The sequence below is a fragment of the Cellulosimicrobium sp. NPDC055967 genome (assembly GCF_042269845.1).
GTDB lineage: Bacteria > Actinomycetota > Actinomycetes > Actinomycetales > Cellulomonadaceae > Cellulosimicrobium.
The window spans coordinates 142,640-199,933 of the sequence record NZ_JBHJYJ010000001.1; the positions used below are offsets into that span (position 1 = coordinate 142,640).

Annotated in this window: 46 protein-coding genes and 1 pseudogene (2 of these 47 only partly in view); 12 read left to right on the top strand and 35 right to left on the bottom strand. The window is 74.9% G+C overall.

The features are described from left to right. The 6 genes and pseudogenes from ACFC2L_RS00675 to ACFC2L_RS00700 all read right to left on the bottom strand — a co-directional run. Positions 1–793: the 5' portion of a geranylgeranyl reductase family protein gene (locus tag ACFC2L_RS00675; RefSeq protein WP_375822322.1), read on the bottom strand. Its footprint begins 542 nt before the window's first position; the window shows 793 of its 1,335 coding nt (coding positions 1–793); it begins with the start codon at positions 791–793; its stop codon lies beyond the left edge, outside the window. A 277-nt stretch (positions 794–1,070) separates the two neighbouring features. Beyond that, entirely contained in the window at positions 1,071–1,796 is a 726-nt protein-coding gene (locus ACFC2L_RS00680; RefSeq protein WP_375822323.1) for a hypothetical protein, read from the bottom strand. Beyond that, positions 1,793–2,380, bottom strand: a complete 588-nt coding sequence (locus tag ACFC2L_RS00685; RefSeq protein WP_375822324.1) for a signal peptidase I — start codon at positions 2,378–2,380, stop codon at positions 1,793–1,795. The genes ACFC2L_RS00680 and ACFC2L_RS00685 overlap by 4 nt, the downstream gene beginning before the upstream one ends. Then, the gene (locus tag ACFC2L_RS00690) at positions 2,373–2,849 is read right to left on the bottom strand and encodes a hypothetical protein (protein WP_375822325.1); all 477 of its coding nucleotides are present in this window, start codon (positions 2,847–2,849) and stop codon (positions 2,373–2,375) included. The genes ACFC2L_RS00685 and ACFC2L_RS00690 overlap by 8 nt, the downstream gene beginning before the upstream one ends. A gap of 379 nt (positions 2,850–3,228) precedes the next feature. After that, positions 3,229–3,666, bottom strand: a pseudogene (locus ACFC2L_RS00695) (alternate-type signal peptide domain-containing protein); the annotation flags it as partial. 251 nt (positions 3,667–3,917) lie between these two features. Beyond that, a complete protein-coding gene (locus ACFC2L_RS00700) occupies positions 3,918–4,613 on the bottom strand; it encodes a demethylmenaquinone methyltransferase (RefSeq protein ID WP_375822744.1) in 696 nt (231 codons plus the stop codon). A gap of 67 nt (positions 4,614–4,680) precedes the next feature. Here ACFC2L_RS00700 and ACFC2L_RS00705 point away from each other — a divergent pair, with 67 nt between their 5' ends. Further along, positions 4,681–6,069, top strand: coding sequence for an isochorismate synthase MenF (locus tag ACFC2L_RS00705; RefSeq protein ID WP_375822326.1), 1,389 nt, complete (start codon positions 4,681–4,683; stop codon positions 6,067–6,069). 135 nt (positions 6,070–6,204) lie between these two features. Further along, positions 6,205–6,741 carry a GNAT family N-acetyltransferase gene (locus tag ACFC2L_RS00710; RefSeq protein ID WP_375822327.1) on the top strand — a complete coding sequence of 179 codons (537 nt, stop codon included), beginning with the start codon at positions 6,205–6,207 and terminating at the stop codon, positions 6,739–6,741. A 212-nt stretch (positions 6,742–6,953) separates the two neighbouring features. On the opposite strand, the gene ACFC2L_RS00715 is transcribed toward ACFC2L_RS00710, so the two are convergent. The 7 genes from ACFC2L_RS00715 to ACFC2L_RS00745 form a co-directional block, all read right to left on the bottom strand. Continuing rightward, entirely contained in the window at positions 6,954–8,690 is a 1,737-nt protein-coding gene (locus ACFC2L_RS00715; RefSeq protein ID WP_375822328.1) for a S1C family serine protease, read from the bottom strand. 83 nt (positions 8,691–8,773) lie between these two features. Further along, on the bottom strand, positions 8,774–10,660 hold the full coding sequence (gene menD / locus ACFC2L_RS00720) for a 2-succinyl-5-enolpyruvyl-6-hydroxy-3-cyclohexene-1-carboxylic-acid synthase (RefSeq protein WP_375822329.1): 1,887 nt from the start codon (positions 10,658–10,660) through the stop codon (positions 8,774–8,776). Between the two features lie 5 nt (positions 10,661–10,665). Beyond that, positions 10,666–11,670, bottom strand: coding sequence for an o-succinylbenzoate synthase (locus tag ACFC2L_RS00725; RefSeq protein ID WP_375822330.1), 1,005 nt, complete (start codon positions 11,668–11,670; stop codon positions 10,666–10,668). Between the two features lie 56 nt (positions 11,671–11,726). After that, positions 11,727–12,443, bottom strand: a complete 717-nt coding sequence (locus tag ACFC2L_RS00730) for a DUF1345 domain-containing protein (RefSeq protein WP_375822331.1) — start codon at positions 12,441–12,443, stop codon at positions 11,727–11,729. A 59-nt stretch (positions 12,444–12,502) separates the two neighbouring features. Continuing rightward, a complete protein-coding gene (locus ACFC2L_RS00735; RefSeq protein WP_375822332.1) occupies positions 12,503–13,108 on the bottom strand; it encodes a TetR/AcrR family transcriptional regulator in 606 nt (201 codons plus the stop codon). Positions 13,109–13,113: 5 nt separating this feature from the next. Then, a complete protein-coding gene (locus tag ACFC2L_RS00740) occupies positions 13,114–13,437 on the bottom strand; it encodes a DMT family transporter (RefSeq protein WP_375822333.1) in 324 nt (107 codons plus the stop codon). Between the two features lie 62 nt (positions 13,438–13,499). Then, positions 13,500–14,990 carry a PLP-dependent aminotransferase family protein gene (locus ACFC2L_RS00745; protein ID WP_375822334.1) on the bottom strand — a complete coding sequence of 497 codons (1,491 nt, stop codon included), beginning with the start codon at positions 14,988–14,990 and terminating at the stop codon, positions 13,500–13,502. 67 nt (positions 14,991–15,057) lie between these two features. Here ACFC2L_RS00745 and ACFC2L_RS00750 point away from each other — a divergent pair, with 67 nt between their 5' ends. Together ACFC2L_RS00750 and ACFC2L_RS00755 are read left to right on the top strand one after the other, a co-directional pair. Then, positions 15,058–16,071, top strand: a complete 1,014-nt coding sequence (locus tag ACFC2L_RS00750; RefSeq protein WP_375822335.1) for an EamA family transporter — start codon at positions 15,058–15,060, stop codon at positions 16,069–16,071. A 5-nt stretch (positions 16,072–16,076) separates the two neighbouring features. Next, complete coding sequence (locus ACFC2L_RS00755; RefSeq protein ID WP_375822336.1) at positions 16,077–17,096, top strand: 1,4-dihydroxy-2-naphthoyl-CoA synthase; 1,020 nt, start codon at positions 16,077–16,079, stop codon at positions 17,094–17,096. Positions 17,097–17,104: 8 nt separating this feature from the next. Here the strand turns inward: ACFC2L_RS00755 and ACFC2L_RS00760 are convergent, their stop codons facing one another. Both ACFC2L_RS00760 and ACFC2L_RS00765 read right to left on the bottom strand, forming a co-directional pair. Next, positions 17,105–17,359, bottom strand: coding sequence for a hypothetical protein (locus ACFC2L_RS00760; protein ID WP_375822337.1), 255 nt, complete (start codon positions 17,357–17,359; stop codon positions 17,105–17,107). 138 nt (positions 17,360–17,497) lie between these two features. Continuing rightward, the gene (locus tag ACFC2L_RS00765) at positions 17,498–18,574 is read right to left on the bottom strand and encodes a DUF3048 domain-containing protein (RefSeq protein WP_375822338.1); all 1,077 of its coding nucleotides are present in this window, start codon (positions 18,572–18,574) and stop codon (positions 17,498–17,500) included. Positions 18,575–18,672: 98 nt separating this feature from the next. Between ACFC2L_RS00765 and ACFC2L_RS00770 the strand changes: the two genes are divergently transcribed. Together ACFC2L_RS00770 and ACFC2L_RS00775 are read left to right on the top strand one after the other, a co-directional pair. After that, a complete protein-coding gene (locus ACFC2L_RS00770) occupies positions 18,673–19,935 on the top strand; it encodes an AMP-binding protein (RefSeq protein ID WP_375822339.1) in 1,263 nt (420 codons plus the stop codon). 53 nt (positions 19,936–19,988) lie between these two features. After that, entirely contained in the window at positions 19,989–20,858 is an 870-nt protein-coding gene (locus ACFC2L_RS00775) for a 1,4-dihydroxy-2-naphthoate polyprenyltransferase (protein ID WP_375822340.1), read from the top strand. Positions 20,859–20,885: 27 nt separating this feature from the next. On the opposite strand, the gene ACFC2L_RS00780 is transcribed toward ACFC2L_RS00775, so the two are convergent. After that, the gene (locus ACFC2L_RS00780; RefSeq protein ID WP_375822341.1) at positions 20,886–21,224 is read right to left on the bottom strand and encodes a DUF4229 domain-containing protein; all 339 of its coding nucleotides are present in this window, start codon (positions 21,222–21,224) and stop codon (positions 20,886–20,888) included. 31 nt (positions 21,225–21,255) lie between these two features. Between ACFC2L_RS00780 and ACFC2L_RS00785 the strand changes: the two genes are divergently transcribed. Next, positions 21,256–21,726 carry a PLD nuclease N-terminal domain-containing protein gene (locus ACFC2L_RS00785; protein WP_375822342.1) on the top strand — a complete coding sequence of 157 codons (471 nt, stop codon included), beginning with the start codon at positions 21,256–21,258 and terminating at the stop codon, positions 21,724–21,726. 31 nt (positions 21,727–21,757) lie between these two features. On the opposite strand, the gene ccsB is transcribed toward ACFC2L_RS00785, so the two are convergent. The 6 genes from ccsB to ACFC2L_RS00815 all read right to left on the bottom strand — a co-directional run bounded on the left by ccsB (position 21,758) and on the right by ACFC2L_RS00815 (position 27,606). Next, positions 21,758–22,810 (bottom strand): c-type cytochrome biogenesis protein CcsB, encoded by a 1,053-nt coding sequence (ccsB, locus tag ACFC2L_RS00790; protein WP_375822343.1) that lies wholly within the window; start codon positions 22,808–22,810, stop codon positions 21,758–21,760. 3 nt (positions 22,811–22,813) lie between these two features. Further along, positions 22,814–24,706 carry a cytochrome c biogenesis protein ResB gene (locus ACFC2L_RS00795; RefSeq protein WP_375822344.1) on the bottom strand — a complete coding sequence of 631 codons (1,893 nt, stop codon included), beginning with the start codon at positions 24,704–24,706 and terminating at the stop codon, positions 22,814–22,816. A 1-nt stretch (position 24,707) separates the two neighbouring features. Next, entirely contained in the window at positions 24,708–25,463 is a 756-nt protein-coding gene (locus tag ACFC2L_RS00800) for a cytochrome c biogenesis CcdA family protein (protein WP_375822746.1), read from the bottom strand. Between the two features lie 110 nt (positions 25,464–25,573). After that, complete coding sequence (locus ACFC2L_RS00805) at positions 25,574–26,206, bottom strand: TlpA family protein disulfide reductase (RefSeq protein WP_375822345.1); 633 nt, start codon at positions 26,204–26,206, stop codon at positions 25,574–25,576. Positions 26,207–26,333: 127 nt separating this feature from the next. Further along, the gene (locus ACFC2L_RS00810; protein ID WP_253055050.1) at positions 26,334–27,005 is read right to left on the bottom strand and encodes a histidine phosphatase family protein; all 672 of its coding nucleotides are present in this window, start codon (positions 27,003–27,005) and stop codon (positions 26,334–26,336) included. A 70-nt stretch (positions 27,006–27,075) separates the two neighbouring features. Then, positions 27,076–27,606, bottom strand: coding sequence for a MarR family winged helix-turn-helix transcriptional regulator (locus ACFC2L_RS00815; protein ID WP_375822346.1), 531 nt, complete (start codon positions 27,604–27,606; stop codon positions 27,076–27,078). Between the two features lie 172 nt (positions 27,607–27,778). Between ACFC2L_RS00815 and ACFC2L_RS00820 the strand changes: the two genes are divergently transcribed. Continuing rightward, positions 27,779–28,330 (top strand): YceI family protein, encoded by a 552-nt coding sequence (locus ACFC2L_RS00820; protein ID WP_253055048.1) that lies wholly within the window; start codon positions 27,779–27,781, stop codon positions 28,328–28,330. 124 nt (positions 28,331–28,454) lie between these two features. Here ACFC2L_RS00820 and ACFC2L_RS00825 read toward each other — a convergent pair whose 3' ends face one another. Next, entirely contained in the window at positions 28,455–29,129 is a 675-nt protein-coding gene (locus tag ACFC2L_RS00825) for a redox-sensing transcriptional repressor Rex (RefSeq protein WP_253055047.1), read from the bottom strand. A gap of 58 nt (positions 29,130–29,187) precedes the next feature. Beyond that, complete coding sequence (locus tag ACFC2L_RS00830; RefSeq protein WP_375822347.1) at positions 29,188–29,481, bottom strand: glutaredoxin family protein; 294 nt, start codon at positions 29,479–29,481, stop codon at positions 29,188–29,190. Positions 29,482–29,541: 60 nt separating this feature from the next. Here ACFC2L_RS00830 and ACFC2L_RS00835 point away from each other — a divergent pair, with 60 nt between their 5' ends. Further along, positions 29,542–30,423 carry an HAD family hydrolase gene (locus ACFC2L_RS00835; RefSeq protein ID WP_375822348.1) on the top strand — a complete coding sequence of 294 codons (882 nt, stop codon included), beginning with the start codon at positions 29,542–29,544 and terminating at the stop codon, positions 30,421–30,423. A gap of 202 nt (positions 30,424–30,625) precedes the next feature. Here ACFC2L_RS00835 and ACFC2L_RS00840 read toward each other — a convergent pair whose 3' ends face one another. Further along, complete coding sequence (locus ACFC2L_RS00840; RefSeq protein ID WP_003792170.1) at positions 30,626–30,724, bottom strand: 30S ribosomal protein bS22; 99 nt, start codon at positions 30,722–30,724, stop codon at positions 30,626–30,628. 223 nt (positions 30,725–30,947) lie between these two features. Next, positions 30,948–32,189: an acetoin utilization protein AcuC gene (locus tag ACFC2L_RS00845; protein ID WP_375822349.1), complete on the bottom strand. Its 1,242-nt coding sequence runs from the start codon at positions 32,187–32,189 to the stop codon at positions 30,948–30,950. Positions 32,190–32,355: 166 nt separating this feature from the next. On the opposite strand from ACFC2L_RS00845, the gene ACFC2L_RS00850 reads away from it, so the two are divergent. Together ACFC2L_RS00850 and ACFC2L_RS00855 are read left to right on the top strand one after the other, a co-directional pair. After that, positions 32,356–33,732, top strand: coding sequence for a TrkH family potassium uptake protein (locus ACFC2L_RS00850; RefSeq protein ID WP_375822350.1), 1,377 nt, complete (start codon positions 32,356–32,358; stop codon positions 33,730–33,732). Between the two features lie 166 nt (positions 33,733–33,898). Continuing rightward, positions 33,899–34,603, top strand: coding sequence for a TrkA family potassium uptake protein (locus ACFC2L_RS00855; RefSeq protein ID WP_087472801.1), 705 nt, complete (start codon positions 33,899–33,901; stop codon positions 34,601–34,603). Between the two features lie 58 nt (positions 34,604–34,661). On the opposite strand, the gene ACFC2L_RS00860 is transcribed toward ACFC2L_RS00855, so the two are convergent. Further along, the gene (locus ACFC2L_RS00860) at positions 34,662–35,237 is read right to left on the bottom strand and encodes an ArsR/SmtB family transcription factor (protein ID WP_375822351.1); all 576 of its coding nucleotides are present in this window, start codon (positions 35,235–35,237) and stop codon (positions 34,662–34,664) included. 77 nt (positions 35,238–35,314) lie between these two features. Between ACFC2L_RS00860 and ACFC2L_RS00865 the strand changes: the two genes are divergently transcribed. Continuing rightward, positions 35,315–36,628, top strand: a complete 1,314-nt coding sequence (locus tag ACFC2L_RS00865) for an MFS transporter (RefSeq protein WP_375822352.1) — start codon at positions 35,315–35,317, stop codon at positions 36,626–36,628. A gap of 12 nt (positions 36,629–36,640) precedes the next feature. On the opposite strand, the gene ACFC2L_RS00870 is transcribed toward ACFC2L_RS00865, so the two are convergent. The 8 genes from ACFC2L_RS00870 to ACFC2L_RS00905 all read right to left on the bottom strand — a co-directional run. Next, positions 36,641–37,276: a hypothetical protein gene (locus ACFC2L_RS00870; protein ID WP_375822353.1), complete on the bottom strand. Its 636-nt coding sequence runs from the start codon at positions 37,274–37,276 to the stop codon at positions 36,641–36,643. A gap of 359 nt (positions 37,277–37,635) precedes the next feature. Next, entirely contained in the window at positions 37,636–39,654 is a 2,019-nt protein-coding gene (locus tag ACFC2L_RS00875; protein ID WP_375822354.1) for an Ig-like domain-containing protein, read from the bottom strand. Continuing rightward, entirely contained in the window at positions 39,651–41,900 is a 2,250-nt protein-coding gene (locus tag ACFC2L_RS00880) for a glycoside hydrolase family 127 protein (RefSeq protein ID WP_375822355.1), read from the bottom strand. The genes ACFC2L_RS00875 and ACFC2L_RS00880 overlap by 4 nt, the downstream gene beginning before the upstream one ends. Positions 41,901–42,112: 212 nt before the next feature. After that, positions 42,113–44,689 (bottom strand): immunoglobulin-like domain-containing protein, encoded by a 2,577-nt coding sequence (locus tag ACFC2L_RS00885; RefSeq protein ID WP_375822356.1) that lies wholly within the window; start codon positions 44,687–44,689, stop codon positions 42,113–42,115. Between the two features lie 113 nt (positions 44,690–44,802). Further along, positions 44,803–49,740: a family 43 glycosylhydrolase gene (locus tag ACFC2L_RS00890; RefSeq protein ID WP_375822357.1), complete on the bottom strand. Its 4,938-nt coding sequence runs from the start codon at positions 49,738–49,740 to the stop codon at positions 44,803–44,805. A 358-nt stretch (positions 49,741–50,098) separates the two neighbouring features. Further along, entirely contained in the window at positions 50,099–52,516 is a 2,418-nt protein-coding gene (locus ACFC2L_RS00895) for a family 43 glycosylhydrolase (RefSeq protein ID WP_375822358.1), read from the bottom strand. A 153-nt stretch (positions 52,517–52,669) separates the two neighbouring features. Next, a complete protein-coding gene (locus ACFC2L_RS00900) occupies positions 52,670–55,564 on the bottom strand; it encodes a family 43 glycosylhydrolase (protein WP_375822359.1) in 2,895 nt (964 codons plus the stop codon). Positions 55,565–55,733: 169 nt separating this feature from the next. Continuing rightward, a protein-coding gene (locus tag ACFC2L_RS00905) for a beta-L-arabinofuranosidase domain-containing protein (RefSeq protein ID WP_375822360.1) crosses the window boundary here: on the bottom strand, positions 55,734–57,294 show its final stretch. The gene runs 2,630 nt beyond the window's last position; the window shows 1,561 of its 4,191 coding nt (coding positions 2,631–4,191); the start codon falls outside the window, past its right edge — the gene reads right to left on this strand; its stop codon occupies positions 55,734–55,736.

Below are 57,294 nucleotides of genomic sequence, written 5' to 3' on the forward strand. Positions count from 1 at the left end.
GCGCCGGGGTCGAGCTCACCGAGCCGAGCCCGACGTTCGCGGTCCCGTCGCCGAGCGAGAAGATCCAGCCGTACCCCGGCAGCAGGTTCGACTCGCGGGGCTTGCCGTCCCACAGCTCGAGGTGGGACTCCATCCACGGGTCGTCGTGGCGCGGGGTGCGGAAGTACGTGCGGACGGCGACGCCGATCGGGCGGTCCTCGCGCCGCGCGAGGCCGAGCGCGAGCGCGAAGCGCGACGAGACGCCGTCGGCCGCGACGACGACGGGCGCGCGGTAGGTGACCTCGTCGCCCGCACGCCGACCCTTGTCGTCCACCGGCCGAGCGGTGACGCCGACGACGCGTCCGGTGCGCTCGTCGAGCACGGGGCCCGTGACCGCGGTGCGCTCGAGGAGCTTGGCCCCCGTGCGCTGGGCGTGCTCGGCGAGCGTGCGGTCGAACGAGTGGCGGGCGCGGGCCATGCCGTAGCTCGGGTACGACGCGAGGTCGGGCCACGCGAGCTCCCACGAGCGGCCGCTCGCGACGACGCGCAGGCCCTGGTTCCGGATCCAGCCGTCCTCGGCGCGCGTCGGGACGCCCATGCGCACGAGCTCGGCGACCGCGCGCGGCGTCAGGCCGTCGCCGCAGATCTTGTCGCGCGGGAACGACGACTTCTCGAGCAGGAGGACGCTGAGGCCGGCGGCGGCGCAGTAGTGGGCCGCCGCGGAGCCCGCCGGACCCGCGCCCACGACGATGACGTCGGCGTCGTCGAGCCTCGCGCCCACCGTGCTCACCTCACCGTCCGGTCGTCGGGACATCTCCTGGTGGTCCACCGTGACCCGGGTCGGGACACGGCGCACCCACGGTCCTTGTGAAGTCGGTCACAATGGACATCGTCACTCTAGTCACTCCCGACGCGGGATGTGTAGCAAGGTGACCCTTCCCTGGGAGATCTTGTGACGAAGGTCCTCGCGCGCGGCGACTCCCGGCCCTGTGGATCGGGACCGGCGGGCAAGGGGGCCGGCGCGGCGATGGCCTAGCCTCCCCGCGCCGCCCCCGGTCGCGCGGCGAGCCTCCGCCGCGCGTCGCCGCAGGTCAGCGGCCGCCGGACGACGCTGCGTGCCCTCGTCCCAGGCGGGCGAGCGCCAGGCCGGCGCCGACCGCGAGCGCCGCCGCGGTCGCGAGCCACCACGTGTCGGCCCCGGTGCGCGCCAGGGCGGGGCCGGTCGACGGCGGCTCCCCCGGGGCCGGCGCCGGGCCGGTCCCCGGGACGCCCACGAGGTGCACCGCCTCCAGCACCCCGGCGACCGACCGGCGCGTGGACGACGGCGCGTCCGCCGACATCGCGCCGCTCACCTCCACCCGGCCCACCTCCCCGGGGTCGAGCACGGGCCCCTCCCACGTCGCGGCGCCCGGCGCCACGCCGTCCAGCCGGACGTCGAGCCACGCGCCGAGCCCGGTCCGCGCGACGGCCGGGTCGACGTCGGCGGCGAGGTCCACGAGGACGCGCGCCGCCGTCGGGCCGTCGTTGCGGACCCACAGGTCGCGCGCGACGGTCGCCCCCGGCACGACGAGCGCGTCCGGGCCGAACAGGGACGCCGGGAGGCCCGTCGCCCACGTCGCGCCGTCGGCGCTCAGCCGGAGCGCGTCCTCCTCCCCCGGCGCGGCGCCGGCGCCGGCGCCGGACGAGGCCCCCAACGAGGTCCCCGCTGCGGTGCTCGCCGTCGTCCCCACCGCCGCCTGGCCCGGCCCGGCGAGCACGGCCGCGAGCAGCACGCCGGCGAGCGCGCGGAGCGACCCTCGGGCCGGGCCCCGGCTCACGGGACCACCGCCGGGGTCCTGCGGCGCCGCGAACCTTCGCGCAGTCCCGCCGCGACCTGCCAGGCGCCCCACCCGAGGAGCCCGGCGGCGGCCACGACGGCGACGGTGCGGCGCGTGTCGCCCGACACCGCGGAGCTCACCCACCCGAGCAGCGGGACCGCGTAGACGACGGACCCGCGGAGCTGCACGGGCCGGACGGGCTCCGGGTCGGGCGCGGCGTTCGCGTCGCCCTGCGTCGTGAGGACCCGCGCGTCGTCGGGCCCCACCCCGACGGCGACGACCCGGTGGGTGACGACCTCCGGCCGGCCCGACGCGAGCTGGTACGTCACGACGTCGCCCGGGGCGACGCGCGCGACGTCGACCGGCCGCACGACGACCATCGTCCCGGGCGCGTACGTCGGCCGCATCGACCCGGTGAGCACCGTGTACGGCGTCGCCCCCAGCACGAGCGGCACGACGACCCCCACGAGCGCGAGAGCGACGGCGCACCCGAGCGCGAGCACGCCGAGCGCCCGGGCGAGCGGCCCGTGCCGCCGCGTCGTGCCGCGCTCGCGGTGCCGCCCGCCGCGGGGCCGCTCAGCCACAGGAGACTCCCGAGAGCCCGGTGCCCGCGAGGAGCGCGCCGCGGACCGGGACCGCGTTGCCCGGGACGGAGACCCATCCCGACGCGTGCACGGACTGGACGCTGACCTGCAGGATCGTGCCGCCCAGCAGCAGGTCGAGGATCGACTGCCGGAGCCCGCCGAGCAGCGACTCGGTGATGACGAGCTGCGTCGCCGTGGTCTCGGTGGTCGTCGACTGCCCGCCTCCCGCGATCGTCACGCGGTAGCGGGCCGGGGCGGGCGTCGGGGCGGTCCACCGCACGGTCGCGCTCCGCGCGAGGTTGGTGCCCGTCGTCGTGCACGTCGTCCCGGTCGGGGCGGGGATCGTCGCCGCCGACGCCGTCGTCCAGAGCGACCCGCTCGCCGTCCACCACGCGACGGCCGGGCCGCCGACGAGCGCGAGCGCCACGGCCAGCGCGGCGACCACCCGGAGCCGGGCGCCGCGCGTCACGACGGCCTGCTCTCGAGCGTGACCGTCACCGCGACCTGGGCGCTCAGGCCCTGCCAGTCGCTCGGGCTCCCCGCGGGCAACGTGTAGCGGACGCACACCTGCGTCGTCGCGCCCCGCGCGTACGTCTGCGGGCTGAGCGTCCCGGCGGGCAGGGCCGTCCCCGTGCACGCCCGACCGCACGTCCGCGCCGCTGACCGGCTGCGAGGCCGACCACGTCGCCCACGCCGCGGCCGCCGAGAGCGGGAGCGCGGCGAGCGCGAGCACGACGGCGCCCCGCGCGACGGCACGGCCGCGAGGGACGCGGCCCGCCCCCTGGTCCGGGGTCGGACCGTGCGGCCGTGCGCGGCGGCGGGAGCGGTCGACGCCCACCGTGGGCCTCTCAGAGGTGCTGCTCGAGCGTGAACGTCAGGCTCGACAGGTTCACGACCGAGCTCGTCGCGACCTGGTCCGGCGTGGTCTCGTCGAACGTCAGCGTGACGTCGGCGTCGACCGCCGGGTAGGCCGCGGTCGACGGCGCGACCTCGAACGTCCCGTCGCCGTTGTCCGTCGCCCACGACGGCGGGCCGTCGAGCACGAACGCCACGTCGAGCGCGTCGAGGAGCGCCTGGTCGCCCGTGAGCGTGTCCGTGCCCGCGACGGCGAGCGTCGACTGCAGCGAGTCGCCGGTCGCGGTCACGGTGACCGGCTGGCTGAACGCCAGCACGTCGCCCGGGACGATGCGGACGGCCGTGACGTCCGCGACCGCGGTCCCGTTGAGCGTCCAGGCGGCCGTCCCCAGGGCGAGGTCCAGATCACCGGAGCTGATGTCCCCCGCCTCGGCGACGGCCTGCGAGTCGGACTACAGCGCGTAGGTCCCGGCCCCTCCGAGGAGGAGCAGCGCCCCCGCCCCGATCGCCAGCGCACCCTTGGTCAGGCGTTCCATGTCGTGCCCCCTACGTACCGCGCGCGGGCCCCCGTTGGCCGCGCTCGTCCCTCGACGATAGGTCGGACGACGCGGACCGGCTCGCCCGGGCGCCGTGCGGTACGGGTGAAGTCGCCGCCGGCCGGGGCCCGGGCCGGGCGGTGGGGTCAGGCGGGGCGCGTGCCCCGGTGGAGCGCGACGATCCCGCCGGAGAGGTTGCGGTAGGCCACCTTCTCCCAGCCCGCGCGGAGCAGGAGCCGGCCGAGCCCGACCTGGTCGGGCCAGGCCGCGATGGACTCCGCGAGGTACTCGTACGAGCCGCCCTCGCGCGTCACCGCGGCGGCGATGCGCGGCAGGGCCTGCACGAGGTACTCCTGGTAGACGACCCGGAACGGCGCCCACGTCGGGGTCGAGAACTCGCAGATCACGACGCGCCCGCCCGGCCGCACGACGCGCAGCATCTCGCGCAGCGCCCCGTCGGTGTCGACGACGTTGCGCAGGCCGAACGAGATCGTCACGGCGTCGAACGTCCCGTCCGCGAACGGCAGGCGCGTCGCGTCGCCGGCGACGAACGGGAGGTCGGGCCGGCGCTCCTTGCCGACCTGGAGCATGCCGAACGAGAAGTCGCAGGGCACGACGCGCACCCCGTCGTCGGCGAACGGCTCGGACGACGTCCCGGTCCCGGCCGCGAGGTCGAGGACCTTCTCCCCCGGCAGCGCGCCGACCGCGCGCACCGTCGCCCGGCGCCAGGCACGGTCCTGGCCGAACGACATGATGTCGTTCGTGAGGTCGTAGCGCGAGGCGATCCCGTCGAACATCGACGCGACCTCGGAGGGCTTCTTGTCCAGGTTGGCGCGGGGCATGCCGCCCATGCTTCCACGTCCTCGCACCGCAGGGCGCACCCGCGCGCGCGGCTTACGCTGGGAGGCGATGACTGCAGAACCGTCGGCCACGGCCGCACAGCCCCGACCCCGGCCGAGCATCGTCGTGCGGACCACCCGGGTCCCCGACCTGCCCGGCGGCCTGGGCGCCCTCGTCGACCTCCTGCCCGACGCGCGGCCCCTCGCCTGGGTGCGCCGTGGCGACGGGATCGTGGGCTGGGGCGAGGCGCTGCGGCTCGAGACGTGGGGCCCGGGCCGGTTCGCCGACGCCGAGGCCGCGTGGCACGAGACGCTCGCGCGCGCCGTCGTGCGCGACGAGGTGGGGCTGCCCGGGACGGGTCCGGTCGCGTTCGGCTCGTTCGCGTTCGACGACTCCGCCCCCGGCGACGACGCCCACGACCCGGTCCGCGCGGGCGGCGTGCTCGTCGTGCCGCGCGTCGTCGTCGGCCGACGCGACGGCCAGGCGTGGCTCACGACCGTCGACACCGCCGGCTCCCTGTCGTCCTCCCCGACGGACGCGCTGCGCCGCACGCCGCGCACCCCCGTCACGGCGCCCGGCGAGGTCGCGTGGCACGACGGCGCGCTGCGGGCCGACGACTGGGCCGCCGTCGTGGCGGAGGGCGTCGAGCGCATCCGCTCCGGCGCGCTCGAGAAGGTCGTGCTGGCGCGGGACGTCGTCGCGCACACGGCCGAGCCCGTCGACCCGCGCTGGCTGCTCGCGCGCCTGGCGACGGCGTACGAGGCGTGCTGGACGTTCTCCGTCGACGGCCTCGTGGGCGCGACGCCCGAGCTCCTGGTCCGCAGCGAGAAGGGTCTCGTCACGTCGCGCGTGCTCGCGGGGACGATCCGCCGCGGCGGGCTGTCCGACGACGAGGCGCTCCTGCGGGCGGCCCAGCTCGCCCGGTCGTCGAAGGACCTCGAGGAGCACGAGTACGCCGTGCGGTCGGTCGCGCAGGCCCTCGCCCCGTTCTGCTCGTCGATGAACGTCCCCGACGCGCCGTTCGTGCTGCACCTGCCGAACGTCATGCACCTCGCGTCGGACGTGACCGCGGTCCTCGCGCGCGGCGCGGTCGCGCCGACGACGCCGGGCGGCACCCCGACCCGCACCGCGGCGGGGCCCACGAGCCTCGCGCTCGCCGCGGCCCTGCACCCGTCGGCGGCCGTGTGCGGCACGCCGACGAGCGTCGCGCGCGACGTGATCCGCGAGATCGAGGGCATGGACCGCGGCCGGTACGCCGGGCCCGTCGGGTGGCTCGGCGCGGACGGCGACGGCGAGTGGGGCATCGCGCTGCGCTCGGCCGAGCTCTCGGCGACGGACCCCCGGTCGGTGCGGCTGTTCGCGGGCTGCGGGATCGTCGCCGCCTCCGACCCGGCGGCCGAGGTCGCCGAGTCCGAGGCGAAGCTCGAGCCGATGCGCTACGCGCTCGGCGGAGCCTGAGGACCGCGACGCGCCGTCCGCCTCGTCCGGGCGGTCACGCCTGCGTGCCTGCGTGCGGAACGTCACCCCCGTCGACTTTCGACCGCCACCCGGACGACCGGGCCGGGCGCCCGCGGCGCTGCTAGGTTTCGGGAGGTGTCCGACTCCTCCCAGTTTTCCCGTCCTCGCTCCGCCTCCCCGTCCGGCGTGCTGGTCCGCCGGGCCGTCGTCGCCGACCGCGACGCGGTGTGGCCGCTCGTCCTGGAGCTGCCTCGCCACGACCCCGAGCGGGAGGCGTTCGAGCGGTCCTTCGGCCCCCTGCTCGCCGCGCTCGACACGTACTTCGCGGTCGCGGAGCTGCCCGACCACGGCGTCGTGGGGTACCTGCTCGCGAACCGGCACCTGACCTTCGCGTCCAGCGGCGTCGTCTGCCGGGTCGAGGAGGTCGCGGTCCTCGGGCCGCACCGCCGCCAGGGCATCGGGCGCCACCTGCTCGAGAGCGCCGAGGAGTGGGCCGCCGAGGTCGGGGCGCGCCGCGTCGGGCTCGCGACCGGTCTCTCCAAGGAGTTCTACGTCTCCGGCGGCTACGCCGAGACGGCCGGCTTCTTCACCAAGCGCGTGGAGGCACCGGCCGCGCCGGCCGCGGCCGGCGGCGACGCTCCGTGGGCTCCGAGCCCCGCCGCCGCCGACTGAGCGGGGCCGCACCGACGACGAGCGGCCGGCACGGGATCCGTGCCGGCCGCTCGGTGCGTGCCCGGACCGCGGGGGGACGTCCGTGGCCCGGGCACCCGCCCGCCGCGTTCAGGGGTCGCGGCGGGACGTGGCGCGGGGTGCGGGTCGCGCGTGCCGGCACGACGACCCGCCCCCGCAGATCGTGGGCGCCCCTCGCGGGGCGCCCGCCAGGGTCAGCCCTGGCCGCCGAAGAACCAGTCGAACGGGTTCGGCACGTTGCCCGGGTCGGTCGGGTCGGTCTGCTGGCCCTGGTCGCCGCCCTGCTCGCCCTGGCCGGGGAGCTGCCCCTGACCGCCCTGGCTGCCGTCCTGGCCCGGGAGCTGGCCCTGGCCGGTGGTCTCGTCGTCCGCGGGGCGCGTGGCGAGCGTGACGTCGAGCTCGAGCGTCTTGCCGTCGCGCACCACGGTCAGCGTGGACTTCGCGCCCGCGGCGCGCTCGCGCACGAAGGCGGTGAGCGACTCGGCGCCGCCGACGGCGTGGCCGTCGATCGCGACGATCACGTCGCCGGACCGGATGCCGGCGTCGGCCGCGGGCGACCCGTCGGTGACCTCCTGGACCTCGGCACCGCGACGCGTGACGCCGTCCGCGGTCGCGGTGGCGTCCGCGAGCGTCACGCCGAGGAACGCGTGCTCGGCGGTGCCGTTCGCGATGAGCTGCTCGCTGATCGACTTCGCGAGGTTCACGGGGATGGCGAACCCGAGGCCGATCGAGCCGGACTGGGTGCCGCCTCCCGACAGCGTCGCGATCGACGACGTGATGCCGATGACGCGACCCTGCGCGTCGAACAGCGGGCCGCCGGAGTTGCCGGGGTTGATCGCGGCGTCGATCTGGATGGCGTTCGTCACGACGGACGTCCCGCCGTCCTCGCCCGACGCGGAGACCGGGCGGTCCACGGCCGACACGATGCCGGTCGTCGCGGTGTTCGCGAGGCCGAGCGGGTTGCCGACCGCGAGGACCGACTCGCCGACGCTCACGTCGTCGGAGTCGCCGAGCGTCGCGGGCTGCAGGTCGTCGGGCGCGTCGACGAGCTGCACGACGGCGAGGTCCGTCGCCGGGTCGAGCCCGACGATCTTCGCCTCGAAGAGGCGGCCGTCGCTGAGCGTCACCTGGACGGTGTCGTTCTCCGCGCCGGACACGACGTGGTTGTTCGTGAGCACGTGGCCCTTGTCGTCGATGATGACGCCCGACCCCTCGGCGCCACCCTGCTGGGTCTGCACCTGGATCGCGACGACCGACGGTGAGACGGCCTTCGTCACGGACTCCCAGTTCGGGTTCTGCGAGGACGAGTCGGAGACGGGCGCGGCCGTGTTCTCCTGGTGCTGGCCGACGTCGGCGAGCGACGCCGAGTCCTGGTCGGTGCCGAACGCGCCGGTGAGGCCGGCGGTGCCGACGCTCGCGAGGACCGCGGCCGCGGCGGCCGCGCTCACGACCGGCACCCACGTGCGGCGACGCCGCGGGGCGCCGTCCGCGCCCTGCGCCACCGGGACCGGCGGTGCGGGCGGCGGGCCGTAGGCGCCCGACGGCGCGTGCGGACCGGCGGGGGCGCCCTGGGCGGGGCGCGCGTACGGGTCGTGCATCGGCGTCGCGGCCGCGTGCCCCGACGGCGCGGGCCGGGGCGGCGCGACGTGCTGCACGTGCTGCGGCGCGGCGAGCGGCTGCGTCGGGTGCGTCGTGGGGTACGCGGGCGCCAGCTCGCCGGCGGCGGCCGGGGCGGGGTCCGCGGCCGGGAGGGGCTGCGTCGCGGCGGCCGGGGCCGGCGGCTGCGCGGGCGTCTCGACGGCGACCGTCGCGGCGCGCTCCGCGGCGGCGGGCGTCGTCGCACCGGGCGTCGTGGGCGCCGGCGCCGCGGCGGCCGGTGCGTCGGTGGTCGGCGTGGTGGGGGTGGGCTCGGTGCCCGGGGTGTGGGTCATGGTGGGCCTCCTCGTTTCTGCCCACCACTTCACACCCGCGCGCTTGAACGACGCTTGAACGAGCCTGGGAGTTTGCTGCGAGTTCAGGCGAGCGCCGCGCGCACCGCCTCGTGGACGCTCCCGGCGAGGCGCTGCCCCGCCTCGCGCCGGTCCGCGCGGGGTACGCGCACCTCGAGGACCTGGACGCCGTGGCTCGGCGCGGCCAGCGCGTGCCGCAGCGACGGGACGTCCTGCACGAGCTGGTGGTCCACGCCGTAGCCCGCGCAGAGCTGGGCCAGGTTGGCCCCGTGCGGGGTCGCGAAGACGCGCTCGAACGTGCGGCCCGCCGCCTCCGACGTCTCCCCCAGCGCGCCCGGCTCGAGCCCGGCGAAGATCGAGCCGCCGTCGTCGTTCACCACGACGAGCTGCAGGTCGACGTGCGGCTCGTGCGGACCGCGCAGCAGGCCGCCGGCGTCGTGGAGGAACGTGAGGTCGCCGAGCAGCGCGCGCGTGCGCCGGTGCGGGCGGGCCGTGGCGACCGCCGCGCCGAGCGCGGTGGACACGGTGCCGTCGATCCCGGCGAGGCCGCGGTTCGCCAGGACGCGCGGCGCGTCGGCGTCGAGGCCGAGCACGAGGGCCAGGTCGCGCACGGGGTTGGACGACCCGACGACGAGCAGGTCGTCCGGACCGCACGCGCCCACCACGGCGCGCGCCACGCTCGGGCCGTCGGCCCGCGAGCCGTCGCTCGCGGCGGCGACCACCGCGCCCGCGGCGGCGGAGGCCGCGCGCCAGCGGGAGAGCCACCCGGAACCGGCCGAGGGGTCGCTCGTCGCGGCCGCGCGGTCGTCGGGGCGCGGGTCGAGCCAGGCCGCGGGGACGGCCGGCAGCACGGTCGAGGCGTTGCGCGCGGCGTCGGGCCACGGGCCGGCGCCGGGCGCGACGACGCTCACCGTGACGTCCCACCGCCCGAGCAGGCGCTGCACGGGACGCGAGAGCGTCGGCCGGCCGAGCACGACGACGTGCTCGACGTCGGCCACCAGCGCGTCGACGCCGAGCACGAGAGCGTGCGCGACGACGTGGTTCGGGCCTCCGGCCGCCCCCGACGAGGGTTCGGCGAGCAGCGGCCAGCCGTGCGCCTCGGCGAGGTCGCGGGCGGCCCGACCCGCGCCGTCGCCGGCCACGACCACGGTGCGCGCGCCGGGCGCGGGCACGGAGGCCTCGACGACGGTGCGGCCGGGGAGCACCGCGGCGGGCGCGACCGCGCCCAGGGGGTCGGCGCCGGGCAGCGCGAGCGCGCCGGCGCCCGGCCCGACGCCCGGTCCGGCGACGGCTCCGACGACGGGGACGACGACCGGGACGAGCGGCTCGCGGTACGCGAGGTCGAGGTGCACGGGTCCGGGGTGCCCCCGCCGGGTGCCGGTGGCCTCCCCGAGCGCGCGCGTCACGACGGCGAGGAGGTCGCGCACCTCCCCGGGGCGGCCGTCGGGCGCCGGGACGTCCGCGGCGAACCGCACGGCCGGGCCGAAGATCCCGGCCTGGTGCGTCGTCTGGTTCGCGCCCGTGCCGCGCAGCTCGTGGGGGCGGTCCGCGGTGAGGAGCACGAGCGGGACGCCCGTGTGGTGCGCCTCGAGCACCGCGGGGTGCAGGTTCGCGACGGCCGTCCCCGACGTCGTGACGACGGCGACCGGGCGGGGCAGCTCGACGCCGCCGCGCACGAGCGGCCCGGCGCCGCGCGACAGGCCGAGCGCGAGGAAGCCGGCCGCGCGCTCGTCGACGCGCACGTGCAGCGTGAGCAGGCCCGCGTCGGAGGCGGCCGCGAGCGCGTACGCGAGCGGGGCGCTGCGGGAGCCCGGCGCGAGGACGACGTCCGCGACGCCCTCGTGCAGCAGCCGGTGGACGAGCGCGAACGCGCTGCGGACCGCGGGCGGCTGCTCGTCGAGGCCGTGCAGGAGCGGGTCGACGGGCGTCGCGTCGTCGTCGAGCGGGTGCACCGGGTTCACCGTGCACCGCCCGCGGTCGCGAGCCGGGCGGCGACCCGGTCGAGGCGTTCGCGCCAGCGCCGCTCGGTGTCCGGGTCGGGCGCGGTCGCCGCGAGCGCCGCCTGGGCGGGGACCGGGCGGGTCACGGGCAGGGCGCCGTCGACGGGGACGAGCGGGTGGTCGACGACGTCGGCCGCGAAGAGGTTCACGGTCGCGAGCCCGCACGCGTACGGGAGCTCCGGGAGCGCGGCGGCGAGCGCGACGCCCGCGGCGATGCCCACGGACGACTCGAGCGCGGACGACACGACGACGGGGAGCCCGACCTGCTCGGCGAGCTCGAGGCACGCGCGCACGCCGCCGAGGGGCTGGACCTTGAGGACGACGACGTCCGCGGCGTCGGCCCGCACCACGGCGAGCGGGTCCTCGGCGCGGCGGACCGACTCGTCCGCGGCCACGGGCACGGCCGTGTCGCCCGGCTGCCCGCGCCGGACGGCCGCCAGCCCCGCGACGTCCGCGCACGGCTGCTCGACGTACTCGAGCCCGCCCGCGGCGCGGTCGAGGAGCGGCAGGCGCCGCAGGGCCTCGTCGGCGTCCCACCCACCGTTGGCGTCGACCCGGACGTGCCCGCCCGGCCCGAGGGCGTCGCGCACGGCCTCGAGGCGCGCGACCTCCGCGGCCACGGGCTCGAGCGTCCCGTCGGGTCCGCGCTGGGCGACCTTGACCTTGGCGGTGCGGCACCCGCCGGACGCGGCGACGAGCGCGCGGGCACGGTCGGGCCCGACGGCGGGGACGGTGACGTTGACGGGCACGCGGTCGCGGACGGCGGCGGGCCAGCCCTCGTCGGCCGCCTCGCGGGCGGCCCGGAGCCAGGCGGACGACTCGGCGTCGTCGTAGTCCCAGAACGGCGAGAACTCGCCCCACCCGGCCTCCCCGCGCAGCAGCACGCCGTCGCGGACGTCGAGCCCGCGGAACCGCGTGGTCAGGGGGGTGCGGTAGACGACGGTCTCGAGGCGGTCGGGCACGCCTCCAGGCTAGGCCACCGCGGGCGGCCGCACGCCGCCCGGCGCCGGGTCCCCGCTCACGCGTTGACGAGCACCACGACGACGAGCGCCACGATCACCGCGTTGAACGCGAACGCCACGACGGCGTGGGTCGTGACCATCCGGCGCGTGGCGGTGTCGAGCACGGTCACGTCGGCGGTGGAGAACGTCGTGCTCACGCCCGCGGCGAGGTAGACGTAGTCGGCGAAGGCGCGCGGCCCCCGCCCGGGAAAGGCGAACCCGTCGTCGCCCGCGGCGACGTCGCGCCGGGCGTAGTGCACGGAGTAGGAGACGAGGACCGTCACCCACGAGACGACGATCACCGCGACGCCCAGCACCGTGATCGCGGGGACGGCGGCCCACGCGACCCCCTGCGCGAGCACGAAGCCGACGAGGAGTGCCATGAGCGCGAACTGGACCGACCACGCCGCGGACCCCCCGCCGAGGAGCCACGTGCGCGCCCGGCCCCGGCCCTCGGGGTGCGCGGCGACGAGCGCCCGCTCGAGCGCGGGCCCGCGGCGCCCGGCGAACGCCACGCACGTGAGCGCGCAGTACAGGCCCGACAGCAGGACCCACACGAGGAGGCCGGCCGCGACGGGCGCGGTGTCGTCGTCGAGCCCGAGCGGGCGCGCCGCGAGGACGGCGGCGAGGGGTCCCAGCACGAGGGCGACGCCGGTCGAGGTGAGCGAGCGGACGCTCTCCGGGACCAGGCGGTCGCGCAGCGCGGGTCGGGCGGGCGACGGTCGGGTGCTCATGGGCCGCGAGGCTATCCCGGCGGTCCGGCGTGGTGCCCGCGCCGTCCCCCGCGCGGTCGTCAGGCGGCGCGCGCCCGGCCGACGAGGTCGCCGACGAGCTGCACGGCGAGCTCGCGCACGTCCCGGCCCTCGCTGAGCGCGCTCACGGCGGCCCCGTCCACCACGGCGACGAGCAGCCCGGGCGGCACGGACGCGAGGCCGCGCACCGCGAGGAGCTGGCCGACGGCGTCGTCGAGCCCCTGGCGGCCCTCGCCGTACGCGCGCGCGAGCGCCGGGTAGCGGCCCGCGCCGACGAGGTGCTCGTAGAAGCCGCGCAGCTCGCTCTCGCCGCCGGGAGGCAGCACGGCGTCGACGAGCACGTGCGCGTCCTGGCGCGCGTGGTCCCCGCCCCGCGCGGCCCGCTCGGCGGCGCCGCGCGCGTGGTCCGCCCACCCGGCGACGACGACCTCGCCGGCCGCGCCGATGAGGTCGTCGAGGCCGGTGAAGTAGTAGGTCGTGGCGGCGAGCGGGACGTCGGCCCGGGACGCGACGGCCCGGTGGGTCACCGCGGCGGGCCCCTCCTGGAGGATGAGGTCCACGGCGGCGCGCACGATCGCGTCGCGGCGCGCCACGCCGCGCGCCTGGCGGCGCGGCGCGGGCCGCGGGTCGACGGTCTCGGTCGGCATCGGTGTCAGTGCCCTCCCCCGGAGAGGTTGAGCCCGACGACGCCGGCGACGATCAGCACGAGGGAGATCACCTTGAGGACCGTCACGGGCTCGTCGAACAGGACGACGGCGAGGACGGCGGTGAGCGACGCGCCGATCCCCACCCAGACACCGTAGGCCACGCCGACGGGCAGGGACTTCAGGGCGATGCTCAGGCCGACCATGCTCAGGACGAGCATGCCGACGAACCCGACGCTCGGCCACAGCTTCGTGAAGCCGTGCGACGCCTTGAGGCTGAGAGCCCAGCCGGCCTCGAGCATGCCGGAGAGGATGAGGACGATCCATGCCATGGGGAGACTCCCTCGGGTCGGCGCACCGGGTGGCAGGCCCGCCGTCGTGCGCAGAACTGGTACTAACGTACCAGTTTCTCGGAGCCGGTCAAGGACGCCGCCCGCAGCACGCGGACCACGCGCTCGACGTCGCCGTCGCGCACGCGCGCGGTGCCGACCACCACCCCCGGCTCGTGGCGGTCCACCCCCGTCCCGCTCAGCGGCTCGGCGGGCACCCCCGCCGCCAGCAGCCCGGCGACCGCGGCGCGCTCGGCGGCCGGGCCCGGGAGCGGGACGACGAGGTGCAGCCCGGCGGCGACCCCGCCCACCTCGACCCCCGGCAGGGCGCGCGCGAGCGCGTCGAGCAGCAGGCGCCGCCGCCGCTGGTACACGAGCCGGGCCCGGCGCAGGTGGCGCTGGTAGGCACCCGACCCGAGCAGCGCCGCGAGCGCCGCCTGCTCGGGCACGGACGTCCCGAGGTCCGCGTGCCGCTTCGCCTCCACCAGGGGCCCGACGACGCGCGGCGGCACCACGACCCAGCCGAGCCGCAGCGCGGGCGAGAGCAGCTTCGACACGGAGCCGAGCAGCACGACGCGCTCCGGGTCCAGGGCCTGCACCGAGGCGACCGGCTCCCGGTCGTAGCGCAGCTCGGCGTCGTAGTCGTCCTCGAGGACGAGGCGGTCGCCCGCCGCGGCCCAGGCGAGCAGGGCGCGCCGTCGCGCGGGACCGAGCACGACCCCGCGCGGGAACTGGTGGGCGGGCGTCACGAGGACGGCGCGGGCGTCGTCGGGCAGCAGGTCCGCGCGCAGGCCCTCGACGTCCACGGGCACGCCGACGGTCTGCAGGCCGGCGTCGCGCAGCAGCTCGAGCGCCCCGCGCGACGACGGGTCCTCGACCGCCACGCGCACGGGCCCCGCGGGTCGTGCGCCCGCGACCCGGCCTGCCGTCAGCAGCCGGGCGAGGAGGGAGAGCGCCTGCGCGACCCCGCTCACCACCACCACGTCCTCCGCCGCGACGTGGGCCCCCCGCGCGCGGCGCAGGTGGACCGCGAGCGCCTCGCGCAGCGCCGGCAGCCCCTGCGGGTCCGGGTAGCCCAGGTCCGCGTCGGCCAGTCCCCGCACCCCGTCGCGCACGGCGCGCGCCCACGCGGCGCGGGGGAAGAGCGCGGGGTCGGGCGTGCCGACGCTCACCGGCCGCGCCCCCGGCGCCGGGCGGGGCCCCGAGCCGGGCTCGGTGTCGGGCCAGGTGCCGGGCGCCGCACCGCCCGTGCGGGGCGCCACGGTCCCCGCACGGCCCGACGGCGGCGCGGGCAGCGCCGCGACGACCACCCCCGACCGGGGCCGGGCCACGAGCAGCCCCTCCCCGACGAGCACGTCGACGGCGGTGGTCACCGTGCCGCGCGAGACGCCGAGCGCCGCCGCCGCGTCGCGGCTCGACGGGAGCACGGCGCCCGCCTCGAGGCGCCCGTCCGCCACGGCCGCGCGCAGGCCGGCCTGCAGCCAGCGGCCGACGTCACGACCCGGGCGCGGCCCGAGGAGGAGCAGCAGCGCGTCGGGCTCGGTCCGGGTCGTCATCTGGCCCAGTGAACCAGGCACGATCTGGACCTGCACCCTGGTCCAGGCTCGTCCCTACCGTCGACGCATGACCCTCGCTCCTCGCTCTCCCCGCGGCGTTCCGTCCGACCGCGCACCCGACCGCCCCGGAACCGCGCGGTCGGGCGACGTCCGGTGCGCCGCCGGCATGGTGATCGTCGGCTCGTCGTTCGTCGCGTCCGCCGCCCTCGCCGACTTCCCGGTGCTCGGCGGGCAGGCCGCGCGCTACGCCGTCGCGGCGCTCGTCCTGCTCGCCGTCCTCGCCGCGCGCCGCGTGCCGTGGGTCCTGCCGTCGCCGCGCGCGCTGCTGCGCCTCCTCGCGCTCGCCGCGACCGGGCTCGTGGGGTTCAGCGTCCTCGTCGTCGAGAGCGCGGGCCGCGCGGACCCGTCCCTCGTCGGGGCGGTCGTCGGTGCCTCGCCGGTCGTGCTCGCGGCGGCGGCCGCGCTGCGGGCGCGCCGCGTCGCGGTCCGGACCCTCGCGGCGGCGGCCGTGGTGACGGCCGGCGTCGTGGTCGTGGAGGGCGGCGGCGCCGGCGACCCCGTCGGCGTCGCGCTCGCGCTCGGCGCGCTCGCGTGCGAGGTGTGCTTCTCGCTGCTCGCCGTGCCGCTCCTGCCGACGCTCGGTGCGCTGCGCGTCTCCGCGTACGCGTGCGTCCTGGCCGTCCCGCAGCTCGCGCTGCTCGGCCTCGTCCGGCAGCAGGTCACGGGGCAGCCGTTCCTCGTCGTGCCCGACGCGGCCGAGCTCGCCGCGCTCGCGTACCTCGCCGTCGTCGTCACGGCCGTGGCGTTCCTGCTCTGGTACTCCGGGCTCGCCGCGATCGGCCCCGCGCGGGCCGGGCTGTTCGCGGGTCTCCTGCCCGTCGCGGCGCTCGGGGCCTCCGTCGCCCTCGGGTTCGAGGCGCTCGACGCCCGCTCCCTCGTCGGGACCCTCGTCGTCGGGGCGGGACTCGTCCTCGGCCTCGCGACGACGTCGCGGCGCCCCGACGTGCCGGCGCCCGCACGCCGCGTCGAGGGGCCGGCCCCCGCACCGAGCGCGGGTCTCGCCCCGCAGCGGCTACCGTGACGGTCGTGAGCAGCACCGACCCCGCCCCCGCCACCCCCGCCGACGCCCCCCGCCCGCACGCGCTCCCGCGCCAGGTGTCCGAGACGTTCGACCCGAGCGCCTGGCGCGACGTCGCCGGGTTCGAGGAGCTGACCGACGTCACCTACCACCGGGGCGTGGAGCGCGACGTGGACGGCGCCGTCGTGCGCGACCTGCCCGTCGTGCGCGTCGCGTTCGACCGGCCCGAGGTGCGCAACGCGTTCCGCCCCCACACCGTGGACGAGCTGTACCGCGTGCTCGACCACGCGCGCATGACGTCCGACGTCGGGACCGTGCTCCTCACGGGCAACGGGCCCTCGCCCAAGGACGGCGGGTGGGCGTTCTGCTCGGGCGGCGACCAGCGGATCCGCGGACGCTCCGGCTACCAGTACACGACCGCGCCCGACGGCGGCGGCGAGGTGCACACGCGCGACGCCGTCGACCCGGGGCGTGCGGGGCGCCTGCACATCCTCGAGGTGCAGCGGCTGATCCGGACGATGCCCAAGGTCGTGGTCGCGGTCGTCAACGGGTGGGCGGCCGGCGGCGGGCACTCGCTGCACGTCGTCGCGGACCTGTCGATCGCGAGCCGCGAGCACGCGCGGTTCAAGCAGACCGACGCGAACGTCGGCTCGTTCGACGGGGGCTACGGCTCGGCGTACCTGGCGCGGCAGGTGGGGCAGAAGCGGGCGCGGGAGATCTTCTTCCTCGCGCGGGAGTACTCGGCGCAGGACGCGTACGAGTGGGGCGCGGTCAACGAGGTCGCGGACCACGCCGACCTGGAGGCGCTCGCGATCGAGTACGCGCGGGTGATCGCGACGAAGTCGCCGCAGGCGGTCCGGATGCTCAAGTTCGCGTTCAACCTCGCGGACGACGGGCTCATGGGCCAGCAGGTCTTCGCGGGCGAGGCGACGCGGCTGGCGTACCTCACGGACGAGGCCGTGGAGGGCCGCGACGCGTTCCTCGAACGCCGCGACCCGGACTGGGGCCGGTTCGGCTACGCGTTCTGACCTGCGGGTCAGGAGCCGCCGACGAAGCTCGTCAGCATCTCGATGAGGCCGCGGCCGACGAACGCCGCGGCGACGGCGAGGCCGAACAGGAGCCCCACCGAGATCGCGACGGGCGCGGCCGAGCGGGCGACGCCGGGCTCGTCGTCGCGCGGCGTGCGCGGCGCGTAGGACGGCGGGAGCCGGCCCTCGGTCGAGCGCGGGGCGCCCTCACCGGGGGTGCCGGGCTGGGACGGGTGGACGGGGTGCGGGACGACGGTTGCCATGACTCCACGGTGCCGCCCGGGACCCCGTCGGCGCGTCGGCCCCGCGGCTCGACCTGCGTGGCCGGCGGTCCCCCTCGGGGCGGAGCGGTCGTACGCCGTGGGGAGGACCCGGGAGTCCGCCACCGGACGAGGGGGCCGTCAGGAGATCTCCCAGCTCCCCGACCCGATCGGCACGAGCTCGATCCACGACGCCCCGGGCTCGAGCTCGACGGGCGCGCCGTCCGCCCCGGTGAGCACGAGCGGGGCGTCGACGGCTTCCTTGGACCACGACACCGCCACCTGCTTGCCACCGCTCGCGACGACGCCCTCGCCGGTCCCGACGAGCTTCGTCTCCGGGACGGGCACCCCCGCGGGGTCCTTGAACGAGGTGTTCTCCATCGTCGCCGCGAGCAGGACGACGTTCGTGGCCGCGAGCCGCACCTCGTCCGACGACACGGCGGGCGTGTCGCCCTCGCTGCGCACGTACCGGCCCTCGTCGGCGCTCCACTCCCACACGGCGCGGCTCGCGTGCGTGAGCCGGACGTCGAGCCGCGTCGCGGGCGCGCCCCCCACGGTGGCCGTCGCGGTCCCCGGCTCCCGGGCGAAGGCGAGCTGGGCGGGCGGGGGCGACGTGCGGTCGCCGTCGGCCTGGGCCCAGAACGCCTCCGGGCTGCCGTACACGTTGTGCGGCGCGCGGCGCGCCCGGGTCGTGGTGAACCCGTCGTCGCCGTGGTCCATCACGACCGACTGGGTGCCCGCCGCGCCGACGGCGTCGACGAAGGGATCCTGGCCGCCGGTGTACGCGAGGATCCCGTGCAGCGGCCCGACGATCGCCGGGTCCATGGGCCGGACGGACCGGACGGGCCCCACGGTCTCGGGGACCTGCGAGTGGTAGACGGCGACGAAGCGCGTGATACCGCCCTCGACGACCTCCTCCCACACGACGTCGGCCTGCTCGAGGCCCGTCTGCGGGCGCGCCTGCGGCGCGTTCTCGATCTTCACCGCGAGCGCCGGCCGGTCGGCGACCTCCTCGGCCGCGACCCCGGTGAGCGGCCACACCAGCGGCACGTCCGGCTCCGGCGGCGTGCCCTTGTCCGCGGAGACGTCCGCGTCGACCGTCTCCGTGGTGGGCGCGGCCGGCTCGCCGCCGCACCCCGCGAGCAGGACCGTCGCCGCGGCGAGCGCGGCGACCAGCCCCGCCCGGAGCGCGCCGGACCCTCGTCCCGTCCTCGTCATCCTCGACCTTCCCGTCGGCCCAGGACCCGGTCCTGGGGCAGCCCCTGCGACGGACGTGCGTTTCCCGGCCACCCTACGGCCCGGCCTACGCTGATCCGGTGAACCGCGCCGTCGTCCCCGCCGATCTCGACGCCCTGGTCGCGGCGGTCGGCGCCGCCCTGGACGGCGAGGGCGCCCCGGTGGCGCCCGTCGAGCCGCTCTCCCGGGCCGGGCGCGCCGACGTGCCGCCGGGCGCCGCGCTCGTCCTGCGCACGTCGGGCTCGACGGGCGAGCCGCGCGAGGTCGTGCTGTCCGCGGCCGCGCTGCGGGCCTCGGGCGCCGCGACGCACGACCGGCTGGGCGGCCCGGGTCACTGGCTCCTCGCGCTCCCCCCGACGCACGTGGCGGGCGTGCAGGTCGTCGCCCGCGCGCACGCGGCCGGGCGGGGACTCACGGTCGCGCCGCCGGACGAGCCCTTCACCCCCGCCGGCTTCGCGGCGCTCGTCGGCCGCACGCCGCCCGCCGAGCGGCGGTACGCGTCGCTCGTCCCCACGCAGCTCCACCGCCTCCTCGCCGCGGCGGACGCGGGCGCCGACGGCGGCACGGCGGGCCTCGACGCGCTCTGCGCCCTCGACGCGGTCCTGCTGGGCGGTGCCGCGACGCCTCCCGCCCTGCTGCGCCGCGCGCGGGCGGCGGGCGCGCGCGTCGTCACGACCTACGGCATGACGGAGACGAGCGGCGGGTGCGTGTACGACGGCGTCCCGCTCGCGGGGGTGCGCGTGCGGCTCGGCGCGCCGCAGGAGGGGACGGACGCCCCGGGAGGGACCGCGGGCGTCGTCGAGCTCGCCGGGCCCGTCCTCGCGGACGGCTACCTCGGTGACCCCGACGCGACCGGGCACGCGTTCCGGACCGACGACGACGGCACGCGCTGGTTCCGCACCAGCGACCTCGGCCGGCTCGACGGGCCGCCGGACGGCCGGACGCTCACCGTGCTCGGCCGGGCGGACGACGTCGTCGTCTCGGGCGGCGTCAACGTCGCTCCGGCCGCGGTCGAGGCCCTCGTCGGCGAGGTCGACGGCGTGGGCGAGGCGTGCGTCGTCGGCGTGCCGCACCCGGAGTGGGGGCAGGAGGTCGTCGCGGTCGTCACGACCTCCCGGACGACGCCCCTCGGCCCCGGGCACGTCGCCGGGGACGCGGTCGCGGACGCCCCGGCCGCGCTCGTCGCCGCCGTCCGGGACCACGTCGCGGATAGGCTGGAGCGCGCGGCCGCACCGCGTCGCGTGCTCGTCGTCGCGGAGCTCCCGCGCCGCGGGCCCGGCAAGGTGGACCGCGCCGCGGTGGCGCGGCTCGCCGTCGGGCACCTCCAGGTCTCCCCCGGCTGAGCCGCACGAGGTCCCACCCCCCTGCACGACCCGCACGACCGAGACGGAGCACCATGGCCAGCACCACCGAGTGGGTCGCGGGCGCGCGCCCGCGCACCCTCCCCGCCGCCGCCACGCCCGTCATCGTCGGGTCCGGCGCCGCGGCCCAGGTGGACGGCTTCGCCTTCTGGCCCGCGCTGCTGGCCCTCGGCGTCGCGCTCGCGCTCCAGGTGGGCGTGAACTACGCCAACGACTACTCCGACGGCGTCCGGGGCACCGACCTCGACCGCGTCGGCCCGATGCGCCTCACCGCGACCGGCGCCGCACGGCCGGGCCAGGTGCGCGCCGCGGCGTTCGGCGCGTTCGGCGTCGCGGCCGTGCTCGGGCTCGTGCTCTGTGCGGTCACCGGCCACTGGTGGCTGGTCGCCGTGGGCGCGCTCGCGATCCTCGCGGGCTGGTACTACACGGGCGGGCGCAACCCCTACGGCTACCGCGGGCTCGGCGAGGTCGGGGTGTTCGTCTTCTTCGGGCTCGTGGCCACGCTCGGCACCACGTACACGCAGGCGGGCGTCGTGACGTGGCCGTCGGCCGTCGGCGCGGTCGCGGTGGGCCTGCTCGCGTGCGCGATCCTCATGGTGAACAACATCCGGGACATCCCCACCGACGTCGTCGCGGGCAAGCGGACCCTTGCGGTGCGGCTCGGCGACTTCCGCGCCCGCCGGGCCTACGTCGCGATGATCTGGGTCCCGCTGCTGCTGGCGGTCGTGTGCGCGTTCGCGGCGCCCTGGTCGCTCGCCGTCCTGCTGCTCCTGCTGCCCGCGGTGCTGCTCACGGTCCCGGTGATCGCGGGCGCACGCGGGCCGCTCCTCGTGCCGGTGCTCGCCGGGACCGGGCTGTTCGAGCTCGCGTACGGCGTGCTCCTGGGGGTCGGGCTCGCGCTCTGAGCGCCGTCCGGACCTGTGCCGGAGGGCTCAGCGGGCCGACGGCGCCCCGGGCTGCTCGGTCGGCGTCGCGTCCGCGTCGGTCGAGGCCGCGTCCTCCTGCGCGTCGAGCGCCGCGTCCTCGGCCGCGGCGTCGTCCTCGATCTCGCGCGAGAACCGCTCACCCGTCCGGGCACGGTGCTCGGCCCGCTCGGCGAGGTAGCGCGACGCCGCCTCACGGGGCTTGCGGAGCGTCAGGTAGGACAGCATGAGCGCGACGACCGCGGCGACGAGGACGAGCAGCCAGCCCCGGAGACCGGCGAACCAGAGGACGCCCAGCGCGGCGGCGAAGAGCAGCAGACGCAGGACGGAGTAGATCACGACAGGCACGAGTCCAGGGTACGGCCCGTAGGCTGGAGCCATGCTTCGCGTGCTGCTCCCCCTCATCGCCGTCGGCCTCGCGGTCTACGCGCTCGTCGACCTCGCCTCGAGCGACGAGGAGGAGCGCGGCGGCATCCCCAAGGGCCTGTGGATCGTCCTCATCATCCTGCTGCCGTTCCTCGGTCCGATCGCCTGGATCCTCGTCAAGCGCTCCGCGGGGCGCTCGGGCTCGCGGTACGCGGCCGGCCGCCCGTCGGGCGGCTCGTCGAACGGCGGCACGCGCCGGCGCCGCAACACGCCGCTCGCGCCCGACGACGACCCCGAGTTCCTCTGGCGGCTCGAGCAGCAGCAGCGCCGCCAGGCCCGCGACGTGGCGCCCTCGCCCGCAGCGGACGACGCTCCTCCCGCCGGCCGGGACACGCCCGAGGACGGACGGACCGAGGACGACGGCGACGCCCCGCGCCCCGGGGCGAGCAACGGGTCCGACGACGGCGACGACGCCGCCCGCTGACCCCTCCGCTCACGCTCGGCGTAGGCTCGGGTCAGTCGCTCGGGTTGAGGCCCGAGTACGAGTGCTTGCCGTTGAACAGCAGGTTCACGCCGGTGAAGTTGAAGAGCACGCACGCGTAGCCGACGATCACGAAGTACGCCGCCCGGCGCCCGGACCAGCCGCGGGTCGTGCGTGCGTGCAGGTACGCCGCGTACACGATCCAGACGACGAAGCTCCAGACCTCCTTGGGGTCCCAGCCCCAGTACCGGCCCCAGGCGTGCTCGGCCCAGATCGCGCCGCCGATGATGGTGAACGTCCACAGCACGAACGCCACCGCGTTGAGGCGGAAGCTCAGCGCCTCGAGCTGCAGCGGGCCGGGCGTCGAGTCGAGCCAGCGCCAGCCCCGGGCGCCGAGGAACGCGTTCCCGGCGTCGCGCGAGTCGCGCAGCAGCTGGAGCACCGACGTGACGAACGCGACGGTGAAGATGCCCGTCGCGATGATCGCGACGCCGACGTGGATCACCAGCCAGTAGGACTGGAGCGCGGGCTGCACGCCGGTCGCGGCGACGAAGAACGCGTTCTGCGCGAGCACGAGGAAGAGCACCGCGAGGCCGGTGACGAACGACCCGAGGAAGCGCACGTCCCGCTTGACCGACACGGCCAGGAACACCGCGAGCGCGACGAACGCGCCGACGAGCGTGAACTCGTACATGTTGGCCCACGGCGTGCGACCGGCGGCGATCCCGCGCGTGACGATCGCGACGAGCAGCAGCGCCGTCCCGAGCCACGTCAGCGAGATCCCGATGTTCGCCGCCTTGCGCGACGGCGCGGGAGCCGCGACCGCGTCGGCCGACGCGTCGTCGGCGGTGCCGGACGCGTCCGGGCCGTACGGCGAGGCGGACGACGCGCCCGCGCCCGCGAGCACCTCGGCACGGTCGGCGTCCTGCACCCGGGCGTCGGCCCGCTCGCCGGCGCGCACGGTCGTCTGCTCGGCGTCCACGCGTCCGGCGAGGCGCGCGAGGTCGATCGCGAACGCCACGAGCGCCACGGTCAGCGCGGTCGCCGCGGCCCAGACGAGGTCCTGGCTCAGCTCGGCTACGGTCATCGGTCAGCCTTTCGTGCGCGGTCGCGCGGTCGGGTCCTGTGCGGGACGCGCGGTGGAGCGGGTGCGGTCGGCCGGTGCGCGTCCCGGCGACGAGGTGAGGTCACCCTCACCCGATGGTGCCACGCCCGGGAGCGCGGCGAGAAGCGAGTCCACCTCGCCCTGGAGCCCCGCGTCGTCCCCGCGAGCGAGGCCTGCGACGGCGACGACGGTGCGCCTGCGCGGGGCGTCGTCGCCCGCGCCGGGAACCTCCTCGCGCCAGGCGCGCACCCACACGCGGCGGCGCGGGGTGAACAGCGAGACGGCGAGGCCCGCGAGCGCGCCGAGCGAGAACACGAGCACCCACGTGAGCGACGGGTCGTGCCGCAGGTCGAGGGCGACGTAGCGCGGCAGCGAGTCGAACGTGATCGTGCCGAGGCCGTCGGGCAGGTCGACCGTCTCGCCCGGGGCGACGAGCAGCTTCACGCGCTCGCCGTCCTCGTCGACCGACGGCGTGAGGTCGTCCGTGTCGAGGCGGTAGACGTTCTGCGGCAGGCCCTCGTCGAGGCCGAGGTCGCCCCGGTAGACCTCGAGCACGAGCAGCGGGTTGATCGGCTGCGGGTACACCGACTCGGCGGTCTTGCCGTCCTCGCTGAGCTGGGCCGTCGGCAGGAAGTACCCGACGAGCCCGACCTGGTCGAGGCCGGACGACACGTCGGGCACCTTGATGACGCCGCGCGAGGTGTACATCGTGTCCTCGGGCAGGAACGGCACGCGGCCGGAGAACGCGACCTCGCCGTCGGCGTCGTGCACCGTGACCTCGGGCGCGAACCCGTTGCCCTGGAGGTAGATCTTGGCGCCGCCCGCGGTGAGCGGGTGGTTGACCTTGATGGTCTCCTCGTGGGACTCGCCGTCGGGGTCGCGCACGGTGACCGTCGCGGTGAAGTCGCGCGACTGCGCGAACGCGACGGAGTCCTGGGCGAACTCCGACTCGAACGCGTCGAGGGTCATCGAGAACGGGACGAGCGACGACGGCCGGAACCACGCGCCGTTCTCGAACGTGTCGTAGTCGACGACCGCGTTCGCGAACCCGCGTCCCTCGGTGACGATCGCCTGGCCGCGGTAGTGCAGGAGCTGGCCGGTCGCGACGGCGACCAGGAGGCCGACGAGCGAGAGGTGGAAGAGCAGGTTGCCCGTCTCGCGGACGTAGCCGCGCTCCGCGGACACCGTGCGCGCCGCGGGACGCGCGGCGGCGCGACCCCGCGCCGGGGCGGCCTCCTCGGCACCCGTGTCGACGCGGAACGTGGGCAGCAGGCGCAGCGGGCCACGCAGGTGGGTGCTCGCGGCCGCGACGACGTCGTCCGGCGACGCGTCGGTGACGGCGCGCGCCTGCGCGGGGAAGCGGTCGAAGCGCCGCGGCGTGCGCGGGGGGCGTGTGCGCAGCGCCTGCCAGTGCGCCCTGGTGCGCGGCAGGATGCAGCCGACGAGCGAGACGAACAGCAGGATGTAGATGGCCGAGAACCACACCGACGCGTAGACGTCGAAGAACCCGAGCCGGTCGAGCCACTCCCCCGTCGTCGGGTTCTCCTGGAGGTACCGCAGGACGGCCGCCGGGTCCTGGGGGCGCTGCGGCAGGACGGAGCCCGGCACCGCCGCGACCGCGAGCAGCATGAGGAGCATGAGCGCGACGCGCATGCTCGTGAGCTGGCGCCACGTCCAGCGCAGCGTGCCGCGCCACCCGAGCCTCGGGAGCGCCGGGCCGCCGTCGCCTCCCGCGCCGCCCCCGCCACCCGACGGCGTCCGGTCACCCGGGCCGTCGCCCGCGGAGAACGCGTCGTCGATGCCCTCGGGGCGGTAGCCCGTCGGCGTCGTCGGACGCTCGTCTGATCGCTCGGCCTGGCCGGTGGTCCGCTCGGTCATCTCACACCACCGTCACGTAGCCGTCGATCCAGCCCTGCATGGTCGACGTCCACGTCGTCCACAGGCCCGTGACCAGCGCGAGGCCGATGAGCACGAGCAGCCCGCCGCCGATCCGCATGATCGCGAGGCGGTGCCGCCGCAGGAAGCCGAGCATGCGCTGCGAGCTCTGGAGCCCGAGCGCGATGAGCAGGAACGGCACGCCGAGCCCGAGGCAGTAGGCGACCCCGAGGATCGCACCGCGCCCCGCGGAGGCCTCGTTCAGCGACAGCGACTGCACGGCGACGAGCGTCGGACCGAGGCACGGCGTCCAGCCGAGCCCGAACACGATGCCGAGCAGCGGTGCTCCCCACAGCCCGGCCTGGGGGCTCAGGTGCAGGCGCCGCTCGCGCTGGAGGAACGGGACCGCGCCCATGAAGGCGAGCCCCATGAGGATGACGACCACGCCGAGGACGCGCGTGATGACGTCCTCCCAGCGGACCAGGTGCACACCGATCGCGCCGGCCGCGACCATGAGCGCGACGAAGACCAGGGTGAACCCGGCGACGAAGAGCCCGACGCCAGCGAGCACGCGCCCGCGGCTCGGCGCGGCGACCCGGGTGGCCGTCGCCGTGCCCCCGGACGCGCCGCGCCCGCTCCCGGCGTTCGCCGCGGCCATGCCGGAGACGTAGCCGACGTACCCGGGCACGAGCGGCAGCACGCACGGCGACGCGAAGGAGACCAGCCCCGCCAGGATCGCCACCGGGACCGCGAGGAGCATGGAACCGCTCCAGACCGTCGCGGCGAACGTGTCGCCGACGCTCGTCGCGGCGGCGGCGGGGAGCGCGGCGGCCGGGACGGTGGCGGCGAGGGAGGCGAGGGTGACCACGGTCAGCCGGCCGCCTCGTCCTCGGCGAGCACGTCGTCGACGAGCGCGTTCAGGGTCGAGCCCTCGGCGAGCCCGATGACGCGCGCCGCGACGCGGCCGTCGCGGTCGAGCACGACCGTCGACGGCACGGCCTGGAGCGGGACGGTGCCGGAGAGCGCCGCGACGACCTCCCCGCTGCGGTCGTCGATCGACGGGTACGGCACCTCGAACCGGCGCTGGAACGCCTGCGCGGCGCCCGCCTCGTCGGTCGTGTTGATGCCGAGCACCTGCACGCCGTCGTCGGCGCGGTCGTTCGCCAGGGCCACGAGGTCGGGCGCCTCCGCCCGGCACGGCGCGCACGCCGCGTACCAGGTGTTGAGCACGACGACGTCGCCCAGCCAGGCGCTCGTGTCGACCGGCTCGCCCTCGTAGTCGGTGCCGGTGAGGGCGACGACGTCGCCCCGCTCGCCCGCGTCCCAGGTGCGGACCGAGCCGTCGCCGGAGACGTAGCCCTGCCCGACGACGTCGGTCGTCGCCCCGGACTCCTGGGCGCAGGCCGCGAGGCCGAGCGTCGCGGCGAGCACGACGCCCGCCGTGAGCGCGCGGCGGAGGGGCGGGAGGGCGCGCGCGGCACGCGCGCGCGAGCTGGCGGTCACAGCGGCATCACGGGAGGCACCCTGCCCGGGGATCCTGGACGCCACCTGGGAGACGTGACCTCCGCCACTCCCGAACGGGACGGTTCGGGCGTCCGGACGGCGCCGACGGGGCGGGACATGACCGACGTCACGCCCCCGCGACGGTCGCGGCGCCCGGGAGGAGGTCGGCGACCGGCTCGGAGTAGTGCAGGCCGACGAGGCGGTCGTCCTCGAAGTGCAGCGACGTGAGCGACGCGAGCGAGCACTGCCGCTTGCGCGGGTCGTGCCACAGGCGGCGGTTCTCGAAGCTCAGGCGCGTGAGCCACACGGGGAGCTGGTGGCTCACGAGGAGGGCCTCGTGGCCCGCGGCCTTGTCCCGGGCGTCGGCGACCGCGGCGCGCATGCGCGCGACCTGCTCGGTGTACGGCTCGCCCCACGACGGACGGAACGGGTTCCACAGGAAGCGCCAGTGCTGCGGGTGGCGCAGCGACCCGTCCCCGACGCCGAAGGTCATGCCCTCGAAGTGGTTCGCGGCCTCGATGAGCCGGTCGTCGGTGCCGAGCTCGAGCCCGAACGCCTCGGCGGCGGGCGTGGCCGTCTCCTGGGCGCGCTGGAGCGGCGACGCGACGACGACGGCGAGGTCCGCGCGCGGGCGCGACGCGCCGTCGGGCCCGGGCTCGCCCGCGAGGTGCGCGGCGACGCGGCGGGCCATCTCGTGGCCCCGCTCGGAGAGGTGGTAGCCGGGGATGCGGCCGTACAGGACGCCGTCGGGGTTGTGGACCTCGCCGTGGCGCAGGAGGTGGACGATGGTGGAGACCATGCGCACCAGTGTCCCGCACTCCCGGCCCTGACCGGCACCTGCGGGGCGGCGGCTCCCGGAGCGACCCGGGTCAGGAGTCGCGGTCGGCCTTGCACGCCTCGGCGACGGCCGCCATCGCCTCGCCGAGCGCCCGGAACTGCTCCGGCGTGAGCACGTCGACCATGAACCGGCGGACGGCGGCCACGTGCGCGGGCGCCGACGCCACGAGGACGCGGTAGCCCTCGGTCGTCATCTCGCAGTTGACCCCGCGGCGGTCGCCCGTGCTCGCCGAGCGCCGGACCAGGCCGCGCGCCTCCATGCGCGCCACGGTGTGGGTCACGCGGCTGCGGGACCGGGCGAGCCCGTCGGCGAGGGCGGACATCCGCAGCGTGTGGTCCGGGCTCTCCGAGAGCCGCACCAGCAGCTCGTACTCGTTGAGCGACACGTCCGACCGCTCCTCGTGGTCGCGCCCCAGCGACTCGATGAAGCGCACGGTCCCGTCGAGGTAGGCGCGCCACAGGCGCTGCTGCTCGGCGTCGAGCCAGCGCGGCTCCTCGCTCGCGCCCGCGGTGGTCCCGCGGGCGGTCGTCGTCAGCTGGTGGTCGACGTCGTTACTGGTCATGGGTCCTCGGGCGCTGGCGGACGGGGGCGGGTTCAGGGGTGGAACCTCGCCGAACATTGTTCCACCTCACCGGGAATAGACGGATCACCCCCTGCGGTTGATACGCTCGTACGAAGTTGAACCTTCAACCAAGTTCGGTCCCCCGGGACCCTCGACCCCTTCAGGAGCACCCATGGCCACGCCGCTGCCCGCCGGGCTCAACGCTGGTACCTACGCCCTCGACTCGTCCCACTCGCAGGCGGCCTTCACGGTCCGCCACGCCGGCATCTCCAAGGTGCGCGGCACGCTCGCCATCACGGCCGGCACCATCACCGTGGGCGACGACCTCGAGTCGACCTCCGTGACCGCCGAGCTCGACGCCGCGTCCGTGAGCACGGGCGACGCGAACCGCGACAACCACCTGCGCAGCGCGGACTTCTGGGACGCCGAGAACAAGCCGACGTGGACCTTCGCGTCGACCAGCATCTCCGGCGACGGCGACGACTTCGTCGTGGCGGGCGACCTGACCATCAACGGCGTCACCAAGCCGGTCGAGCTCGAGACCGAGTTCGCGGGCACCGCGACCGACCCGTTCGGCAACGCGCGCGCCGGGTTCGAGGCGACCACGGAGATCTCCCGCAAGGAGTTCGGCCTGACCTGGAACGCGGCGCTCGAGACCGGCGGCGTGCTCGTGGGCGACAAGATCAAGATCGCCCTCGACGTCTCGGCCATCAAGCAGGCCTGACGACCGACTCCCGGGACCCCCTTCCCGGGGCCCCCTTCCTCGGGACCCTTCCCGGAGCACTGCACCCACCGGCAGGGGTGCCGCCCCGAGGGGCCGCGTGCGCGAGCACGCGGCCCCTCGTCGTTCAGCGGTCCTGGGCCTCGGCGAGCGCGCGAGCCTGGGAGTGGAACGCGAGGATCTGCAGCTCGCTGCCGACGTCCACGCCGCGCACGTCGACGTCCGCGGGCACCTGGAGCGCGCGCGGCGCGAAGTTGAGGATCTCCCGCACGCCCGCCGCGACGACCCGGTCCGCGACGGACTGCGCGTGCGCCGCCGGCGTCGCGAGGACCACGATCGACACCTTCTCCCGCGCCACGACCTCCTCCAGCGCGTCGACGTGCTCGACGACGAGGCCCGCGGCCCGCGTGCCCACGACCTCCGGCGACGCGTCGAGGAGCGCCGCGACGTGGAAGCCCCGCTGCTCGTACCCCGAGTAGTTCGCGAGCGCGTGCCCCAGGTTGCCGATCCCGACGATCGCGATGCGGTGCTCGTCCACGAGCCCCAGCGCCTCGGTGATGTACTGCGCGAGCGAGTCGACGTCGTAGCCCACGCCGCGCGTGCCGAACGAGCCCAGGAACGACAGGTCCTTGCGGAGCTGCGCCGGACCGACGCCGGAGAGCTCGGCGAGCTCGACCGACGACGTCGTCGCGACGCCCCGCGCCACCAGGTCGCGCAGCGCCCGCAGGTAGGACGGGAGCCGCGCCACCGTCGCGCTCGGGATACCCGGCGCCGTCACCTCACCGACTACCTGCTCAGCCACCCGTCACCCCGTCGTCCTGGGACCGTCCTCGTCGACGGTCGCGCTCCACCGGGAGGAATCATCCCAGGTCCGCGCGCGCCGTCGAAATCCGACCCACCGCGCGCGCGAGCCGGCGGGCGTCCACCCGCCAGAACCCCTGCTGGACGCCGCCGACCGTCACGACCGGCACGTACTCGCCGTACTGCTCGCGCAGCGCCGGGTCCGCGCCCGGCGCGTCCACGTCCACCTCCGCCCACGCGACCCCCGCCTCGGCGCACACCGCCTCGACGACGGCCCGCGCGTCGTCGCACAGGTGGCACCCGGCGCGGCCGTAGAGGAGGACGGGAGGGGTCGGCGCGTCGGAGGTGCTCACGCCTCCCAGGGTACGAGGACGCGGCCCCGGGCCGGGCGGGAGACCCCCTAGAGTGGGGACATGGCGACGTCTTCCGGTCCGGGCCCCGTCCCGACCCCCGGGTCGACCGCCCCCGAGGACGCGCCCGACGCCGGCCGCACGCCATCGGCCCCCGCGCACCGCACCGCCGCGTTCTTCGACGTGGACAACACGATCATCCGCGGCGCGTCGTCGTTCCACCTCGCCCGCGCCCTGTACCAGCGGCAGTTCTTCTCGACGCTCGACATCGTGCGCTTCGCCGTGCACCAGGCGCGCTACCTCCTGTTCGGCGAGAACAAGCAGCAGATCGACCGCATCCGGTCGCGCGCGCTCGCCCTCATCGCGGGTCGCTCCGTCGCGGAGGTCACCGCGATCGGCGAGGAGGTCTACGACACCGTCCTCTCGCTGCGCATCTACCCCGGCACGCGTCGCCTGCTCGACGAGCACCTCGCCGCGGGCCACCAGGTGTGGCTCGTCTCCGCGACCCCGGTCGAGATCGGCGAGCTCATCGCCCGCCGCCTCGGCACGACCGGCGCCCTCGGCACCGTCGCGGAGCACGAGGAGGGCTTCTACACCGGCCGCCTCGTGGGCGACATGATGCACGGCCGCGCCAAGGCCGCCGGGGTGCGCGCCCTCGCCGAGCGCGAGGACATCGACCTCGACGCGTCCTACGCCTACGGCGACTCGCTCAACGACGTCACGATGATGGAGACGGTCGGCCACCCCTGCCCCATCAACCCCGACGCGCGGCTGCGCAGGCACGCGCAGGACGTCGGCTGGCCCATCCGCGAGTTCCGCGGCCGACGCCGCCGCGTCGCCCGCAGCAGCGTCCGCACCGCGAGCTGGGCCGGGGCCGCCTGGGCCGCCGCGCTCGTCCTGCGCTCCGTCCGCCGCGCCGTCGACCGCCGCATCGCCCGCCTCTGACCACCCGCTCCCCCCGAGCCGGCACCCTCGCCCCGCCAGGGTGGACCCTCGTCACGCGAGGTAGAGCCCTGGTCCGCAGAGGTAGAGCCCTGGTCACGCGAGGTAGAGCCCTGGTCGCGTGACCGTCGGAGACGCGTCGAGCCCGGTCCCTCGGGAGGGGCCGGGCTCGACGACGGGTCGGCGCGTCAGGACGCGCGCGACGTCACTTCTTGTTGCGACGCTGGTGACGCGTCTTGCGAAGCAGCTTGCGGTGCTTCTTCTTGGCCATGCGCTTGCGGCGCTTCTTGATGACGGAGCCCATACGGTCCTCGCAATGCTCGAGCGGCGTGTCGGTCGGCGACCGGTCGACCGGCCGCGTGTGGTCCACGGTTGATCGGGGCGCCCCGGCGACCACGAGGGCGCCGCGAGCCGACCAACACGAGAGAAATCCGCCCCCTAGACTACCTGCTCGCGCTCGTGCCCCGGTACGCCGCGCGCCGCGCGGGCTCGCACGACGCCACCGCCACCGGGGCGGGGCGACCGCGTCAGTCGAAGTGCGGGTCGAGGCCGAGCAGCGGGAAGACGGCGCGGCGCGTGGCCGCGACGGCGCGATCGACGTCGTCGTCCGGGTCGTAGCCGCTGCTCCAGCGCCGCACGTCGACGGGCGGACCGAAGGCGAGCGGAGCGTCGAACCCGGCGACCTCGGCGACACGGGCGCGCCACTCCTCGGGGAGCGGCTCGCCCGCCGTCACCGGCCGGTGCACGACCTCCCCCACGACCGCCGTCCACACGAGCGGCACGACGCGCGCGATCGCGTACCCGCCGCCGCCGAGCGCGAGCCAGCGGCCGCCGGTGAGCTCGTGCGCGAGGTCGTGCACCTGGGCGAGCGCCGTCCGCTGGGCGTCCACGGAGACGTCGAGGTCGGAGAGCGGGTCCTCGCCGTGCGCGTCGCACCCGTGCTGGGTGACGAGGACCTCGGGCCGGAACGCCCGCAGCACCGGCGGCACGACGGCGTCGACCGCCCGCAGCCAGCGCGCGCCGTCCGTGCGGCGCGGGAGCCCGACGTTGACCGCCGTGCCCTCGGCGCCCGCGCCCCCGACGTCGGTCGGGTGCCCCGTGCCGGGGAAGAGCGTCGTCCCGCTCTGGTGGACGGACACGGTGAGGACGCGCGGGTCGTCCCAGAACGCCTCCTCCACGCCGTCGCCGTGGTGGGCGTCGAGGTCGACGTACGCGACGCGCGCGACGCCGTCGTCCAGGAGGCGTCGGATCGCGACGGCCGCGTCGTTGTAGACGCAGAAGCCCGACGCCGCGCCGGCCTTCGCGTGGTGCATGCCTCCCGCGACGTTCACCGCGTGCCCGACGCGCCCCGCGGCGATCTCCCCCGCCGCCTCGTAGGAGCCCGCGACGATCCGGGCCGCGGCCTCGTGCATCCCCGGGAAGACCGGGTCGTCCTCGGTGCCGAGACCACGGGCCGGGTCGGGGGTCCCGTGCTCCGACGCCGCGCGCACGGCCGCGACGTACGCCGGCTCGTGCACGAGGCCGAGCACGTCGTCGCTCGCGGGCTCCGGTCCGACGACGCGGGGCGCACCTGGAGCCGCCCCGTCGCCGTCGAGCAGGCCCAGCGCGCGCACCAGGCCCATCGTCAGGTCGAGCCGGGCCGGGGACATGGGGTGCCCGGGACCGAAGTCGTACCCGAGGAGCTCGGGGCTCCACACGACGCAGGATCCGGGCGCCGCGGCGCTCGCACCGGCGGGGGCGGGCGACGACGTGGGGTCGGTCGTGGGCATGGCTCACGGTAACGCCCGGCGACGCGCACCCGCCCCGACGGACCGGTCACCGGACCCCGGTGCGGCGCGCGGGGGCCGGAGGCGGCATGATGTCCCGGCGCCGGAACGGCGACATGACGGGTCACCAGGCCCGTGGCAGAGTGACGCGAGTGGTGAGGGAGGCTCCATGCCGACGAGCATGACCGGGCGCCTGTTCAAGGGGCGGGAGATCGTCGACCGCCTCGCCCGGCAGTCGCCCGCACGCCTCGCCGTCACCGTGTTCGCCGCCGTCATCGCGGTCTTCACCGCGCTCCTCATGGCCCCCTGGGCGACCGCGAGCGGCCGCGCGGCCCCGTTCGTCGACGCCCTGTTCACCGCGACGTCCGCGGTGTGCGTCACGGGTCTGGTCGTCGTCCCGACGGGCACGTACTGGTCGACGTACGGGCAGGTCGTCATCCTGCTCGGCATCAAGATCGGTGGCCTCGGCGTCATGACGCTGGCGTCGATCCTCGGCATGGCGGTGTCGCGGCGCATCGGCCTCACGCAGAAGCTGCTCACCGCGTCCGAGACGAAGACGACGCGGCTCGGCGAGGTCGGGTCGCTCGTGCGGGTCGTCATCATCACCTCGACGTCGCTCGAGCTCCTCATCGCGCTGCTCCTGCTGCCCCGCTTCATCGTCCTCGAGGAGACGTTCGGCGAGGCTGCGTGGCACGGCATCTTCTACGGCATCTCCGCGTTCAACAACGCGGGGTTCATCCCGACCGAGCACGGGCTCGCGCCGTACGTCGGCGACTGGATGCTGTGCCTGCCGATCATCCTCGGCGTGTTCATCGGCTCGCTCGGGTTCCCCGTGATCCTCAACGTCATGCGCAACCGCAAGCGCGTGACGAAGTGGAGCCTGCACACCAAGCTCACGCTCACCACGAGCGCGGCGCTCGTCGTCGTCGGCACCGTCCTCTTCGCCGCGTTCGAGTGGACGAACCAGCGCACGCTCGGCCCGCTCGCGTTCGGGGAGAAGCTCCTCGCGTCGCTGTTCGCCGGCGTCATGCCCCGCTCCGGCGGCTTCTCGACCGTCGACACCGGCGGCATGCACGAGGCCAGCTGGCTCATCACCGACGCCCTCATGTTCGTGGGTGGCGGCTCCGCGTCGACCGCCGGCGGCATCAAGGTCACGACGCTCGCCGTCATGCTCATCGCCATCGTCTCCGAGGCGCGGGGGGACCGGGACATGGAGGCGTTCGGGCGACGCATCCCGCGCGACACGCTCCGCCTCGCAGTCGCCGTGTCGTTCGTCGGCGCGACCGCCGTCCTCGTGTCGAGCCTGCTCCTGCTCGAGATCACCGGCGAGACGCTCGACGTCATCCTGTTCGAGACCATCTCCGCGTTCGCGACGGTTGGCCTCAGCACCGGCATCACGCCCGACCTGCCCGACGCAGGCAAGTACGTGCTCGTCGCGCTCATGTTCGTCGGGCGCACCGGGACCATGACGTTCGCCGCGGCGCTCGCGCTGCGCGACCGTCGTCGCATCGTGCGCTACCCCGAGGAGCGCCCCATCATCGGGTGAGCGACACCGCCCGGCGCACCGTGCGCCGTCGGGCACCGCCCCCACCCTCCCGACCACGAAAGGCCCCACCGTGACCGACCCCTTCTCCCACGGCGCCGACCCGAGCACCACCGGGGGTGCGGCGACCGGGAAGGACGCCCTCCCCGCCGACCCGGTCGCGCGCCGCATCGTCGAGCGGGGCCGCGCCGAGCGCTCCCGCCGCGACGAGGCGAAGGCGCCGCGCAAGGACGCCGGCGTGCTCGTCATCGGTCTCGGACGCTTCGGGACGGCCATCGCGGCGACGCTCGACCGCCTCGGCCAGGACGTGCTCGCCGTCGAGCGCGACCCCGAGCTCGTCGCCCAGTGGAGCGGTCAGCTCCCCCTCGTCGAGGCCGACGCGTCCAACCCCGTCGCGCTCGAACAGCTCGGCGCGCGCGACTTCCCCGTGGCCGTCGTCGGCGTCGGGACGTCGCTCGAGGCGAGCGTGCTCATCACGGGCAACCTCGTCGACATGGGCACGCCCCAGATCTGGGCCAAGGCCATCTCCGCCGAGCACGGGCGCATCCTCCAGCGCATCGGCGCGCACCACGTCGTCTTCCCCGAGGCCGACGCCGGCTCGCGCGTCGCGCACCTGGTCTCCGGCAAGCTGCTCGACTACATCGAGGTCGAGGACGGGTTCACGATCGTCAAGATGCGCCCGCCCAAGGAGGTCCAGGGCTTCACGCTCACGCAGTCGAAGGTCCGCGAGCGCTACGGCGTCACCGTCATCGGCGTGAAGTCCCCCGGCGAGGACTTCCTCTACGCGACCCCCGAGACCCGTATCAGCGCCAACGACCTCCTCATCGTCTCGGGCCACGCCGACCTCCTGGAGCGCTTCGCCGCCCGCCCCTGAGCCCCCGCGGCGCCGGGTCGGGTCGGGCTGCGGCCCGCGCGGTCGCGTCCGCGCCAGGTCAGGGCTGCGGGCGGTGCAGGAGGAACACCCCGCGGTGGAGGGGGCGGTCGAGGCGCTGGTCGTCGGTCGCGACGTACTCGTCGAGGACGGCGAGGATGCGCCGGTCGAGCTCGGCGACGTCGTCGTCGGAGAGGTGGAGGCCGAAGGTCGCGGCCGTCGAGACGGCGTCGGGGCCTGCGGCGAGGGCGTCGTCGAGCGCGGCGGCGAAGGGTCCGAACCGGACGTCGGGCGCCGTCCCGCGCAGGGGGTCGTCGAGCCACCAGGTAGCACCGGTCGCGCGGTAGGGGCGTTCGAGCGCTCCCCCGGCACCGGTGCGCACGTCGGCGGGCTCGAGCAGTCCGGCGCGGACGAGGAGCCGGACGTGGTGGAGGGCCGTGCCGGGGGCGACGCCGAGGTGGTCGGCGAGCTCCTTGTTGGTCATCTCGCGCGTGCCGCACTGCCGGACGATGCGCTGGCGCAGGGGGTGGGCGAGGGCCTTCGCCTCGAGCGCCGTGGGCGGACGCCGTCCGGGCACGCCGGGCGGCGTCGCACCCGCGGTCGCTGCTGGCTCCTGCGGCGTGGGCTCGGCGCTCATGGCACCCATCGTACGTCGATCGAATCGAGATCCACCGATCGATTGGGATTTCTCGATCACTGTGCCATGCTGGCGCCATGGCCCTCGCACCCCGCCGACGACGGACGGTCGACACGCCCCTGGGCGGGCCGTTCCGGCGCCTCTGGACCGCGTCGACGGTCTCCAACCTCGCCGACGGCGTGCTCAAGGTCGCGCTGCCGCTCGTCGCGGTCCGCTACACCGACTCGCCCGCGCTGGTCGCCGGGCTGACGTTCGCCCTCACGCTGCCGTGGCTGCTCTTCGCGCTCCCGGCCGGCGCGCTCGCGGACCGCCTCGACCGGCGCCACGCGATGATCGGCGCCAACGTGGCGCGCGCGCTGCTCGTGGTCGCGCTCGCCGCCGTCGCGCTCGTGCCCGACGCCGGGAGCATCGCCGTGCTCTACGTCGTGGCGTTCGGCGTGGGCGTCACCGAGACGCTCTACGACACCGCCGCGCAGTCGATCCTGCCGCAGGTCGTCCCGCGCACCGCGCTCCCCCGGGCGAACGGACGTCTCTACGCGGCGGAGCTCACCGCGAACCAGTTCGTCGGCCCGCCGCTCGGCGGGCTGCTCGTCGCCGCAGGGGCGGCGGTGGCGTTCGGCCTCCCGGGCGCGCTGTGGGCGCTCGCCGTCGGGCTGCTCGTCGGCCTGCCCGGCTCGTACCGCCCCGAGCGCACGACCCGCACGACGCTGCGGGCCGACATCGCCGAGGGCCTGCGCTTCCTGTGGCACGACCGGATCCTGCGCACGCTCGCCCTGATGGTCGGCGGCATCAACTTCGCGAGCAACGCCGCGTTCGCGATCTTCGTGCTCTACGCCGTCGGCCCCGACTCGCCCCTGGGGCTGTCCGAGCCCGCGTACGGGGTCCTGCTCACGACGACCGCCGTCGGCGCGTTCGCCGGGTCGTTCGTCGCGGAGCGCGTCGTCGCGCTCCTCGGCCGGGCACGCTCGCTGGCGCTGACCGTGCTCAGCACGGTCGCGCTGGTGGGAGTCCCCGCGGTGACGACGGACGCGTGGGTCATCGGCGCCGTCTACGCCGTGGGCGGGGCGGGGATCGCCGTGTGGAACGTCGTCACCGTCTCGCTCCGGCAGCGGATCACGCCCGACGCGCTGCTCGGTCGCCTCAACTCCTGCTACCGGCTCGTCGCGTGGGGGACGATGCCGCTCGGCGCGGCGGCCGGCGGTCTGCTCGGCGAGCTCTTCGGCCTGCGGAGCGTGTTCGTCGTCATGGCGGCGGTGTCGGCGGCGACGCTGCTGGGCATGCTCGTCGTCGACGACCGCGCGATGGACGCCGCGGAACGCGCCGCCGACGAGCGCGACGACCTCGGACGCCGGGACGACGAGCAGGCGGCGGACGTGGCCACCGAGGAGTGAGCCTCGCCGCGGTCAGGCGGCGGACCGGCCCCGGTACGCCCGACGGCGCAGCGCGGCACCGGCCGCGACGGCCAGCCCCGCGAGCACGGCGACCCCGACGAGTCCCGTGCCGGTCGTGGCGAGGCCGCCCGGGCGCGGGGAGGCGGACGTCCCGCCACCGGTCGTGCCGCCCGTGCCGGTGGAGGGCGTGCCGCCGGGCTCGTGGGGCTCGCCCGACGCCGCCAGGACGACGAACGGCTCGGACAGGACGTCGGCGCCCACACCGGGCGCGGTGAGGCGGACGTGGTGCTCGCCCGGCGCCGTCCCGGCGGGGATCGTCGTCACGAGCTCGAACGCGCCGTCGGCGTCGGTCGTGACCGTGCCGAGCAGCACGGGCTCGCTCTCGAGCCAGACCTCGTACGTGGTGTGCGGCGCGAGACCGGTCCCGCGGACCACGAGCTCGCCGCCGACGACGAACGGGCCGTCGCCCACGACGACGACGCGCGGCCCCGCGGGGACCTCGCGCTCGGTGATCTCGACGCTCACGCGCACGCCGTCGGCAGGGTCGGGGACGGCGGCGGTGAGCGCGGCGGCCGAGGCGGCGCCGGCGGGGACGACGAGGGAGCCGGCGATCACGAGGGCGGCGAGCAGCCTGCGGGTGGTCGTCACGCGATGAACCTCTTCGTCCGGCCCGGGGTGGGCGCCGCTGGGTCCCCCCGAACCCGGCTGGACGATCGTCCAGCCGCGATCATCTTGCCATCTTGGACGCATGAACTGAACATCCGTCCAGGTTGTTCACCCGCTCGCCGCCGGCCGGACGCCCTCGGCAGCACGAAGCTCGGCCCCCGCCGCTCCGAGGAGCGACGGGGGCCGAGCCGGACCCGGGCGGTGCCGGCACACCGCCCGGGGGTCTGTGGTCACCCACCGTGGCGAGGTAGAGGCGTGGTCACGACCACGCCTCTACCTCGCGGTACCGGGGCTCTCCCTCGCGGGACCAGGGCTCTCCCTCGGCGATGTGGGGCGACGGGTCAGCCGCAGTCGAGCGCGTCGAACGGCGCGTCGACCGTGGCGGTCACCTCCTCGGGGCCGTCGGAGCCGTCGACCGTGGCGGTCCCCGTGACGGTCGCGGTGCCGGCCGGGGCCGACGTCGCGCGCGTCGCGAACGACTGGTAGGCGTTCTTGCCCGGCGCCACGTCCGCGAACGCCTTCTCGCCGTACGGCGTCGAGAGCGACACCGACACCGGGACGTCCTCGCCGTTCGTGACGCGCACGGCGACGTACGCCTTGCCCGCGAGGCACCGGGGCGCCACCTCGACCGCGAGGTCCAGCCCCGGCTCGCTGCCCAGCGCGGGCAGCACGACCTGCTGGCGCGTCTCCTCGTTGCCCGCCGCGTCTGTCGCGGCGAACTCGATCACCTGCGGCTCGTCGGTGAGCGCGCGCGTGAACGGCTCGGTGTACGTGCCCCAGAACGTGCCGGGACCCTCCCACTGCACCTTGTCCACGCCCGAGCCCGTGTCGGTCGCCGCGAGCGTGATCTCGACGCTGCTGCCGACCTCGCGCAGCGTCGCGACCGTCACCGGCGCGACCGTGTCGACGCGGAGCTCGCGCGAGCCCGTGCCGACGTTGCCCGCCGCGTCGGTCGCGCGCACGTCCACGGTGCGCACGCCGTCCTCGTCGACCGCGAACGGGCCGTCGTAGGGGGCCCACACGCCGCCGTCGACCGAGACCTCGACCGCCGGGGCCGGGTCGCGGTTGTCGGACGCCACGACCGTGACGGTCGGGTGCTGGACGTACCAGCCCGACGTCGCCGCGCCCGGCTGGGCCGTGACGGTCACCGTGGGCGGCGTCGTGTCCTCGCCGGTGTCCGGCGCGACGACGAACACGACGGCCTCGGCCCGCACGTCCGTCCCCTCGACGTCCCCGCCGACGAAGAACAGCCCGTCGGGCTCGGCGTAGTCGGCCGGGTCCACGGCGTCCCACGTCACCGGGATGCGGCTGTCCTTGGACGCGTCCTCGTACTCGGCCGTGACGGTCGCGGGGAGCGCCGGGGCGGTGCCCGCGAGCGTCACGACGCTCACGTTGTCCACCGCGGTGACGTCCCCCGGCGCGCCGTCGCGCACGTGCACCGTGCCGCTCACCGGCTCGACGAGCTCGGCCGACGTCCCGGTGACCTCGAACGCCCCCGCGGCGGCGACGTCGTCGGCCGTCACGTCCTCCCAGTCCACGGGGACCGTCTCGACACGGCCGTCGGTGAAGATCGCGTCGATCTCGGCTGGCAGGTCGGGCAGGACGCCGAGGTCGGTCGGGATGTGGACCGGCGAGTAGTCGATCGGCCCGTTCGGGTCGACCGGCTCCGGCTCCTCGACGCCGCCCGTGCCCCAGACCTCCCACTCCGACACCCCGACGCCCGAGTACGTCGTCGCCGTGGCGCCCCGCAGCGCGTCGAACGTCGCGCGCAGGCGCGTCGTCGTCACCGCGTCGAAGGTCGTCTCGTTGGTCGTGAGTCGCTCGGTCGGGTAGCCGCTCGGGTTCGGGACGTCGACGAACGCGCCGGCGTCCGCGTCCCAGTACTGGAGCTTCCACGACGCCGGGACCCGCACGTTGTCGCCGTTCGCGTCCGTGCCGTCGGACCAGAACCGGACGACGGACCGGTCCACGGTGACCGGTGCGGGCCACGAGTACTCGAGCCACTGCGTCGCGGGCCGGTCCCCGCTCCACGTCGCCCAGGTCGCGTCGTGCGCTCCCCCGGTGCTCACGCCCGCGCCGTCGTTCACGGCCGCGACCTTGTTCCACGACGCCGTGTAGCTCGCCTCGGGCGTGCCGAGCAGCGCCACGTTCGACGGCGCCTCGTCGGCCGCCGCCAGGACCTCGTCCCCGGTGCCCGAGGTCGTGGCCCACGCCCCGACGCCCGCGCCCGTGAGGGCCAGGGCGAGGACGGTCGCGGTGGCGACCACGCGCCGTCGGGCCCGCGGTGCCCCCGGCTGCTCCCCGAGCGGGATGAGCACGGTCGAGCCCGCGCCCCGCGATGAGTTGGTGCGCGCGCTCATGCCAGCCTCGCCTTCCCTGCCGTGACCAGGACCTTCTGACCGTCGCGGCGGCTCAGGAGGCCGTCCGCGGTGAACTGCTCGACCGTGCGCTGGACCTTCTGGAGGAAGGCGGCGCGGTCGGCGAACCCGCCGTCGCCCCACACGACGTCGAGGAACGTCGTCCCGTTGGGCCGCGCGGCGTTGGCGACGCCGCTGTCGAGCCCCGCGAAGACGACGCGCGGCTCGGAGCGCTCGACGTACATGTGGTACTGCGTGTCGTCGCCCGACCACGCCGGCTCGAACGCGAGGTCCCCGAGGCGGAAGTACCCGTTCCCGACGTCCGTGAACGCGCCCTCGAGCGTGCCGTCCAGACCCATGTGGGCGTAGAGCGACAGCTTGAGGTACTCGCGCGACGCGCTGCGCGCGAGCAGGACCGTCGGCCCGTTCTCGATGCTCTGGATCGCGGGGTTGTCGATCGTCGGCACGGCGCGGATGCTCAGCGGCATCGACACCTCGACGACGTCGCCGGGCGACCACGAGCGCGACACGCTCACGTACGTCCCCGGCACGGCGTCGAGCTCCTGCTCCACGCCGTTGACCGTCACCGTGAAGCCCTTGCGCACCCAGCCGGGCACGCGCAGGCGCAGGTCGAGCTGCCCGGAGCCGTTCACCGTGAGGCGGGTCGCGCCGACCTTCGGGTACTGCGTCTCCTGGACGACCTCGAAGCCCTTCTCCTCCCACGTCAGGGTGGACGCGAGGTAGAGGTTGACGTACAGCACCTCGCCGTCGACGGACCGGAAGTAGACCGAGTCGCGGTACTTCACGTGGTTCTCGAGCCCCGTACCGCCGCAGCACGTGCCCGTGTTGCCGTACTCGCGGCGCGTGCCCGGGTTGACGCCGTACATGTACGTGACGTCGGGGCTCGTCGTGGACTGCGTGTTCTTCTTCGAGCCGACGATGTGGTTGAGCAGCCCGCGCTCGTAGAACTCCATGTACTTCGGGTCGAGCGAGTGGAAGTACAGCAGCCGCGAGAGCTTGAGCATGTTGTACGTGCCGCACGTCTCCGCGTTGCGCGCGCCGATGTCGCCCGCGACCGTGTTCGGCGGACCGAACAGCTCGCCCTCGCCGTGACCGCCGTGCGCGTACGTGCGCCCGGGCACGACCATGCCCCAGAAGCCCTCGACGGCCCGGAGGTATCGCTCCTCGCCCGTGAGGTCGTAGACCTTGAGGTACCCCGGGAACTGCGGGATGTGCTGGTTCGCGTGCTTGCCGTTGAGCGTGTCCGTGCCCGCGGCGCTCGCGTCCACGAGCGTGTTGAGGTCGAACAGCCTCGCCGTCGCGACGTACGTGTCGTCGCCCGTGATCGACGCGATGTCGGCCAGCACCTCGTTCATGCCGCCGTACTCGCCCGCGATGTAGATGCCCCACATCCGGTCGAGCTGCGCCTGCGGCAGCACCGACAGGCGGCTGTGCACCCACGCCGCCATCGAGGACGCGAGCTCGAGCGCCTGGTCGTTGCCCGCGAGGCGGTAGGCCTCGAGCAGACCGGCCATGATCTTGTGGCACGTGTAGTACGGCGCCCAGATCTCGCCGTACGGCGCGTACTTCTCGAGCTGGCTGAACTGCCACTCGCCGTAGGCGGCGAGGAACCCGGGGTGGCTGAACCGCCCCATGGCCGCGAGCGCCGTCTGGACCTCGCCGAGCCCTTCGACGATCTGGTCCACCTTGTCGCGGAACACCGTCTCGCCCGTGCTCGCGTACGCGAGGGACACCATGGACAGGAAGTGCCCGCCGTAGTGCCCGCGCAGGAGGTTGGCGGTCTGGGTGTTCGCGCGGCCCGGGTAGTCGTCCGGGCCCCACGGCTGCTCGTTGGCGTGGCCGAAGCCCTCCCAGCCGCCGGGCGCGGACGCGCCCAACGTGTCGAGCCCGGCGTTGCGCCGGAACACCGCGAGGACGCGATCCACGGGGTACTCGCGCGCGAGGTGCAGGATCTGGTCCTGCGAGCGCGTCGCGACGCTCGGGGCGAGCGTCACGTCGGACATCGGGAACGGCTCGGCGGCCCAGCCGTCGAGGGTCACCGAGCGGTCGAGGGACCGCAGGAAGGCCCGGCTGACGGGCGGTCCGCTCGGGACCGTCAGTGCCGGGACCGGCGGCGCGGCGAGCGCGCTGCCGCCGCCCGCGAGCGCGACGGCGCCGGTCGCCCCGGCGGCCAGCGCCCCGAGCCGCAGGACGGCCCGCCGCGAATAGCTGGAGTCGTGCACGTGCATGAGCTGTCGCTCCTTCTCACTCGTCGTCGAGTGGTGGAAGCGTCGTCGGCGGCAAGGAGGGAAGCCCCGCGTCCGACGCTCGTGCTGGTTCCGCCCGGCCGCCGCGTCGCCGAGGGAGAGCTCTGGTCCGTCGAGGGAGAGGCGTGGTCGTGACCACGCCTCTCCCTCGCGGTACCTCGCCTCTGCCTCGGCGCGGTGCGACCTCGCGGGTGTCAGGCGCAGTCGAGCGCGTCGACCTGCGCCTCGCGCGTGGTCGTCACCTCCTCCCCGTCGAGGGTCGCGACGCCGGTCACCGTGACGGTCCCGGCCGGGACCGTCGTCGCGCGCGCCGCGAACGACTGGTACGCGTTCTTGCCCGGCGCGACGTCGGCGACGGTCTTCTCGCCGTACGGCGTCGCGAGCGTCACGGTGACGGGGACGTCCTCGCCGTTGGTCGCGCGGACCGCGACGTACGCCTTGCCGGCGAGGCAGCGCGACGTCGCCTCGACCGCGAGGTCGAGCTCGGGCGCCGGGGGCTGCTCGCCGTAGGCAGCGAGCAGCGCGGCGTGCTCGGCGGCCGTGATCGGCAGCACCGTGCCGTGGCGCGGGCTGCTCGGCAGGTGCGCGTCGACCGACGTCCACACGCCCGAGTCGAGGTCGGTCGACTCGAGCGGCAGGTACCCCTGGCCGCCGTGGTAGCTCGGCTGGTCGACGAAGAGGTACCACTTCTCCTCGGTGTTCGACTTGAACACGGTCGGCCCCTCGCCCGCGGTGAGCGTGCCGCCCCACGGGTTGGGCTGGCCGTAGCCGATCTTCTCCGCGACCAGGTCCCAGTCGGTCGAGCGCAGGTCGGTCGACCTCTCGAGGCGCGGGATCATGTACGCCTCGTCCTTGGTGAACCGGTAGTACGTGCCGTCGTGCTCGACGATCGACGAGTCGATCATCCCGAGGCCGTTGCCGCGCTTCTCGTCGATCCACACCTGCGGCTCGGAGAACGTCACGAAGTCGCGCGTCGTGGCGTACATCATGCGCTGGTAGGAGTCGGCGATGCGGCGGCCGTCGGTCGACGTCGTCGGGTAGAGCGCCGAGGCCCAGTAGACGATGTACTCGCCGCGCTGCGCGTCCCAGAACGCCTCGGGCGCCCAGGTGTTGCCCGCGTAGGCGCTCGACACCGTGACCATGCGCTGGTCGGACCAGTGCACCAGGTCGGTCGACTCCCAGATCATCAGGGCGCGCGACCCGCGCTCCTGCGCGTTGCCGAAGTTGTTGCCGCCGTAGATGCGCAGGTCGGTCGCGAGGAGGAAGAACCGGTCGCCCTCGGGCGAGCGGATGATGAACGGGTCGCGCAGGCCCTTCTCGCCGAGCGTCGACGTGAGCACCGGCTCGCCGTCGTTCAGCTCGACCCAGTCCAGCGGGTCGTTCCCGTTGCTCGCGCTGAAGTAGACCGACTCGCCGTCCGCGGTGCTCTCGCCCTCGAAGTAGGGGAAGAAGTAGCCCTCGTAGTCGGCCTCGTCGGGCAGCGGACGGACCGTGGCGTCGTAGGTGTGCGTCGCCGTCGCGCCCTCCTTGGTGGCGGTCGCGGTGAGCCGCACGACGGCGGCCGGCTCGCCGTGGGCGGGCCGCGTCACCTCGCCCGTGGCCGAGACGGTCGCGGGGTCGGAGCTTGCCCAGGTGAGAATCGAGCCGTTCGCGCCCTCGGCGGGCAGCGTGAGGTTGCCGCGCACGTCGTCGAGGTGCGGCACGACGACGTGGCTCGCGTCCCACGCGACGGCCTCGGCCGGCGCGAGGTGCGCGAGGACGGTGACCTCGAACTGGGCGGTGCGCGCGACGGCGCCGCGCGTGACGAGGGCGGTGAGCGTCACGGTCGCGTCGTCCTCGCCGGCGGCGGGCCGGGTGACCTTGCCCGTGGCGCTGACGACGCCCGCGTCCGACGACGTCCACGTGACGAGCGAGCCCTGCGCGCCCGTCGTGGGCAGCACGAGGTCCGCGGTGACGGCGCTCGTGTCGCCGAGGTCGAGCGCGGCGAGGTCGGCGTCGGCGGCCGCCGTCGAGGTCTCCGCCGCGAGCTCGCCCGCCTCGGCCGCCGTGAGCGCGCGGTCGTAGAGGCGGAAGTCGCGGACCTGGCCCTTGAGGTACCGGTCGCCGGAGTAGAGCGAGCGGCCCACGTAGTTCGCGGTCGTCTGCCCGCCCCCGATCTGGCCGGGGTCGGTCGTGACGTTCGTGGCCTGCTTGACCTGCACGCCGTCCTCGTAGAGCGTCGCGGTCGTGCCGGTGAGCGTGTACGTGAGGGTCTTCCAGACGCCGCGCTGCAGGTTGGAACCCTTGGTCACCGTCTGCTCGGTGGTCCAGCTCCCGGTGGCGATCGAGGTCCGGTAGGCGTTGCCGGTCGTGAACAGGTAGCCGTTGCCGTTCGACCCGCTCGTGTTGCCGAGCCCGTAGACGAAGTACGGCGTGCCCTGGTCCTGGCTCACGAGCACGTCGAGGCTCACGGTGGCGTCCGTGAGGCCCGCGAGCAGGTGGTCGGGCAGGTCGACGTAGTCGTCGGTCCCGTCGAGCGTCGTGCCGTCGGCCGTCGTCGTGCCGCCCACCACCGTGGCCGGGCCGAACGCCGAGCCCTCGGCGAGGTTCGCCGTCGTGCCGCCGGTCGTGCTCGCGGCGTCGAGCGGGTACCAGGCGACGAGCCCGTCGTCGGTGGGCCCGCCGACGTCTGCGGCCGCCGGTGCGGCGACCGCGGTGGCGAGCGTGGAGACGGCGAGCGCCCCCACCAGCCCGGCGGCGAGCGCCGAGCGTCCTCGGTGTGCGGAAATCATGTCGTCCTCTCCTCGTCGAGATGCAGGTCGTGCCGCGAGGTAGAGCCCGCGGTCGCGAGGTAGAGCTCCGAGAGCTCTACCTCGCGACGTGCGGCTCTACCTCGGCGGGGTCGTCAGCCGCAGGTGTGCGCGGCGTACGCGACGTCGTACGTCGTCGTGGCCGGGGTGCCGTCGAGCGTCGCCGTGCCGGTGACGGTCACCGTGCCGGCCTCGACCGACGTCGCGCGGGACGCGAACGACTGGTACGCGTTCGCCCCCGGGGCCACGCCCGCGAACGTCTTCGTGCCGTACGGGGTCGTGAGCGTGACGTCGGCGGGCACGTCGCCCGCGTTCGTCGCCCGCACCGCGACGTAGACCTTGCCCGCGAGGCACCGCGGGGTGGCCTCGACGGTCAGCTCGACCACCGGGGCGGGCGAGACGTCGACCGGGTCCACGCTCTCGAGCGTCGGCACGACCTTCTGGATGAGGCCGTCCTCGCCGAACGTGAGCCGGTCGATCGTCGTCTCGCGGTTCGTCCCGTCGCCGCCGGGGATCGCGAAGCGGTGGTACGCGATGTACCAGTCGTCCGTGCCCTCGACGTTGAGGATCGAGCTGTGCCCGGTCCCGAGGATGCCCTGGGACGGGTCCTTCTCGAGGATCACGCCGCGGTAGGTCCACGGTCCGTCGATGCTGTCCGCGGTCGCGTAGCCGACGCGGTAGTTCTCCGAGCCCGTGTCGTCGATCGAGTACGTGAGGTGGTAGACGCCGTCGCGGTAGTTGAGGAACAGGCCCTCGCGGAAGTCGGTCAGGCCGGGGATGCGCCGCAGCGTGTCCGGCTCGATCGACGTCATGTCGTCGTTCAGCTCCGCCATGACCGGGCCGTTCGACGGCCCGCCGTTGCCCCACAGGAGCCAGTACTTCCCGGTCTCCGGGTCGCGGAACGCGGCCGGGTCGATGGCCTGTCCGGACGTGACCGCCTCGCCGTTCGTGATCATCGCCGTCGGCTGCGCGGTGAACGGTCCTTCGGGGCTGTCGGCCACGGCGACGCCGATCGTCTTGCGGTCGTACGTCGGGTTGTGGCCGGAGAAGTAGAACCAGTACTTCCCGTCCCGCTCGATGATCGTGGGCGCCCACGCGTTGCCGGTCGCCCACGGGACGTTCCCGTTCGCGCCGTCGAGCGTGAGGAACGGCTGCTCCGAGCGCTCCCACGTGACGAGGTCGGTGGACGTCCAGACGTAGAAGTCCTTGCCGCCCCAGCCCGGCGTGCCGTCCGTGGTCGCGTAGAGGTAGAACGTGTCGCCGAACTGCGCGATGTTCGGGTCGGCGTACGTCCCGGGGAGCACGGGGCTGCCCATCTCCTTGGCCTGCACGGTCCACGTGCGCGACGACCCGTCGGGCCCGGTGACGGTGTACGCCACAGGCTGCGTGAAGTCCTGCACCGAGCCGTTCGCGGGCGTGACCGTCGCGCGCGGCGAGACCGTGAGCACCGGCGCGAGCGCCGCGACGTCCGTGCCCGGCACGACGGGCAGGGTGACGGTCGAACTCGCGCCGTCGACGATCGCCGGCGCCTTGAGCGTGTCGAGCTCCGCCCCGGTGACCGCCGTGTGGTCCGCGCCGACCTGGTAGACCTCGTCCGCCGTGAGCGCGCGGTCGTAGATCCGGAAGTCCCGCACCGAGCCCTTGAGATAGCGGTCGCCCGAGTACAGCGAGCGGCCGATGTAGTTGGCGAGCGTCGAGCCGTTCCCGATGTCCTTCGGGTCGATCGTGACGCCGGTCTGGCGGCCCACCTCGACGCCGTCCTCGTAGAGCACGGCCGTCGTGCCGGACAGCGTGTACGTGAGGTGCTTCCACACCCCGCGCTGGAGGTTCGCGTTCTTGGTGACGGTCTGCTCGGTGGTCCAGTTCCCCGTCGCGATCGACGTGCGGTACGCGTTGCCGGTGGTGAACAGGTACCCGTTCCCTGCCGTGCCGCTCGTGTTGCCCAGGCCGTAGATGAAGTACGGCGTGGCCTGGTCGGTGGCGACCTTGACGTCGAGCGCGACCGTGACGTCGGTCAGCCCGGCGAGCAGGTGGTCGGGCAGGTCGACGTAGTCGTCCGTCCCGTCGAGCCGGACGCCCTCGCCGGTGCCGGAGAACGCCGCTCCGTTCGTCAGCGTCGCGGGGCCGAACGACGACCCCGGCGCGGTGTTCGCCGCCGACGTGCCCCTCGTCTCGTCGAGCGCGTACCGCACGACGAGCCCCGGGATCTCCGTGGTCACCTCGACCGCGACGTACGCGGTGTGCGACCCGTCGGCCGTCGTCGCCGTGACCAGCGCGTGGCCCTCGCCGACGCCCGTGACGACGCCGTCGGCCGAGACCGTGGCGACGTCGGCGTCGTCCGACGCCCACGTGATCGCGCGCGCCGTCGCGTTGGCGGGCGTGACGGTCGCGGTGAGCTGCCGCGTGCCGCCGACGCCCACCTCGAGCGACTCCGGGGTGACGCTCAGGCCCTCGACGGGGACGACGTCGTCGGTCACGGTGACGACCGCGCGGGCGCGGACGCTCACGCCGCCGCCGAGCGTGCCGGCGACCTCGAACGACCCCGCCTGCGCGTAGGACGCCGGGTCGACCGCGTCCCACGTGACGTCGGCCGGGCCGGTCGACCCGTCGGCGTACGTCGCGGTGACGGTCGCGGGCAGCACCGGGGCGGATCCCGTCTGGACGGTCACGGCGACGTCCTCGACGGACTCGACGAACGCGTCGGGCTGGTAGGTCTTCAGCAGGCGGTCGTACTCGGCCTGCGTCACGGGGAGCACGGTGCCGTGGCGCGGGCGCGACGGCATCTGGTAGTCGGTGGACATGGTCCACTCGGCCGCGTCGAGCGAGGTCGACTCGAACGGCACGTAGCCGCGGCCGCCGAACTCGTCGATGAAGAGGTACCACTTCTCCTCGGTGTTCGACTTGAAGATCGTCGGGCCCTCGCCCTGGTTGATCCCGCCGCCGAGCGAGTTCGCCTTGCCGATGCAGTCGGTGATGAACTCGTAGTCCGTCGAGCGCAGCTCGGCCGACTTCTCGCCGAGGATGAACTTGGAGCACGGCGTGGACGACGTGTTGTTCCGCTCGTCCTTGGTGAAGCGGTAGTACTGGCCGTCGTGCCGCGTCACGGTCGAGTCGATGACCGAGTAGCCCGGGTCGACCCACACCTGCGCCTCGGTGAACGTCACGAAGTCGCGCGTCGTGGCGTACATCATCCGGTTGTAGGTGTTGCCGGTGTGGCCCGGGTCGTCCTCCGCGTAGAGCTTCGAGGCCCAGAACACGACGTACGCGCCGATGGTCTCGTCGTAGTACGCCTCCGGCGCCCACGTGTTGCCCGCGGTATCGGGCGAGACCTGCACGAGGCGCTGGTCGGTCCAGGTCACGAGGTCCGTGGACTCCCACACCATGATCGACTTCGAGCCGGTGCGCTGGGACGCGTCCCAGTTCCCGTTGCCGTAGATCTTGAGGTCGGTCGCGATCTGGTAGAACTTGTCGCCCTCGGGCGAGCGGATGATGAACGGGTCCCGCAGGCCCTTCTCCCCCAGCTCCGACGTGAGGACGGGCTGGTTGTCGTTGAGGTTCTGGTACCTCAGCGGGTCGTTGCCCTGGCTGAGCCCGAAGTAGACCTGCTCGCCCGTGGCGGTGCCCTCGCCCACGAAGTAGGAGAACAGGTAGCCCGCGAGGTCCTCCTGCTCGGGCAGCGGCGGCACGTGCGCCGCGAGCTCGCGCGTGGCGGTGGCCGTGCCGACCGTCACCGTCGCGGTGAGGGTCACGGTCTCGGCGTCCTCGCCGTGCGCCGGGCGCGTCACCTCGCCCGTCGGGGTGATCGCGCCCGACGACGCCTCCCACGTCACGCTCGCGCCGTGCAGCCCCGTGGTGGGCAGGGTGAGGTTGCCGCGCACGTCGTCGAGGTTCGTCACCTCGAGCGCCGCGGCCGCGGCGTCGGCCTTGGCCTGGTCGCCGTCGCCCGGCAGGACCGTGACGTCGAACGTCCGCGTCTCGGTCGCGCCGCGCAGCGCCACCGTCGCGGTGAGCGTCGCGGTCGCGGGCTCGTCGCCCGCGGGGCGCGTGACCGCACCGCTCGCGGAGACGACGGCGTCGTCCGAGCTGGCCCAGGTGACCGCCGAGCCGCCGACGCCCTTCGCGGGGAGCGCGAGGTCGGTGACGACGGCGGTCGTGTCGCCGAGGTCGAGCGCGGCGGCGTCGGCCGCGACGGCGTCCTGTGCCGAAGCCGCCGCGACGTCGGCGACCTCCTGCGCGGTCAGCGCGCGGTCGTAGAGCCGGAAGTCCTTCATGCGGCCCTTGAAGAGGTTGTCGGCGGCGTAGGCCGACTTCCCGAGCGCGTTCGCGGTCGTCGTGCCGCCGCCGATCGCGCCGGGCGTGATGGTCACGGCCGTGTTCTGCCCGACCTGCGCGCCGTCCTCGTACAGCCGCGCGGTGCCGCCGCCGAGCGTGTACGTGATCGTCTTCCAGACGCCGCGCTGCAGCGCGGCGGCGGGGGCCTTGGCGGTGTTCTGCTCGCGACCCCACGCGAGGTCGGAGATCGACGCACGGTAGTTCGCGTTGCCCGTCGAGAACAGGTACCCGTCCCCGGACTGCGGGGTGCCGACCGCGGGGTTGCCGAGGGTGTAGAAGAAGTAGTTGCCGGTCAGCGACGCGTCGACCCACACGTCCGCGCTCACCGTCACGGCGTCGTAGCCGGCCAGGAGGTCGTCGGGCAGGTCGACGTGGTTGGACCCGCCGAACGTCAGGCCCTGGCCGGGCTGCCAGCCGCCGCCGGAGCCGGTGAGGGTCCCGTCCAGGCCGTTGCCGGAGGCGTCGTGCGCGACGGTGCCCGCGGTCTCGTCGAGCGGGAGCCAGAGCCGGAGCCCCTCCGCGCTCGGCTCGGCCGCAGCCGGGACCGGCGCGGGTGCCGCGGGCATCGGGCCGGCGGCCGCCGCGCCCACGGGCGCGAGCGGTGCCACCAGCGCGAGCCCGAGCAGCGCGGCGAGCGAGCGGCGTCGGCGTCGGGCGCGGGGCTCCGCGGGCGTCGGGGGTGGTTCGTGGCGTGAGGTCATCGGTGACTCCTCGTCGTCGTGCCCGGCGGCAGCGCCGGTCGCACGTCCGCCGTCGGACGCGCGTGTGAACGCTAACATGTGCGCGCAAACATAGCGAGAGTCGAAGGCGACCCACCCCGCCGAAACCGTTATCGAGTTTCCGCGGTGCCCGGGCCGGCACGTCCCGGCACCTGGACACCCGTGCGGGTCTGCCCGACCGACGATGCGCTTCCGACCGAGCGATGCGCGCAGACGTGCATCACTCGATCGGAAGCGCATCACTCGACGCACAGAGGGGCATCCAGCGGCAGAGCGGGCCGGCGTCCGCGACGCCGACCCGCTCACGGGACGTCCGGGCGCGACGTGCGCCCGTCCGCCCTCAGCCCCCGCAGGCGAGCGCGTCGAACGCGACCTCGTACGGCGTGCTCACGTCGGCGCCGTCGAGCACGGCCGCGCCCGTGACGGACGCGACCCCGGCCGCGAGCGACGTGGACCGGGCCGCGAACGACTGGTACGCGCTCGCACCCGGCGCGACGTCGCTCACGACGCGCGTCCCGAACGGCGTCGCGAGCGTGACGTCGACCGGGACGTCGCCCGGGTTCGTCGCACGCACCGCCACGTAGGCCTTGCCCGCGAGGCAGCGTGCGGACGCGGTCACGTCGAGCTCGACGGCCGGGCCGGCGGCGTCGGCCGCGAACTCCCACGTGTCCACCTCGACGAGGTCGACGCCCGCGGGGCCGGCGAACGTGAAGTACACGTCGTGGACGCCGCTCACGCCGTCCAGGGCGGCAGTCACGTCCGCCCACTCGCCGACGGGGGTGTCGAGGTCGAGCGTGCCGACGACGGCGCCCTCGCGGTCGTCGAGGCGCACCTCGACGGTGGCGCCCTCGACGAGCGGCTTGACGCGCGCCGTGACGCTCGCGGCGCCGTCGCCGAGGTCGACCGACGACAGCGCCGACCAGTCGCCGGCGTCGACGTCGCGGACGACGAGGTTCGGCGCCCCGTCCCCGAACTGCGCCGAGCCGCCGTCGACCTTCGCGGTGGCGAGGCCCTGCTGCCACGCGAACGTCTCGGCCTCGAGCACCTGGAACGGGTCGAGGTCCTTGACCTGGTCCACGCCCGCGTAGTCCCCGACGACCTGCTGGACCGTGCCGTCCGCGTTGAACGTCAGCTCCTGGATGTGCGGGCTGCGGTAGCCCTGCGTGGTGCTCCCGTTGATGCGCTTGTTGAGCGTGGGCGCGTGGTACGTGAAGTAGTACTTGCCGTCCAGCTCGAACACCGACTGGTGGTTGTTGCCGCCCGTGCCCGCGCCGAAGAACTGCGACTGGTTCGGGAACATCACGCCGGCGTACGTCTCCTTGGGGAACGACATCGGGTCGTCGGAGATCATGTAGCCGATCTGCCCGCCGCCCGGGTACCCCGGGAGCGTGGCCTGGTTGCCGCCGAAGTCGTTCCCGCCGAAGTGCGACGAGTACGACAGGTAGTACTTCCCGTCGCGCTCGAAGACCTGCGCCGCCTCGAACGCCACGGGCGCGTCCACGACGGCCGCGGTGCCCTGCGTCGTGACCATGTCGTCGCCGAGCTCGATGACGCGGATGTTCTTCGGGTTGTTGAACCGCTCCGCCGCGGGCATCGACGTCGACGCCGGGCCGCCGCCGAAGTAGAGGTACGCGCCGTCGTCGGTGACGAGCGGGGCCGGGTCGAACTTCCAGGCCACGGCCTCGGCGCCCGGGGTGCGCCCGTCGATGAGCGTGCTGTCGCGCTCGCTCGTCCACGGCCCGAGCGGCGAGGCGCCCGTGATGACGTTCGACGACCCGCCGCCGTTGGCGTAGTAGAGGAAGTACTTGTCGACGCCGTCGACCGTCTTCTTCGCCATGCCCGGCGCCCACGAGTTGTTCGTGAAGGGCGCGACGCCCTGCGGCCCCGCGACCTGGATCTCGCCGTGGTCCGTCCAGTTCACGAGGTCCTCGGACGAGATGAGCGTGATCTGGTTGATGCTGCCGTAGTTGATCTGCGGCGAGACGCCCGTCACCGGGTCGGGCGCGTAGCCCTGGGTGTCGTTCGTCATGTACATGTACACGCGCCCGTCCTCGACGAACCCGAACCCGTCGGCCCCGAACTTGTGGGAGATGAGCGGGTTGTGCTCGCCGGGCAGCTTGCCGAGCACCTCGATGGTCTTCGAGGGTGGCCCGGGCGGGGCCGCGCCGACGACGGAGACGTCGTCGAGCACGAAGTCCATGAGGTGCGTCGCCGGGTCGGCGGACGGGTTGCTCGTCCACGGCGTCTCGAAGAACAGCCGCGCCGTGCTGACGTTCTGGTCGGCCGGGATCGTGAACCGGCCGTCGAACGTCGCCCACTGGCCCTTGGTCGCGGTGACGCTCACCAGGTTCGTGTACGTCCCCCCGCCGTAGTGCATCGTGGCGAAGAACTGCTTGGTGGCCGGGGCCGCGGCGGCGTCGTACCGGATCTTCGCCGTGAGCTCGTACGTCTCGCCCGCGCGGACCTTGCCGCTGAGGTCCTGCATCGGACCGGAGCCGGTCGTCGCGCGCTCGGTGGTCAGGGCCGCGGCCTCGCCCGCGAACGCCTGGTCGGTGGTCGACAGCACGGCCTTGTCGGTCGCGTTGCCGTTGTTGACGAACCAGCCGGTCGTGCCGTCCTCGAAGCCGCCGTTGACGACCAGCTCCTCGTCCGCGGCGTACGACGGGAGCGCGGCGAGCGACGCCGAGAGCAGCGTCGCGAGCGCGGCCCCGGCGACGGCGCCGCGCAGGCGACGTCGTCTGCGGTGGTGCGTGTCCATGGATCCTCCTCGATCGATGTGTCTTGCGTGGGTGTCCGCGCGCCTCGCGCGGACGGTCGTGCCGACGGCGGGGTCGCGCCGTCGTCCTGCGCCCTCCTCTCGTCCGGCACCGGCGGGCCGCCCGGGCGGCCCGCCTGCGGATCAGCGGCAGGGTCAGCTGCCGTACGCGACCGTGCGGGTCGCGGTGGACCCGTCGGTCGAGCGGGTGACCGAGACCGTCACCTCGCCCGCCGGGGCGTTCGCGAGGCGGCTCGCGAACGCCTGGTACGCGTGGCGGCCCGGCTCGACGTCGGCGAACGACCGGCTGCCGTACGGCGTGGTGACGACGACGTCCACCGGCACGTCCTCGTCGTTCGTCACGCGCACGGCGACGTAGTCCTTCCCGGCCAGCGCGCGCACGCTCGCCTCGGCCGTGAACACGACCTCGGCGACGTCGGCCCGCACGAGCGACGCGACGGCGAGCGCGAGCGCCCGCGCGGGTGCGTCGGCCTCGTTCTGCGTCGACGGCGCAGTCGTGGCCCGCGCCGCCGCCAGCTCCTTCGCGACGGCGGACCACGACTCGGCCGTGTAGTCCGCCGGGTCGAGCCCCTCGGCCTCGGCGACGACGGCGTCGAGCGCCGTCCGGTCGGCGCCGCCGTCGGTGTCGAGCACGTCGCTCAGGAGGAAGTGGTCGAAGTCCACGTGCCCGCCGGTCTGCTCCTTGGCGTAGGAGAAGAGGCCGAACCGGTACCCCATGAAGTGGGACAGGCTCCAGTCCATGACGAGCGGCCCCTGGCGCGCACCGAGCGGCTGCCAGGTACGCCCGTCGAGGCTGTAGGAGTACTGCACCCAGAGCTGGCCGTCCGGCGAGGCGAAGTCCGCGTCCGCCTTGAGGTGCACGTCCGCGTGCTCGCCCAGCGGGACCTGCGACCCGGGGACGAACGACTCGACCGCCTCGCGGTCGATCGTGTCGGCGAACGGCTGGAGCCGGGTGACGAGACCGAGCGTGCGCTCGCCGTCGACCTGCTGGATCCCCGCGTACGCGAAGCTGCGCCCGTAGACGGCGAGCCCGGCGACGTCGCCGTCGAGCATGCCGGAGACGTCGAGCCTCGTCTGGGCCGACGACGTCGGGCCGAACGTGCGCTGCCCGAGGGTGTTGCGCGCCTCCTCGAGATACGTGAGGTCGCGCCCGGGCGCCTTGGTGTACTCCGCCTCGCCGGTCACGACGTGCCCGTTGGTCAGGCGCAGCCAGCCCTCGCGCTCGGTGAGCGACCAGTACCGGTTGTCCGGCGCGTGGTTCCACTGCCACGCGAGGTCGAGGTCGGAGCCGTTGTACGACACCTCCTCGAGCGTGGGCGTCTCGACGTCCGGCGCACGGCCGACGACGGACACGTCGTCGAGCAGGTACTCGACGCTCGACGACGGCGGCTGCGGGTTCGCCCACGGCGTCTCGACCGCGAGCTTGAACGTGCTCACGTCCGTGCCGGTCGGCACCGTGTAGGTGCCGCTGACCGTGGCCCACTCGCCGGGGGTCGCCTCCGCCCAGGCCAGGGTCTTCACGCCCGCACCCCAGTCGCCGACCAGGTTGAAGCGGACCGTCGAGGGCCCCGTGGCGTAGCGGACCCGGGCCGAGACCTCGTAGGTCACGCCCGCCTGGATCTTCCCGCCGAGCTGCTGGTTCGGGCCCGAGCCGTTGAGCGTCCGGTCCGCGACGCGCAGCGCGCCCGTGCCCGACGCGGCGCCGCTCGTCTCGCGCGACAGCGTCGCCCCGAACTGCGCTGCCCAGGGCGCGGTCCCGGCGTCCTCGAACCCGGGGTTGGCGACGAGCTCGACGCCGAGCAGGGACTCGTCGTACGTGGGCGCGTCGGGGACCTCCCAGACGGTGTCGCTGAACGCGCGGTGCTCGGCGTCGTTCGCGAAGTCGTCGGAGGCGACGATGCTCTTCAGCCGCTCCCGCCGCTCCGTCGCCGGGTCCAGCACGATCGGCTTGGCGAACGTGTCGCCGACGCGGACCACGCCGTCGTCGCCGAACGTGGGCCAGCCGTCCTCCCACGTCGCGGGGATGAGCGCGGGGATGCGTCCGAGCGGGTAGGTGTCGCGGAAGAACATGCCCCACCACTCGTAGCCGCCCGCGCCGTCGGGCACCTCGACGAGCCCGCCCTGGGCGAAGCCGTCGGAGTTCAGCGCGCTGCGCGCCACGTACGGGTTCGACCCGTCGGCGGTCTCGTAGCGGCCCAGCAGGTGCGGCGAGCGGAACAGCACCTCCTGCCGGTTCTGGCCGCTGGGCCACGTGATGATCGCGACGTAGTACTCGCCGTCGATGTAGTGCACCTGGGCGCCCTCGAACAGGCCGCCGACGAACGGCTCGGCGGCGTAGTCCTCGGCGCGGAAGATGTTCGGGAAGTCCTGCTCGATCGCGGTGAGGTCGTCGTTCAGCCGGACGGCGCTCGTCGCCCCCGAGCCGTAGAAGATGTAGGGCGTCCCGCCGTCAGCCTCGTCGAAGAAGAGCGACGGGTCGTGGAACCCCCGTCCGAGCGGGGTGCGCTCCCACGCGCCGTGCTCGACGTCGTCCGTGCGGAAGAGGTAGGACCCGCCCAGGTCGTTGGTGTTGAACACCACGTAGAACGTGCCGTCGTGGTAGCGCAACGACGACGCCCACTGACCGTTGCCGTAGCCGTTCTGCCCGTTGCGCAGCGAGGAGACGTCGCCCACGCCGAGCCGGTCGTAGACGTACCCGACGATCTCCCAGTTCACGAGGTCGAACGACTTCATGATCGGCGCGCCTGGCGCGAGGTGCATCGTGGTGCTGATCATGTAGTAGACGTCGCGACCCTCGTCGCTCTCGGCCGCGGGGACGCGCGCCACCGAGATGTCGGGGACGTCGCTGCCCAGCAGCGGGACACCGTACGTCCCGTCGCCGTGGTCGGTGGTCGTCAGCCCGGTGATCGTGCTCGTTCCTCCCGGTCCCTCGCTCGACTCGTCCGCCACCGCCGCGGACGTCGTGCTCGCGCCGAGCGCGAGCACTCCCGCCAGCGCCGCCGCGACGGCCGCCCTCACCTGCCTGCTCATCTCTCTCTCCTCCTCGTCGAGGTCATGGTCGATCGTGCGGAGAGCGGTATCGATACCGATATCGCTCTCGGGCCCGCCCGGCGCGGGCCACGGTCCGCCGGGGTGGTCGCGGGGGCCGTGGCCCCGGACCTCCCCGGCGGACTGCGTCGCTCCGTCGGCGGGACGGGCGTCACCCGCAGGCGCGGGCGCCGAGAGGGACGTCGTACGCCGTGGTGACCTCGCGCGGGCCATCGGGGCCGTCGAGCACCGCGGAGCCCGTGACGGTCACGGTGCCGGCGGGGACCGACACCGAGCGTGCGGCGAACGACTGGTACGCGTTCGTGCCCGGGGCGACGTCGGCGAACGACCTCTCCCCGTACGGCGTCGCCAGCGTCACGTCCACCGGCGCGTCGCCCGTGTTGGTCGCCCGCACGGCGACGTAGACCTTCCCCGCGAGGCAGCGCGGGGAGACCTCGACGTCGAGCGGCACGACGGCCGTCGCCCCCGGCACGATCTCGACGCGGTAGGTCGTCGCCGTCTCGTGGTCCTGCGCGACGCCGACGACCTCCACGGTCCGGGTGCTCCCGTCCGCGGGGAGCGGCACGACGCGACCCTGCGTGTCGTCGATCAGCACGCCGTCGACACGGACCAGTCCGCTCGGCACGTGCGGGTCGGCGTCCAGCACGACGCTCGTCGTGCCCGCGGGCACGGTGAGCGTGTAGTCGGTCGTCGCCGGGTCGAACGCGGGGACGAGCGACCCGGTGTCGAACGCGAGCGCCGCGAGCCCGGGCGTCGCGTCGTAGGACGCCGCGCGGTCGACCCGGACGCCGAACACGCCTCCGGCCCAGCCGCCCGTCGCCTGGAAGCGCACGGTGACCACGGGGATGCGCTCGCCGTCCTCGTCGAGGACGTACTCCCCCGCGCTGTCGACCTTCCAGCGCGTGCCCTCGCCGATCTCGAGGTACTTCGCCGGGAGCGCCGTCGTGTCGACGTAGAACCCCTGCTCGTCCTTGGTCGGGGCGTTCGCGACCGTGGTGATCGTCTTCAGCTTCTCGTCGTTCACGTACACGTCGAAGACGCGACCCTGGTCGCCCGAGTACAGCGTGACGCCCAGGTGGTTCGACGCCGAGGCCGGGTCGATCATCAGGTCGTAGCTGAACCAGCCCGTGCCGTTCGCATGGCGGAACTGACGGCCGGAGAACGTCCCGACCGACGACCCGCTCTGCTTGAGGTTCTTCGCGTTCTCGAAGTTGTTGTTGTCGAAGCTCGTCAGGCTGTCGACGGTGCGGTCGGCGTCGCGCAGCTCCTGCTTGGCGCGCAGGATGCGCTCCTGCGACGCCGCGGAGTCCGGCTCGTCGAGGTTGAGGTAGAGCCCGTACGTCACGTCCCAGTTGGTGTGGTGGGGCGTGAACACGAGGTCACCGCCGTCGGCGGTGTTCCGCAGCCGGAGCTGGACCCGGCCCTCGGCGTCGTCCTCGACGCGGACGAGGTTCTCCGCGATCCGCTCCTTCCACTCGTCGGCGCCCATGCTCGCCGCCGTGATCGTCGTCTGGGCGTCGGCGTCGCGCGTGGAGGAGCGGACGAGGATGCCCGTGCCCTGCCACGCGGGCTCGGGGACCTCGCCGAGGGTCGCGGAGAGGACGACCGGCCCGTACCGGAACGCGACGAAGTACGGGTTGTCCGGGGTGTCGACGACGGACGCCGCCATGGGCATCGTGTACCGGACCACGTCGCCCGCGGCGACGGGCAGC

Excerpts from the sequence above, each read along its gene's own strand:
- ACFC2L_RS00885 (WP_375822356.1), bottom strand. The coding sequence starts at position 44,689 with ATGATTTCCGCACACCGAGGACGCTCGGCGCTCGCCGCCGGGCTGGTG.
- ACFC2L_RS00845 (WP_375822349.1), bottom strand. The coding sequence starts at position 32,189 with ATGCCCACGACCGACCCCACGTCGTCGCCCGCCCCCGCCGGTGCGAGC.
- ACFC2L_RS00760 (WP_375822337.1), bottom strand. The coding sequence starts at position 17,359 with ATGGCAACCGTCGTCCCGCACCCCGTCCACCCGTCCCAGCCCGGCACC.
- ACFC2L_RS00850 (WP_375822350.1), top strand. The coding sequence starts at position 32,356 with ATGCCGACGAGCATGACCGGGCGCCTGTTCAAGGGGCGGGAGATCGTC.
- ACFC2L_RS00750 (WP_375822335.1), top strand. The coding sequence starts at position 15,058 with ATGACCCTCGCTCCTCGCTCTCCCCGCGGCGTTCCGTCCGACCGCGCA.
- ACFC2L_RS00900 (WP_375822359.1), bottom strand. The coding sequence starts at position 55,564 with ATGAGCAGGCAGGTGAGGGCGGCCGTCGCGGCGGCGCTGGCGGGAGTG.
- ACFC2L_RS00835 (WP_375822348.1), top strand. The coding sequence starts at position 29,542 with ATGGCGACGTCTTCCGGTCCGGGCCCCGTCCCGACCCCCGGGTCGACC.
- ACFC2L_RS00875 (WP_375822354.1), bottom strand. The coding sequence starts at position 39,654 with ATGAGCGCGCGCACCAACTCATCGCGGGGCGCGGGCTCGACCGTGCTC.
- ACFC2L_RS00745 (WP_375822334.1), bottom strand. The coding sequence starts at position 14,990 with ATGACGACCCGGACCGAGCCCGACGCGCTGCTGCTCCTCCTCGGGCCG.
- ACFC2L_RS00815 (WP_375822346.1), bottom strand. The coding sequence starts at position 27,606 with ATGACCAGTAACGACGTCGACCACCAGCTGACGACGACCGCCCGCGGG.
- ACFC2L_RS00730 (WP_375822331.1), bottom strand. The coding sequence starts at position 12,443 with ATGAGCACCCGACCGTCGCCCGCCCGACCCGCGCTGCGCGACCGCCTG.
- ACFC2L_RS00865 (WP_375822352.1), top strand. The coding sequence starts at position 35,315 with ATGGCCCTCGCACCCCGCCGACGACGGACGGTCGACACGCCCCTGGGC.
- ACFC2L_RS00785 (WP_375822342.1), top strand. The coding sequence starts at position 21,256 with ATGCTTCGCGTGCTGCTCCCCCTCATCGCCGTCGGCCTCGCGGTCTAC.
- ACFC2L_RS00735 (WP_375822332.1), bottom strand. The coding sequence starts at position 13,108 with ATGCCGACCGAGACCGTCGACCCGCGGCCCGCGCCGCGCCGCCAGGCG.
- ACFC2L_RS00795 (WP_375822344.1), bottom strand. The coding sequence starts at position 24,706 with ATGACCGAGCGGACCACCGGCCAGGCCGAGCGATCAGACGAGCGTCCG.
- ACFC2L_RS00740 (WP_375822333.1), bottom strand. The coding sequence starts at position 13,437 with ATGGCATGGATCGTCCTCATCCTCTCCGGCATGCTCGAGGCCGGCTGG.
- ACFC2L_RS00880 (WP_375822355.1), bottom strand. The coding sequence starts at position 41,900 with ATGCACGTGCACGACTCCAGCTATTCGCGGCGGGCCGTCCTGCGGCTC.
- ACFC2L_RS00800 (WP_375822746.1), bottom strand. The coding sequence starts at position 25,463 with ATGCTCCTCGCGGTCCCGGTGGCGATCCTGGCGGGGCTGGTCTCCTTC.
- ACFC2L_RS00765 (WP_375822338.1), bottom strand. The coding sequence starts at position 18,574 with ATGACGAGGACGGGACGAGGGTCCGGCGCGCTCCGGGCGGGGCTGGTC.
- ccsB (WP_375822343.1), bottom strand. The coding sequence starts at position 22,810 with ATGACCGTAGCCGAGCTGAGCCAGGACCTCGTCTGGGCCGCGGCGACC.
- ACFC2L_RS00775 (WP_375822340.1), top strand. The coding sequence starts at position 19,989 with ATGGCCAGCACCACCGAGTGGGTCGCGGGCGCGCGCCCGCGCACCCTC.
- ACFC2L_RS00715 (WP_375822328.1), bottom strand. The coding sequence starts at position 8,690 with ATGACCCACACCCCGGGCACCGAGCCCACCCCCACCACGCCGACCACC.
- ACFC2L_RS00895 (WP_375822358.1), bottom strand. The coding sequence starts at position 52,516 with ATGGACACGCACCACCGCAGACGACGTCGCCTGCGCGGCGCCGTCGCC.
- ACFC2L_RS00810 (WP_253055050.1), bottom strand. The coding sequence starts at position 27,005 with ATGGTCTCCACCATCGTCCACCTCCTGCGCCACGGCGAGGTCCACAAC.
- ACFC2L_RS00705 (WP_375822326.1), top strand. The coding sequence starts at position 4,681 with ATGACTGCAGAACCGTCGGCCACGGCCGCACAGCCCCGACCCCGGCCG.
- ACFC2L_RS00860 (WP_375822351.1), bottom strand. The coding sequence starts at position 35,237 with ATGAGCGCCGAGCCCACGCCGCAGGAGCCAGCAGCGACCGCGGGTGCG.
- ACFC2L_RS00820 (WP_253055048.1), top strand. The coding sequence starts at position 27,779 with ATGGCCACGCCGCTGCCCGCCGGGCTCAACGCTGGTACCTACGCCCTC.
- ACFC2L_RS00840 (WP_003792170.1), bottom strand. The coding sequence starts at position 30,724 with ATGGGCTCCGTCATCAAGAAGCGCCGCAAGCGCATGGCCAAGAAGAAG.
- ACFC2L_RS00890 (WP_375822357.1), bottom strand. The coding sequence starts at position 49,740 with ATGACCTCACGCCACGAACCACCCCCGACGCCCGCGGAGCCCCGCGCC.
- ACFC2L_RS00700 (WP_375822744.1), bottom strand. The coding sequence starts at position 4,613 with ATGCCCCGCGCCAACCTGGACAAGAAGCCCTCCGAGGTCGCGTCGATG.